We start from the raw sequence: 57,671 nt of genomic DNA, 5'->3' as shown, positions 1-57,671 counted from the left end.
AAATAGACCACACAAGGCACCGCAGCTGCATCTCATTTATGGTTAATTTAATGGCTGGATTAATTGCCTATACCTTTCAGGCTAAAAAGCCGAGTATAAAAGTGACTCGGCTTTAATTCTTATGCAGATCTGAGGTTAACTTAGGAAGTTTTCTACTGTTTTAGGTGTTTGTTGATCAAACAAGTTAATTTCTATCGTTCCTTGGCTCGTTTGCATTTCGACTATGGTTGCTGCGCTTGAAAAGCTCGCTGCAGTTAAAATTGACGCTAAGATAAGCTTCTTCATTATTATTCCTATTTTTTATTGTCATTAGGCGTCATAGAGTAGTGTTATTCATTTTATAAATCGATACATAAGCACTTAACACTACAATTCATATCAAAGTAATTACACTGCAGTTACAACTGTTTACATTTTAATTTTAAACACGTTATGGTGAGTTAATTGTCTGAGAGCCTTGCAATACATCAAGGTGACTCTTTTTTAATTAACTTTAAGCCTAGCAAGGTACTTAAAAAGCCCCTTATCAATCACTCTTTTTTTGTTATTATCAGCCTACACAGTGATAGGAGTAAATATAATGGCAAACAACACGACTATTTGTGACTTTGGGCTACACCAAGGTGAACCATACACCCAACTTCCCGTCAGCTTTTTGAAATGGATGATTGATGTAAATCATCAAAAATCTCAATACGCACATGATGAGCTCGCACGCAGAAAACGGGTTGTAGAGCAGCAACGTGAAGCCTCATTGGCTGAAAAAACATGAAGAAGTGCGTTTTTTTAAACTCGAACTAGTTTAAACTAGCCGCCTACTATACTGAGTTTTGTTAATCGATAGGTATTTTATGCGTACTCTTGTTTTTCTCATTTTATTTCTTGGTTTATATGGCTGTGCCAGTGACTCTGTCAATAAACCTGCAGTACACTACTTAACTGTTCTTCATACCAATGATAATCATGGTCGTTTTTGGCATAATGAAAAAGGCGAATATGGTATGGCTGCGCGTAAAACCCTAATCGACCAGCTAAGAGCCGATGCAAAAGCACAAGGGCATCAGGTGTTATTATTATCAGGTGGTGATATTAATACTGGTATCCCTGAATCAGACCTGCAATTTGCTGAGCCTGATTTTAGAGGCATGTCGAAAATTGGCTATGACGCAATGGCACTAGGTAATCATGAGTTTGATAATCCATTGAGTGTATTAAGACAGCAACAGCAATGGGCTAACTTCCCTCTTTTATCGGCTAATATCTTTGATAAACAAACTAACGAAACTATTTTTGAACGTTATAAAATATTCAACAAAGGCGGCTTAACCATTGCCGTAATTGGGTTAACAACGACAGACACCGCTAAAATTGGTAACCCGCAATACATTGGTCACTTAGATTTTAAAGATCCTGTTGAAATTACCGCCTCACTTACCCAAACCCTAAAAACAAAATACAATCCCGACATTACCATTGCCGTAACCCACATGGGACACTACGTAGATGCTAATTATGGGATCAATGCCCCAGGTGATGTTACGCTTGCTCGCTCTTTAGATAAAAATGCCCTTGATATGATCATTGGTGGCCATTCCCAAGAGCCAGTGTGTATGGCTGCAGAAAATGTCACAGATGAGAATTTTAAGCCAGGTTTAGCCTGTAAACCTGATCAGCAAAATGGAACCTGGATAATGCAAGCCCATGAATGGGGTAAGTATGTGGGTAAAGCGGAGTTTAAATTAGAAAACGGTCAATTATCACTGCTAAGTTATCAATTATTGCCCGTTAATTTGTACGTAGATAAAAAGCAAAAAGACGGTAGCGTAAAATCCGTACTTGCTGCAAATTACATTAAACCAGATCCAGCGCTACAAACCTTTTTAGCGGCGTACCAAAAAAAAGGTGCAAAGCAAATTGAAGGTAAAATTGGCTTTGTGAATGACAGACTCGAGGGTGATCGTAACAAAGTACGCTTTGAACAAACTAACCTTGCTCGGGTAATTATTCAAGCGCAAATGAATACCGTAGGTGCCGATTTTGGCATTATCAGTGGTGGCGGTGTTCGCGATAGCATCAATGCGGGTGACGTGAGTTATAAAGACATACTCAAAGTACAGCCTTTTAAAAACCGTGTCGCCTATATCGATTTCAAAGGCAATGATATTTTAACCTATTTAAATGTCGTGACGCGTTTCCCACCAGACTCTGGAGCCTACATGCAATACCACAACCTAGCCTTTGAACTTAAAGAGGATCAAGTAACTAACGTGTTCATCGCCGGCAAGCCGCTTGATATAAACAAAACATACCGCATGAGTATTAATGAATATAATGCTTCTGGTGGCGATAGTTACCCTAAAATTACTAACATGAAAGGATTCGTAAGCACCGATGAAACGGACGCTCAGGCATTAAAACGATTTTTTGCAGAGCACAGCCCTGTTGATGCACATGAGTTTGCACCTAAATAGTAATCTGTATTGAACAACGATGAGTGTCATTGATATAGTAATGACACTCATCGTTGAGATTTATGTGCTAACCAGGCCAATTTAAGCTCTCTTAATCAGAGTTATGATTAAGTAGCAAACCACGATTACTTTCCTATTATTTTTATATTTCCTTGACCCACATTTGCTAACCCATAACTGTGCATTCGTGAGCGTGAGCCCTCTCCAAATGCTTTCGGTGGGTAGTATAATCCCTTTTGTTCAGGGCAATCATTTAACACGTCATCCAGTGCGGCACGAATTTCACTTAATGTTTTCTCTAGACTGTTATTAAAGTTTGGACGCTTTCTTACTGTATGACCAAGCTCAACTAAACGATAGAAATACTTATTGGCAAGCTCTATCAATTCCTCGGGTACATTCTTGTTATGATTAAGCTTGATCTCTGAATTGTTAGTGCAATATTCAACAAGCGCTAAATAAAAACATAGAGGTTTGTTTGCCAAAGCCACTTGGTGCTCCAAAGAAACACTACTCGATAAGGTTTTACTTTTTAAATCAATGATCAGGGTTAATGGTTTTGACTCTGTAGTATTTGATTCTGCGTGAATAACCTGCTTATCATCATTTTTGTTGATATAGGCTAATTTTATTAAGTATGTTAGTAATATGCTAAGAATAAAAAGCATCCCATAAATAGCCACCACATCACGCGTAAAATACGGCTGCCTCAAAGACAAAACAATAAACACCACACCATTATTACTATTTAACTCTCGAATAAACTCTGTGGAAGTTTTTAAAGAAGCATCAAATTCATGTTGTGGCGTTATAGCTACAACCTCAATACCGGTTCTATCAATAAAGGTGTTTAAGATTTGAATATAATTAAGTAAAGCTGCTTTATTACCTGAGTGTTTAAGCAGCTCATTTGATAAATCTAACAAAGGTAAGTCTAAAGCGATTCGTTTTTCTATTTGTATTATTTGTAATTTATTTACTTGCTGTTGTTTTTGCATTGTCGAAACATAAAAAACAGACGAGAAAACCAAGAATAAAAAAATTGTGCATATTATCCATATTAACCTATTCATTACGACTTCCCTATAAAGGTAACGGGGTAACTATTGCACTGCCAATATGGCTCAACATCTTGATAATATTGAAACGATTGTTCTTTAGACATACTCAATAAGTGAGACTGTACAGCACAGAGTAAATCAGTATTGTTATGCTGCATTTTTAAGTACCAACGGGTGCCTGCCACATTACTACTAATAGGCGTAATATAATTTTTTGAAAAACGCTGACTGTCACTTTCTCTCCAAAAAGAGGCAATAAGGTCTACTTCCCCGTTCGCCAATAATTCTCTCAATTCATTATGTGAACTCGCATAGGTTATTTTTAGATGAGCAATGTTTAGGCCTAGCTCTTTAAAGGCTTGTTTGGGTAAAATGTGCCCTGAGCGACTCGTTGGATAATCTAACAGACCGATTTTTTTATCTAAAAAATATTGTTTGCTGATCTTTGGTTTTTCTTTTGAAGAGATAAAAAACGCAGTGTAATCAGAAAAGCCAACCACAGGCTGATAGTTGTAAGTAGATTCAGCCTTAAACGCATCCATAATATTATTTTTCGCTAAAATTAAATCTGCAATACCTTTACCTACAAACTCTAAGCTATCAACGGTTCTATACCCCCAATAGCCAATGACAGAGCCATACTGTTTTGCCACTACTTTGTCACCACAGAGATTTTGAGTAAGTAATTGAGCAACGTATTTTGAGGGGGTAAATACTATAAGTTGACTCTTATTAGCTGTTGCCGTTGTTTGACATGTCGTTGATGTCTCAATTATTACTGGAAACGTTATATCTTCCTCGCCCACAATAACTTGACCTGAAAACCAACTTAGCAACACGCCCAGAAACATAAATGTAACAATCGCTGTTTTATGCAACATTAACTTCTTAATATTCAAAAAACACCCGTTTAAATTAGAGTAATAACTCATTTGAACAATTTTAATTACTTATTTCAACAGGTAATTTTACTCATTAAACACAACCCATTGAATATAAATAATTTTAAATAAGAAAGTATGAATTTTATTGAGTCCTTTCTATCAACTAAAAAAATGAGGACAATTGACCTTACTAGCGTTTACCAAATAAATGTCACACTAACTAGGATGCTTCAATGTACAAAAATGTAAAATATTCGCTTTCTTTAACACTTTTAATTAGTGCAATATTTGCAAGCACAGATTGTAATGCTTGGGGCCAAAACGGGCATCGTGTAGTGGGTAAAATTGCAGAGTCGCACATAAGCGAAACTACTAAGACTGCACTTATTCCCTATCTCAATGGCGAATCTTTAGCTCAGATTTCAACATGGCCTGACGAAATGCGATCTGCACCAGGTGACTTTTGGCAAAAAAAATCATCTCGTTGGCATTACATTAATGCTGATGACAACGCGACCTTTAGTTTTGACCACGACCACACTAAACACAAAGAATCAGTAACAAACATATTAGAAGGCATTCACTACTCTATCCGCGTGTTGAAAGATGATAAATCAAGCCTCGCGGCCAAACAGTTTAGCTTGCGTTTTTTGGTGCATTTAGTGGGTGACAGCCATCAACCATTTCATGCAGGAAGAGCAGAAGATAGAGGCGGCAATCGCGTTAAGGTTTCTTTTTTTAATCAACAGACCAACCTACATAGCTTATGGGACACCAAACTAGTTGAAAACGAAAACTTATCTTTTACTGAGTACGCTCAGTTTATAAATACCAACAACAGCGAGCTAATTAGTGAATATTTACAAAGCACACCAACAAGCTGGCTTGAAGAGTCGCACAACTTAGCCCTAAAAATATATGAATCAACAGAAGAACAGATTAGTTACGACTATATCTACAACAACACCTCTATTGTGAAAACACGCTTGCAACAAGCGGGAATTCGCTTGGCTGGATTGTTAAATACATTATTTGATCCTGCTAACACGCAATCAAAAATGGCCTTAACACAGCAAAAACAAAATTAAATTTAGTTTCTAACTTAAATCATCTACATGGGAAATCAACATTATGACTAAGCTTCGCCTTTCGAAATTAACTGGGGCTGTAATTCTAGCTCTAGGAGTTTCAACAAGCGCTATGGCTGCTGACACTTCATCTGCAATGCGTGGTAAAATAACCACACCTTCAGGTGCGAGCGCTGCAAACGTTAAAATTAAGGTTGTTCATCAACCAACCGGCACAATTAGTGAACTAACGACCAATGAAAGTGGTACTTTCATTGCGAATGGTTTACGTGTTGGTGGACCTTACACTGTGATCATCGACTCTGATACGTTTAACGATACCACCGTTGAAAACATCTTTTTAAACCTTGGCGAAACTTACAGATTAACATCGCAATTAGCGCCGCTAAACATTGAAAAGATTGAAGTCTCTGGTTATAAAATTGTACAACAGTCAGGTGGCTCTAGTAGTACGTTTGGCGAAGATACTATCAATAATATGCCTAGCTTTAACCGTGACATTAAAGATATCGCACGTTTAAATCCGCTTGCGAGTATTAATGGTAATGGTGAGCTAACTTTTGCTGGCAGCAACCCACGTACGAATGGTTTAACCGTAGATGGTATTGGCCAAAATGATGACTTTGGTTTAAGTTACGGCGGCTACCCGACTTCACAGCCTCCGGTAGCCCTTGATGCAATTGAGCAAATATCTGTTGATGTTTCTCCATTCTCTGCTTCTAAAGGTAACTTTGGTGGTGGTACTATTAACGCGGTAACTAAGTCAGGTACTAACGAATTTAAGTTTTCTGGTTTTTACGAAACATCAACACCTGATATTGCAGGCGATGTAGACAGTATATCTCAAGTGTTTGCTGATAACCGCCCTGTTTTAGATGACGATGGTCACCGCACATACATTGTTGAACAAGTAGAACCTAACCAAACTGAAAAACGCTACGGTTTTAATGTTGGCGGCCCACTTATAGACGATACCTTATTTTACTTTGTTAACTACAACAAATGGTCGAGTGAACTAGATTTAGATTATGGTTTTGAAGGTTCAGGCGCAACCAACGAATACGATGTGAGTGAAGAAAGCTATAACCGTTTCCTTAATATTCTAAATAACGAATACGGCTTAACAGACTCTCTTGGAGGCGATCCTAAAGACACCAACGAAACATTACTTGTAAAATTAAGCTGGAACATTGCTGATGATCATCGCTTAGATTTTACCTATCAGTGGCAAGATGACAAAGATGAAACAAACTTTGGTACTGGTGGCACATCAGTTCAGTTTGCATCAAGTCGTTATACCTACGCAACCAAGTTTAATAACTTTGCTACCAAGCTATATTCAGATTGGAATGAAGACTTTTCAACTGAAATCGGTATTGCATACAAAGATGTATCATCGAGAAGTTTAACAAATTCTGATATTGGTAGCGTTAAAGTTGAAGAATACTTCCGCGGGCCTTCTTATAACTTTGGTACCGATGAGTTTCGCCATGCAAATAGCTCAGCAACAGAAAATTTAACACTTTCTCTTGATGCCACTTATTTAATGGACGAGCATGAAATTAACTTTGGTATGCAATATGAGTCGTTAAACTTATACAACCTTTTTGCAGCTAACTCTCTCGGTTCATGGGAATTTGATAACTTTAATGGTTTCGAAAATCGTGAAGTAGGTAACTACAAAGGAGAATACGATTTTAGCTACAGCAATGCCTTTACAAATAACCCTAATGACACTGCTTACGACGCAACCCGTAATCAATTAGCACTTTACATTGAAGATACTTTTTATGTTGGTGATGATTTAGAAGTAACGGCAGGTGTTCGTTATGAGCGTTTATCTTCTGATGATAAACCAACACTCAACGAAAACTTTTTAAACACCTATGGCTTTAGCAATCAAGAAAACCTCGATGGGTTAGATATTATTCTACCGCGTATTGGCTTTAAGTATTACGCTACAGAAGCATTAACAGTTAACGGTGGTGTAGGTCGTTTCCAAGGTGGTATCCCTAACGTTTGGTACAATAACTCATTCCAAAACGATGGCATTACTTTTGTAGATGCACCTCAAAGTGCTATTAACGATTATTATGCTAATAATCAAGCTGATATCACTCAAGTACCAGATGCCATAAAAGGCTCTTTAGTTCAAGGTGCAGGTAGCACTAACTATGTTGATCCTAACTTTGAACTACCGTCAAGTATTCGTGCACAACTTGGATTTGAGTACGACTTTGATTCTGAATTACTAGGTGAAGGCTTTAAATGGCAAGCAGAAATTGCTTATCACAAAAAAGAAAACGAAGCTGTGTGGCATAACACCGCCATTAAACCTGTAGGTGTAGCGGCCGACGGCGAGCGTATCATCTATGAAAGTATTTACAGCGGTGATTTAGCTGATAACTTTGATATAGCAATGACTAACTCAACTGATGATGGTCGTTCTGTTATTATTACAACAGCACTAGCTAAAGAGTGGGAAAATGGCCTTTATATTTCAGCAAGCTATGCGCATCAAGATGTAACAGAAGCGTCTTCAGGTTCTTCTTCACGTGCACAAAGCAACTATCAGTACAATATCACTAAGAGCCGAAATGAAGACTTTGCTGCCCGTGGTGCGTATGAAGTAGAGCATAGCTTTAAAGTTAATTTAGCGTATAACACTGAGTTCTTCAGTGGTTATGCCACAAGATTTAATGTGTATTTCGAACGTCGCTCTGGTCGTCCATTTAGCTATACTATGGGTATGTATGAAGATCGTGACTTAGGTGATACGCGTGACTTTTATTCAAGCTCAGCTTATTTAGCGTATATTCCAACTGGTGCAGATGATACCAATGTAAATTGGGATGAATCAGGGCTATCATGGAGTGAACTTGAAACACTACTTAATAGAGCGGGTATTTCTGAGCGAGGTCAAATCTTAGATCGTAACTCAGGCACGCAACCATGGGTTACCACTATGGATATTAGCGTTAAACAAGAGATCCCTGGTTTTGCAAAAGGTCATAGCGGTGAGGTTTACTTTATGATTGATAACTTTGCTAACTTATTAAACAGTGATTGGGGCGTAGAAAAGCGCTTAGGTTTCTCTGACCAAGCAGTTTACGACTTTGGCGGCTTAGACGATCAAGGTCGTTATATAATTGATAGCAGATTTAATGGCGCTGATGTTCGTAACTATAGCCAATATCAAACTAGCTCGTCTGCTTGGCAAGCTAAAATTGGTGTTAGCTATAAGTTTTAATACATAGCCTGTACATCAAAAACTCGTAAAATTAAAAAAGCCATTACATGCATGTAATGGCTTTTTTTATGGAAAAAATCACTTTTCATCTGTTTGTCATAAAAACTACTTACTATTTGCACGGTAAAATATTGAAACATAGATAAAATGCTAAATTTCATAAATAAAGTGTTTTATAATAAAAAAATTACAGTTGTATTTTATTTGTAACAAACAAATGAGGTACACTATGTAAGTATTTTGGGTTAAGTGTATTTTGCGGTCGCTTAAGCCAAAATTAAAATAAAAAAGCTATTAAAAGTTTATTTAACTACACGGGAAAATAAAATGAAAATTCAACTTCGCAAAACAGCTCTATCACTTGCTATAGCAGCATGTGTTGGTGTCAGTGGTGCTGCAATTGCAAACGAAACAACCTCAGCAATTAAAGGTCAAATAACTGGACCTAACGGTAACCCTGCTGCAGGAACTAAAATTACTATTTTACACGTTCCTTCAGGCTCTGTTAAAACAACTGAAGTAAATGACGCTGGTTACTTTACTGCTAAAGGACTTCGTGTTGGCGGCCCTTACAAAGTAATCGTAGACTCAGACATCTACGCTGACCAAGAGTTCAATAATATTATCTTGAACATTGGTAGCGACTACCCTGTTAATACTTCACTTGAAAATATCTCAGATGTTGAACAAATTGTAGTAACTGGTCGCCCTATTAGCACTATGTCTGGTGGTACGGGTCCTGCTTCAACATTCACATTAAGCGATCTTGAAAATCAACCAGCTATTAACCGTGATTTAAAAGATATTATTCGTATTGACCCTCGCGTTGCTATCGATGATAGCCGTGGTTCAATCAACTGTGGTGGTGGTAATCCACGTTTTAACAGCTTAACCCTTGATGGCGTTCGCATGAACGATAACTTTGGTTTAAGCTCAAACGGTTACCCTACTATTCGCGCTCCGTTCTCTTTTGATTCAATCGAGCAAGTAGCGGTAGAATTAGCCCCTTTTGATGTTCAATATGGTGGTTTCACATCATGTAACATCAACGCTGTGACCAAATCTGGCGGCAACGACATTCACGGTGGTGTATTCTACGATTACACTAACGATTCAATGAAAGGCGATAAGATTGAAGGTAATGACGTTGACAACGGCGATTACAGTGAAAAACGTTATGGTTTCAACGTTGGCTTACCACTAATCAATGATACGCTTTTCTTGTTTACCTCTTACGAGAAACTTGAAGGTGTTAAACAGTTTAACTATTCATCTTTAGTATCGTCAGCTGATATTGAACGTATCAAACAAATCACTAAAGATAAATACCTTTATGATGCAGGCACAACACCAGCGAGTTCGCCAGTAGAAGATGAAAAAATCTTAGTTAAATTAGATTGGAACATCAATGATGACCATCGTGCTAACCTAATTTATAACTACAATGATGGCTTTACTTTATCGCAATCAGATGCAGATGGTGATGAGCTCGCATTTGACAGCCACTTTTATGAGCAAGGTGCTGAGTTTACCTCAATCGTTGCATCACTTTACTCTGATTGGAATGACAACTTTTCAACTGAAGTTCGTTTAGGTAAATCAGAGCTTGACGCTCGCGTTCAATCTTTAGACGCAGCAAGCGGTTTTGGTGAGTTCCAAATCAGCACTGACGACGCTACTGTGTACATTGGTCCTGATGACTCTCGTCAATCAAATGATTTAAACTACGATACCACAACAGCTAAATTCTCAGGTACTTACTACCTTGATCAGCACACGATTACCGCTGGTTTTGAGTATGAAAAGTTAGAAGTATTTAACCAATTCGTACAACATACTGAAGGTGAATGGCGCTTTGCATCTATCGATGCTTATGAGCAAGGTATTGCTAGTGCAGTATTTTACAATAATGCAGCAGGCACAAATGATCCTACAGATGCAGCTGCTAGCTTCGCTTATTCACAAAATACATTCTATGTACAAGATGAATACAGCTTTTCAGATATCGATGCATCATTAACATTTGGTCTTCGTTACGATAGTTATTCAAGCGATGATAAACCTACTTTCAACCAAAACTTTACTGATCGTTACGGTTTTAGCAATCAGTCAACGTTTGATGGTATTGATCTAATTCAACCACGTGTTGGTTTTGAGTGGTATGCAACCGATGCATTAGAAGTACGTGCAGGTGTTGGCTTGTTCTCAGGCGGAAATCCAAATGTATGGTTATCTAACTCATACTCAAATGACGGTATTACAAATATTAGTGCTAACCAGTTTGGTAGCGTAGACTTATTTGCTCCTGAAAACGTTACAGTTACAGGTGCGGGCCCAGGTTTTGATATTCCAAAATCTCAGTTTGATAAGGTAGCTAATACGCCAATCGGTTCAGGTGATGGTACTGTTAACGCTGTTGATCCTAACTTTGAAATTCCATCAGAATGGAAATATTCAGTAGGTGCAACCTACACTACTGAAAACGATTATGTTATTGCTTTAGATTACCTTTACACTGATAAACGAGATGCAGCGACATTACAAGATATCGCACTTCGCCCTACAGGTGAAGTTAGCTTTGACGGTCGTCCTTTGTATGAATCAATTGAAGGTCGTGATGGCGAGCTTTTATTGACTAATGTTAACGGCGATAGCGGTTCATCATCAATCATTTCAGCAGCAGTGAGCAAAGCGTTTGATAATGGCGTTAGCGTTCAGTTCTCATACGCTTACACTGATGCAGATGATGTAAACCCAATGACTAGCTCTGTAGCCAGCTCAAACTACGGTAACCTAGCAACATCAAACCCAGGTAACCCTGGCGTGGCATCATCTGATTACGAAATCCCACATCGCTTTACATTAAACCTAGGTTATAAGCACGAGTTCTTTGATGGTTATAACACCCGCTTTAACCTATTTGGTGAAGCATATAAAGGTTTACCATATAGCTTTACTTACAAGAGTAATCGTGACACGGGTGCGGGCGATATTCAATTTGGTGACGACAATTCAAATGGCGCGCGTCAATTATTGTATGTACCACTTGAAAATGATCCAAACGTTGTCTACAACATGAGTGCGGATGAAATCAATGAGTTTAACGACTTTATTGCATCTGAAGGCCTTAAACGTGGTGAAATCACAGGTCGTAACCAACAAAACTCTGATTGGTTCGTTAAATTTAACTTTAAAATTACTCAAGAAGTACCTGGCTTTATGGATGGCCATAAAGGTGAAGCATTCTTCGTAATCGATAACTTAACGAATATGTTAAACGATGATTGGGGTGTGTTAAGAAAAGGCTCTTTCGTGGGTAATAAGATGGTTGAAGTAAATATTAATGACCAAGGTCAATACGTTTACTCAAACTTCAGTGCACGTAGTGCTGAACAGTCTGTACAACGCGATGCCTCTTTATGGGAAATGCGTGTAGGTGTTCGTTACACGTTCTAATTTGATTGATTAAATTAGTGTATTAAAAAGCCCACTTTGTGGGCTTTTTTATGCCTGTAATTTATTTTTTAATTTATCAAAAATTGCGATTAGCTGATGCTGTTCAGCATCCGACAGGCAGTTTAATAATGCACGCTCCCACTGCAATGCTTGTGGGGTTATTTTTTCATATAAAGCCATGCCCTTATCACTTAGCATCAAAAATGCAGCGCGCTTATCATGCTTATTTAACTCACTATAAATAAGCCCTTTATCTATTAGCGTTTTTACTGCCCTTGATACTGTCGACTTATCCATATCTGCTTGAGTACATAACTGCTTTGCTGTGCTTTGGCCTGATTGCGCTAAATTAGCCATTATTCGCCACTGAGGAATAGTTAAATCAAACCCTTTTTTATAAATACTCGAAAAATCATTACTTACCTGTGTTGCTAAGTGTGTTAATTGATAAGGTAAAAATGTCGTTAAATCTATTTTCATATTGAATCACTTATTTATTTACATACGACTTTTATTTGTTCACTTTTATTTACAAGGGTCATAATCAGTGTGTTTGATATTAGTCTCACTTGAGAGTATCTTAGCGTAAATAACAAAAATATAACACTCCCCCACTTTCACAGGAGTCAGTAATGGCGACACAATTAAACTATATGACCGGCTTTGGTAATGAATTTGAAACCGAAGCGCTGCCTGGTGCATTACCGATTGGGCAATTTAGCCCGCAAAAAGTAAAATACGATTTATATGCAGAGCAATTTAGTACCACCGCATTTACCGCGCCGCGTGCTGATAACCGCCGCACTTGGATGTACCGTATTCGCCCATCGGTTGTCCAAGGTGATTACAGCGCAATTGATAACGGTTTAATTCGCACCGCCCCAATTACCGAAGTCCCGACTCCACCTACAATGCTTCGTTGGGATCCAATTGATATTCCAACCACACCAACCGATTTCATTGATGGTTTGATCACTATGGCTGCAAACGGCAGCGCCAATGGGCAAGCCGGTATTGGCATTCATGTTTATGTCGCCAACAAATCAATGGACAAGCGCTTTTTTTATAACGCCGATGGCGAAATGTTATTTGTACCACAACACGGCGAGCTATTACTTAAAACAGAACTCGGGCATTTAAGTATTAAAGCCGGTGAAATTGCGGTTATTCCGCGTGGCATTAAGTTTCAGGTGCAGCTATTAACTGATACAGCGCGTGGGTATATTTGTGAAAACTACGGCCATGCTTATGTTCTTGCTGAGCGCGGCCCTGTTGGCGCAAATGGTTATGCTAATGACCGTGACTTTCACTATCCAGTAGCGGCTTTTGAAGACATTGAAGGCGAATTTGAACTTATTGCTAAATTTAATGGCAATATGTTTCGTTGTGATATTGGTCATTCTCCTCTTGATGTTGTTGCTTGGACAGGTAACAGCGCGCCTTACAAATACGATTTGGCTCGCTTTAATGTCATGAATACCGTTAGCTTTGATCACCCCGATCCATCAATTTTCACGGTACTAACCTCGCCATCAGGCACTGAAGGCGTTGCAAATATTGATTTTGCTATTTTTCCACCGCGTTGGATGGTCGCTGAAAACACCTTCCGCCCGCCTTACTATCACCGTAATATTATGAGTGAATTTATGGGCTTAATAGAAGGGGTATATGATGCAAAAGAGCATGGCTTTGTGCCAGGTGGTATGAGCTTACATAACTGTATGTCGCCGCATGGTCCTGAAGCAGACGTATTTGAAAAAGCGTCAAATGCGGACTTAGAACCACAACGCTACGATAATACGTTGGCGTTTATGTTTGAGTCACGTTATGTAATATCGCCGACTAAATACGCATTAGAAGGTAAAGAGCGTCAAGCTAATTACACTGACTGCTGGCGCACAATCAAAAAACACTTTAATGGCAATCAAGGATAATTAGATTATGAAGCTTTATACTTATTTTCGCTCATCGGCAGCATATCGTGTACGCATTGCATTAAATCTCAAAAAAATTGATCACCAGTTGGTGCCAGTAAACTTACTAAAATCAGAGCAACAAAGCACAGATTACTTACAGAAAAACCCTCAAGGACTTTTACCTTCTTTAGAAACAGAAGACGGCGTATTAGGTCAATCTCTAGCAATTTTAGAGTACCTTGAAGAGCAATACCCTGAAACACCATTGCTGCCTGGTAATGCATGGCAAAAAGCACACATTCGCAATTTAAGTTATGCTATTGCCTGTGATATCCATCCGATTGATAATTTACGGGTACTGAAATATTTAAGTAGTGAGCTCAATGTTGATGATGAAGCAAAAAATAAATGGTACCGCCACTGGGTTGAAGTGGGTTTCGAAAAAATAGAACGCATGCTAGATAGCAAAAACACATTTTGTGCAGGCGACTCACCAAGCTTAGCTGATGTGTGTTTAGTACCGCAGGTATTTAATGCCATTCGTTTTAAAGTAGATATGGCTGCCTACCCTAAAATAGCAGCCATATATCAGCGTTGTAATGAGTTGGCAGCTTTTGTTGATGCAGCCCCTGAAAATCAACCTGATGCAAACTAATAAAGTAGATTAACTTTTTAGTACACTGTGTATTACCGTTACATGCTCAATTAAATCTAAGCCCAGTTCGGTTAAATAGCCACCATCTGGGCTGTCTATCACTCCCTTATCAAACAAACGCTGTGCGGCACTTAACAAAGCCGGCTCAGCATCAGAATGGAGTTTAATTCCTTGCATTTTGCTCTCGCGTGGAAATTTTGCTAATAGCGTAAATTCGTCAATCATGGTTTGATTAAATAGCATATGTGTTCACCTTTTTATTGTTCTGTGTTTTACTGAAGTTGTCTTACTTACCCTAGCATGTTTTTTTGCTAAGTGTAGTTATTTTAAACACCTTGAGGTTTTTGATGCGTTCTTATTTTACTTCGTTTATTACTGTTTTATGCTTGTGTTTTTCAGCTTTAAGCTTCGCTAGCACAATAAAAACGCTTCCTGTTGTTGATGCTACCCAGCTTATAAACACAAACACTCAGTGCTGGTATGATAATAAACGTTACAGCGAAGGAGCTATACTGCAGGTTCACTCAGTTTCGCTTATTTGTGCTGCAAAGTACCCCCAACATAACAACAGTCAATTGATTTGGCTAAAGCTTGATAAGCAAGGTAACCTTATTTACCCCAAGAAACCTGCAACTATTACTGTAAATTAATCAAGGTTAACAATCTGGAATCTGCCAGCCATCTCCAAACTATTAAGATGCGGCGGGATACGTTACAATACATGCAGTTTAAAAAAGCAGTGTAACTATGAATAATCAACCAAAAAACCCGCTACATGGGATAACTTTAGAGCAAATTCTTGTAGAACTAGAGCAACGTTTAGGCTTTAAAACAATGGGTGAACAAGTAAACATAAAATGCTTTACTGATTCTCCGAGTATCAAATCAAGCTTAAAATTTTTACGTAAAACCCCATGGGCAAGAGATAAAGTAGAAGCGCTTTATATCCATACCATTAATAACAAGCCGTTACGTAAGCCTAGAAATAAATCGACTAAGCAGTCAGAATCCTCACAACCTGATACATCAGTTTTTGTATGGCCTTCTATTAAAAAATAAAATGCTCAAAAAATAGCAATGGCGTAATACATACGCCTTTCTAATCAGTTGTTTGCTCTTGGCATATTACATTTAACGACGCTGGCTGAATGCTCACCACCACTTTATCTGCAGATTTGACCTCGCCATCAATCACATAATTAAGTCTCTCATCTGCGCTTATCTCAACACGCTTTGCATTGGTATAATGTGAGTTAATGGCAAAATGCGTTTGCGTAATACTGCTAAACATTAGCTCAGCAATACTCAATACCGTCGTTTCATTATCTTTGTTTGGCGTTAACCAGTTTACGTCTAATAATCCATCACGGTGGTCGGGTTGTCCCCCTCCTTGGGCTAAAAGGGTTGTAAATGGGGCAGCATTAGCGACAATAAAGCTATTTGTATTAATAGCTTCAGGCTCATTATCATCGAGTTTGACCATAAGCTTTTGCGCTTTATTCTCGCCAAAGGAATGTAAAAACCCATTTAAATAAGCAAGCTGGCCAGATTTATTTTTCGACTCTCGATCTGCTTTTTCAATCATTGCATGCTCAAAGCCAATGCCAATTAGCAATAACATCAAATCGTTATTACAATACGCGGTATCGATCAGGTTTGTCTGACCATCAATTATTAAATCGCACGCTTGCTCAACAGGAATAAATTTAGATTTTATTCCCATCAGCACATGGGCCAACGCATTAGCTGTCCCCAACGGTATAATTCCTAATCGACACGATGTACCCACCAACACACTGGCAACCTCAGTGACTGTGCCATCTCCACCGCAGGCAATTATAATATCAGGCTCGTGCTCTATAGCTTGTTTAGCCAATGTAATGCCATTTTGTTCCGGTGTAGTTTTTAAAATAGTTAAATCGTAATACGCAGATAAACGCGCAACAATTAAATGCTCTTTTTCAGACCATAACTTAGTGCCTGAAACCGGATTAGCAATTAAGTACGCTTTATTTTTTATCAGTAGCTCCCCCTTACGGTGGCGCTTAACTAAATGGCGTAATTGGCGTTTATTAAGGTTAGCAGTTTCACGTGTTTCTTTGATTTGTGCCAGAATATCATGTACATCCGCATCTTTATTTTGACTCAATAAATACGCTGCCATAACAAACACCGAACGTCCGCGACCTAATGCACAATGCACCACAACACGACGGTCTTTCTTTATATGGTGATGGATCCAGTTAATGGCTTGGTTTAACTGTGAATGTGTAGGCACACTGTGATCAAGAACAGGAATATTTAAATAATCAATATTTTCTTGGGTAGATGTCCACTCAAGCCCATCAAATTCACAGGTAACGTCCAAAACAGCGGTAATACCATTTTCTTTTAATGTATCTATATCTGAGGGGAACAAACGACATGCTAAAAATAGATTATCGTTTATTTGTTGAATAGGCGGTACTTTGTCGCGCTTGCGTGACCACGCATTATAAAATTGTGCACCTAATAAAAAAGGTACAAAAGCCCAGCGAATGTAAAAAGGGATAACGCCATTTTCTCGCTTTCTGAATATTTTCCCCGCATTAAAAAAATAAGCACCGCTGACTAATAGTAGTGAAAGTGCGGTCCAAAAAAACGCAACTGCAAAGTAAATGGAGTTAACCGTTAATCCTAAGACTATAAATACCAATGCTGTTACAAGATAACTTACTGCAGCCCACATGTGCTCTCCTTAAAGTTGGTAACGCAAAATTAACGCTTTTAATATAGCTCAAAGACTGCAAGTAATACGCCAAAAAGCAACTATTCTTGTTTACTGTATTCAGGTATAAAACGCAAGCTTACAACAAACCGCCAAAAAAAACCTAGTGCATTGATAATACTAAGTTATATTTTTATTTTCGGTTTCTATTTCAGCTATTCAAAGCTAGTCTTTATTTATAATATTAACCTTAAAGCTGTTTATAGCTAAGACTAGCCCTTTCTTTTTTACAATTGTAACGGTCAAATATTCATGGTTACTTAATAACTTAGCGTATTAATTATCAAACGGCATAAGTAATGTTTTCATCGCTGGACGCAGTGCAATAAGCACGGTTTCTTCTGTTAACTCAGGAAACAGCATTTTTCGTAATAACAATCCTGCCATCACTGAAAAAATCACATTAATGCGGCTTTCAAGTTCTTGCTCTGAATGTGATTTTATTAAACTACTTTCACTAACTAATAAATCACGCATTCTGTTACGTGCTTGCGTGTCAGCCTCACGCAGTAATAAAGCGACTTTTTTGTTTCTACTGGCCTCTGCCATCATGTCTAAGTCAACAACGCAGGCCCCCGTGTCCATATGACGCTGCACACCATGGTGTAAGCCATCAAGTAACACCGTTAAAATATCGCCAGGTTGATCTTTAAACTCTTGAAATATGGAAAACATTTCTTCCATATCTTGTTCAATAATACTTTCAATTATGGCTTCTTTACTTTCAAAGTAATTATAAATATGGCCGGCACTCATCCCTGCCGTTTTAGCTATTTCTGCCATACCTGCGCCATGGTAGCCTTTGCGACGAAAACAATCAGCAGCGGCGGTTAATACCTGCTCGCGACGCGCTTGTGCTTGCACCGGATCTAGGTGTTTTTTATTTTTAGGTTTCATTTGAAACTCCAGTATCGAGTCTCTTAACTCGAAATATTTAGCGTTTACTGCATTGATCACAAAAAATAAACGCTAAATGGCATTACTTTAATCACGCATAAAACCTTTTATTGTTAACAGGCTTTATGCGTACTAATTTACTTAACGGTTGAAGTAGTGGTCTGCCAGCCGCCGCCAACCGCTTTGTATAAATTGATTTGGCTTGCAAGCACAGCTTGTTGGCCCGTGATCAATTGCTGCCTTGCGCTATACCAAGTTCGCTGAGCGTCAAGCACTTGCAAAAAGCTATCAACCCCTTTGTCGTAGCGCGCCTGCGATAATTCAAAGGTTGTCTTTCGGCTTTGTAATAACTCCTCAAGAGCCATTAACTGTGCGTTATAGCCTTCTCTATCCGCAAGTACATCAGCAACTTCACGAAATGCTTGCTGTATTTTTTGCTGGTACGTTGCTACAGCAACTTGTTGCTCTGCGTTAGCGACATCTAAATTTGCTTGATTTCGACCCATATTAAAAATAGGTAAATTTACCGATGGCATGAAGCTCCATGTGCCTGAGCCTGCATCAAATAAATTACTTAAATCACGTGATGCAGTTCCTGCATTGGCAGTTAAACTAATGCTCGGGTAAAACGCTGCACGGGCAATACCAATGTTAGCGTTAGCGGCTAACAGCTGATGCTCTGCTGCTTTTATATCTGGTCGCTGCGTTAATAAATCAGAAGGTAAACCCACAGGCACACTAGGCAAGTCTAATAAATAATTTAATGACTTACTTGGCAGTAAATCCTCACCTACCGTTTTACCTACTAATAAATCAAGCGCGTTTTTATCGCGTTTCACTAAACGTTGGTATTTAGCAATATCAACTTTCGCTGTGGCTACCGTACTTTTAAGTTGTTCCAGCGTAATTTTAGAAGCTGCCCCTAAATCAACACTTTTTTGGGTTAATGATAAGGATGCTTGCTGCGATGATAACGTCTCTTGTGCCAACGCTAACAACTGTTGATCGGTCGCGTAATTTAACCAAGCATTAGCAAGCTCTGCAATTAACGACACTTGCATGGTGTATTGGCTCAGCTGAGTGGAATAAAGCGTTTGTAATGCTTGCTCTGACTGATTGCGTACTTTACCCCATAAATCTAACTCGTAAGCCGTCATGCCTACCGTTGCACTGTATTGAGAACTTATTTGTGGTTGACCACTTGCTGATAAATCGCCGGGTAAACGCTGACGACTTCCTGATGCATTAAAATCCAGTGATGGATATAACGCTGAATCTTCAATCTGATACAAACCACGCACGCGCTGAACATTTAAAGCAGCTATTTGTAGGTCTTTATTATGTTCAAGACTTTGTGATATCAGTGTTTTAAGTTTTTCATCATTAAAAAACTGCTGCCATTTTAACGAGGACACCTGCTCATCCCCTGTCTCTGATGCATACGCATCAGGGACAGGTAAATTTAGCGCTTCTTGTTGAGGAGCTAACTGACATCCAGATAAAATTGCTAAAGTAAAAGCACTAAAACTGATTGCTCTTAAACTCATTATACTTCCTCCTGCGAGGTGGTTTTAGCTTTTCCTGAAAACAGTCTACGTACTAAAACAAAAAACAACGGTACAAAAATAACAACCAATGACGAGGCGGCAAGTGTTCCACCAATAATTGAAATACCTAATGCATTTTGTGCACCTGAACCAGCACTTGAGGCAATAGCTAATGGAAGCACACCACACACAAAGGCCATTGAGGTCATTAAAATAGGACGTAAGCGAAGGCGTACAGCGGCAATCGCCGAGTCAACTAAGCTTAAGCCTTCTTCCATTTTATGAATCGCAAACTCAACGATTAAAATGGCATTTTTAGAGGCTAAACCTATGGTGGTTAATAAACCCACTTGTAAGTAAATATCGTTTGATAAGTTACCCATAAAGGCGGCTACAATCGCACCAAAAATACCCAGTGGCACAATTATCATTACTGCAAATGGTACTGACCAACTTTCATAAAGCGCTGCTAAACATAAAAATACAAACAACAGTGATAAGCCATATAGCAATGGCGCTTGGCCGCTACTTGAGCGCTCTTGAAACGAAATACCAGTCCACTCAGAGGCAATACCGTTAGGGAGTTGCTTGACTAAACGTTCCATTTCATCCATTGCTTGCCCTGTACTGTAACCTGGCGCAGCTGTTCCTTGAATTTCCATAGCAGAAAAACCATTATAACGCTCAAGACGTGGCGAACCATAGGTCCAATGCGAACTGGCAAATGCTGAAAATGGCACCATATCACCGCTAGCATTACGTACATACCATTTGTTTAAATCCTCAGGCACCATTCGCGATTCAGCATCGCCTTGTAGGTATACTTTTTTTACACGGCCGCGATCAATAAAGTCATTTACATAACTACTACCCCAGGCTGTTGCAAGCGTGCTGTTAATATTAGCTTGCGAAACGCCCAGTGCCTGAGCTTTTGCAAGGTCTACATCAAGCTGGAGCTCTGGCATATCTTCTTGGCCATTAGGTCGTACGCCCGCGAGAATTGGGCTTTGGCTTGCTAAGCCTAATAACTGGTTACGCGCGGCCAGTAGAGCCTCGTGGCCAAGTCCAACACGGTCTTGTAAAAACATATTAAAGCCATTGGCTGTACCTAGTTCCACAATCGCTGGCGGCGGAAATGCAAATACAAACGCTTCTTTAATGGTAGAAAAATAGCCCATTGCTTTACCTGCAACTGCTTGCACAGATAAACCTTCGCCTTGACGCTCATCCCAGTGCTTAAAGTTAACAAAGGCAATTGCTGAGTTTTGGCCAGAACCTGCAAAACTAAATCCAGTCACCGTGAAAATACCATTTACAGCATCCGATTGATCGTTCAAAAAGTGTTTTTCTACTTTTTTAACTACTTCAAGCGTTTCTTCAGTCGTTGAGCCTGCTGGTAATGACACCTGATTAAACAAAATACCTTGGTCTTCATCTGGTAAAAATGCCGTTGGTAAGCTTGAAAAAATATACACCATACCCGCTACAATAAGGCCATAACATAAAAGATAGCGCTTAGATAAACGGATCATACGACTGACAAGACTTTGTGCGCCTGAATTAGTTTTATCAAATCCGCGGTTAAAACCACTGAAAAAACGACCGAATAACGAGCTGTTATCGTGAACATGGCTTGGTTTTAAAAGCGTAGCACACAACGCAGGTGTTAAAATAAGCGCCACCAATACCGATAGTCCCATTGCTGATACCAACGTAATAGAGAACTGACGATAAATAACACCGGTAGAGCCACTAAAGAACGCCATCGGAATAAATACCGCCGACAGCACCATAGCAATACCCACTAGCGCGCCTTTAATTTCATCCATTGATTTACGTGTTGCCTCAAGCGCAGAGAGTTTTTCTTCGCTCATTACACGCTCAACGTTTTCTACTACAACAATGGCATCATCAACCAGTAGGCCTATGGCAAGTACCATGGCAAACATGGTTAATGTATTTATTGAATAGCCAAACGTGTACAAAATACCAAAAGTACCGAGTAACACCACCGGCACAGCAATCGTTGGAATAAGCGTAGCGCGGAAGTTTTGTAAAAAAAGATACATAACAACAAAAACGAGTACCACTGCTTCTATTAAGGTATGAACCACTTTTTCAATCGATAGTGATACAAAAGGGGTGGTATCGTAGGGTACAACAACGTCTAATCCCTCAGGGAAAAACGCTTTAAGCTCTGCAATCGCAGCTTTTACACCTTCAGCTGTATCAAGGGCATTTGCCCCACTGGCAAGCTTAATACCTAGGCCTGATGCAGGTTTTCCATCGTAACGAGCTACAACACGGTAGCTCTCGCCACCTAGCTCCACACGCGCTACATCTTTAAGGCGAACAAACGAGCCATCAGCGTTTGCTTTTACTATAATTTGTTCAAACTCTGCTGCGGTTTGCAAACGGCTTTGTGCTGTTACCGTTGCATTGAGCTGCTGGCCTTCAACCGCTGGCATGCCCCCTAATTGACCAGCAGATACCTGTGCATTTTGCGCACTAATTGAGGTGCTAATATCAGCAGGGGTTAATTTGTAGTTTTGCAACTTAGCTGGGTCTAACCAAATACGCATAGCATATTGAGAGCCAAATAGCTGAACTTCACCCACCCCTTCAACACGCGAGATAATATCTTGCACATTAGACGAAACATAATCACCAATGTCGATATTGGTCATGCTGCCATCTTTTGATACAAAACCTAATACCATTAAAAAGTTACGTGCAGACTTAGCCACCGATACACCTTGCCTTTGCACTTCTTCTGGTAAAAGCGGTGTAGCTGTGGCTAACTTGTTTTGCACTTGTACCTGTGCAATGTCTGGGTCTGTATCAGCGCTAAATGAAAGCGTAAGCGTAGCCGAACCACTCGACTCAGACGTAGATGACATATACAACAAGCCATCTAGTCCTTTCATTTTTTGCTCTATAACCTGGGTAACCGTATCCTCTAGGGTACGAGCTGATGCCCCTGGGTAAGTAGCGGTAATGCTAATTGCTGGCGGTGCAATTGACGGGTATTGTGCTATTGGTAAACTTTGAATAGCCAACACACCTGCAAGCATAACCACGATAGCAAGCACCCACGCAAAGATGGGTCTGTCGATAAAAAATCGTGACATTAAAACTCTCCGTTATTGCGCTTTGTCGGCTGTTGCAGACGGTGAAACTTCTGAAGGGCTAACTGGCGCACCTGGGCGAATTTTTTGTAAGCCTTCAACAATTACTTTATCGCCATCAGCTAATCCAGCGGTAACTAACCAGTTAGAGCCAATCGTTCTATCTACTTTTAACACGCGGCTTTCTACGGTGTTTTCTTTACTTACAACCATCGCTGTTGGCTCACCTTTGGTGTTTCGGCTTACTCCACGCTGCGGCACTAAAATAGCGTCTTGTTTTACACCCTCAACCACTGAGGCACGTGCATACATACCCGGTAGTAATAACTTATCTGGATTTGGGAATTTAGCGCGTAAAGTTACCGACCCAGTGCTTGGGTCTACAGTTACTTCAGAAAATTGTAACGTGCCTTTAATTGGGTAAATAGAGCCATCTTCCATTTGCAGCTCAACGTCGGCTTGTGCTTTTGAGTCAACACTTAGTGAACCAGAAGAAATGGCTTTTTTAAGTTGAATTAGCTCGTTGCTTGATTGCGTTAAGTCAACATAGATAGGATCAAGCTGAGTAACGGTTGCCAGTGCCGTTGTTTGATTAGCACTTACAAGCGCACCAACAGTAACGTTCGATTTACTAATTTGACCACTAATCGGAGAAGATACATGGCTGTAATCTAAGTTTATTTGTGCAGATTTAAGCTGTGCTTTTGCTGTTAATAGCTCGGCTTGTGCTTGCTTGTATGCTGCATCGGCTTCATCAAAGTCTTGCTGGCTTACCGCTTTAATTTCTAGTAATTCTTTATAACGCGACGCTTTAGATTTACTGCTTGCAATACTAGCCTCTGCGCGCGCAACGGCCGCTTTGCTGGCTGCGAGTTCTGCTTCATAAATGTCAGGATTAATTTGATAAAGCGCTTGGCCTTGCTCAACCTGTGTGCCTTCTTCAAATAAGCGAGATTGAACAATACCACTTACTTGAGGACGAATTTCAGCAATTTGAAACGCACTAACACGCCCTGGTAATTCTTTTTTAAGTGTAATAGCTTGGCTTGTTAAGGTGACCACACCAACAGGTGTCGCTGCAGGAGCAGAAGCCTTAGGCTGTTCAGCAACCTGATCACAACCACTTAAAGCAACAGAACCAACGAGGGCCGAAAATACAAAAAAAGCGATGCGGGAACGCTGCATGTAAAATACCTTTTAGTTTAGAATGAACGATCATTCTAAACTAAAGTAAAGCAATTAAAAATAGCTACTGAGCAACATTTACACATTTTTACAATTGAATAGATAAGTAACACAAATAACAGCTGAGTTATTTAAGCAACACCCATAAAAAAAGCAGCCAATGAACTTTCATTGGCTGCTCTTAAGCTATGTTGGCTGTCATTATTCGTTGTCAGTATTAACTCTAGAGACTAGTAATTGCTCAATACGAATTCCTTCCACGTCCACAACTTCAAATTTAAAACCTGCAAATAAAACAAACTCTGCGCGTTTAGGAATATGTTTCATGGTATAGATTAAATATCCGGCCACGGTTTCATAATGATTTTGATCAGGAAATTCATCAATTTCAAGTACCTTCGCCAGCTCAACAATCGGGGTTAAGCCATCTACTAACCAAGAACTCGCGTCGCGCTCAATAATTAACTCTTCACTTTGATGAGTAATTAAATCGCCCATAAAACCTTTCATTAAATCTTTAACCGTAACAATCCCAACCACCAAAGCATACTCATTAACTACCACCGCAAAAGGATGTACAGCGGTTTTAAACGCATTTAACGCTTCAGATAAACTCAATGTTTCGGGCAAGAAAAAAATATCTTTATCAAGCATGTCATCGTTAATATTTGCCGCCTCACCTTTGAGTACTTGGCGTAAAATATCTTTAGACTCAACAGAGCCAATTAACTTATCAAGATTGCCTTTGCACACTAAAAAGTGATTATGCGGGTGATCTATAATTTTATTTGCTATATCGTCGCTAGATTCATCAATGTCAAAATAAACAATTTGCTCACGCGGTGACATAACGCTTGATAAAAAACGCGCTTCTAAATCAAATACATTTCCTATTAAATCATACTCTTGTTGCTGTAAACTGCCATATTCAGCACCAGCATCCATCATCGCAACAATATCTTCAGTGGTCACAATATCTTCACGTTCACTGGGCACTTTAAACACCCGTAAAACAATATTGGTTAAGCCATTAAAAAATAGTACCAGTGGCGTGAGCGCAAAAGTAACCCAGCGCATAATTGTCACCACTCTCACCGCAACGGCCTCAGGTAAAATCATCGCTAAACGCTTTGGTAGTAAATCGGCAAATAAAATAAATAACGAGGTAATAATTAAAAAGGATAATACAAAGCTAATTTGCCCAAGTAATGGACCTTGATAAAACAGCTGTAGTATTTCTTGCATATAAGGAGACAATGCTTGCTCGCCAACAATCCCGCCTAATATCGCAATCGCATTGAGCGTAATTTGGATCATGGCGAAAAAAGCCCCAGGCTGCTCTTGCAGCTTTAAAACCGCCAAAGCGTGAACATTGCCCTCGTCCGCCATTACTCTTAACTTAATTTTGCGTGAAGCGGCAATCGAAATTTCTGACATCGCAAATAACGCACTCATCAAGATTAATAACGCAATCCCGATTAAATCACCCATTTATAACTCCAAAATAATCGCTTTTACAAGCAAATGCAGCTGGATTATAGACGCTTTTATAGACAGGGCAATTGATATTTAAATAATATTAATAACTAATAAAAATCAAAAGCTTAATATTTATAGTTTAGACTCATATGAAGAAAAAGCTACGCCAAGTTGTTGCTTTACGTTATCGGGGAGGTTTTTATTACAGGCAAAATATAAAGGGGCTTGATGGGCATTGATTGGCATTAGTAATTCGAGTTGTAATTTATTTAATAAATGAGATTGTTCATGGTTTATTCGCTGCGCTGGTATAACCACTAAATCAATACTCGAACTTCGTGTTTGGATTATCTTAAAAATATTATCAAAACTACTAAACAGCATTAAATTTTCGTTTTCTTTAAAGCCTTTTGAAAGTAGATAATGATGACTGTAGTTATCTTTTAAAACCGCAATACGGTATTGCTTAGCCTGCTCTAAATTAGTTAAGGAAATACCTTTGCTTTTAAGGGAGTAAAAATTAGTGTCAAATTGGGCGAGCTTAGCAAACCAAATAAAATTATGTTCCCGCTCAGGCGAACGAGAAATAGAAAATATACAGGTTTGGGGATCTCTCAGTGCAATATTGTAAGCCATACTCCAATCGCTTACAGAGATTGAATAATCAATGCCTGCGCTATCAAGCGCCAATCGGACTTTATCGGCAGCATCACCTACTAAATTGTTATTCGCGTCCAGATACTGCGCAGGCGCAAAGTTCTCTGTTACAACAGTAAGTTTAGCCGCACAATGATGGCTTACAATGAGCAATAATACGAAATACCACTTAGTCACAATAACCCACTATATAAAATTTAAGATGTTACTTTTTTGGTAAAAGCAAATTTAATATAGCGGATTAATTACAAATAGCCAATTTTGGGCCTGTGGGATTAACGATTCATTGCTGCAATTAAGAATGCTGAAATTTTAGCGCCTTCTCTAAGCGTCGTCTCTGAGCTTGATTGACCCACTAATGAGCTGTCGGTAAACGGCGCGATTTCCATCATATCTGCTCCGGTTATTGGAAACTCATCGGCAATGGCTGACAAAATATCAAGCGCATGCTGTGGTGTTAACCCATTTTCTTCAGGTGTACCTGTTGCTGAAGCAAATTGAGCATCTAGTGCGTCAATATCAAAGCTTACATACACTTCATCAACCTTGTCAGCCTTTAGTTGCGCGATTGTATCGGCAGCAACAGCGGCTGCGCCACGCTCAATAATTTCAGCAGCCCAGTGCTGTTTAACGCCAAAGGTACTTTCCCAATGTGATTTAGGCTTACCACTTGAGCGAATACCAAATTGAATTAAATGATGTGGCGCGGGTAAAAATTCTAAAATATGGGTACACCAAGAGCCAAAACATAAATCGATGCCCAAACGCTCTACGAGTAAGTCGGTGTGGGCGTCAAAATGAATAATAGCCGTACGTTTACCTTGCTCGCGTTTGGCTTTTAAGTACGCTTTTGTCAGCGGGTAACTAATAGAATGATCGCCACCAATGCCAAAAATTCCTTTATCGTGAAATGTTGCATAAAAGCTATCACATACATCTTCGGTGATAGACAGTGGACTTACGAAATGATCGTTATTGTCATTGCCATAAAGCGCTTTTTGGCAATTGGTAATTGTTGCCTCGTTTAAGTATTTATCGTGTAATAAATGCGGTATTACGCGCACATCACCTAAATCAAATGAACGACACTGTGTTTGCTGGTCAATTAAAGCTGAACGTAAAAATAAAGGCCCCCAGTTAGCACCGCGTAAAATACCACCACCACAATCAGAGCTAATCCCCAGCATAACCGCTTTGTGGGGTGAGTTAGGTAATTCATTTAGCGAGTCACGCCATAAAGCATCGACATTTTCAGTTTGACCATATAATTTATTTCTGAGTGCTGCTTTGCGTTCTTTTGCCGTATTAACCGTGAATACACCATCGCCAGGTGCACATAAACAGTGTTCAACTTTATTTTTAAATGCTTGAAATTGTGTGCTCATTGTAAACCCTTTTTCAATCTGAATATCTTGTCTATTATTGAGTAGTTATGCAAAACGACGAACGCTGAATAAATTAAAAATTAATTGTATGTGGTTATAAAAATCACTGAACGTTGTGTTCTGCGAGGTTAGGTCAGCGGCAAAACAATACAAAACCTACTAACTAACCTTATGAATATAAACAACTTAAAATTTAGCTAACAACTCTTTTAGCTAGCTACTGGTTTGCTCTGAGGTATGAATATAGTGTCTGAGCAAACAAGTCAACTGGCTCATTTTGTTAGTAATTTTAGCCATTGATTGAATATTCAGAGTTGATGAATAAATCAATACGGACATCCGTCCTGTACTTTATTTAGGTTTCTCGTAATCATGCTAAATTGACAACAACTCTTATTAAAAAGGCTTAGTTATGGAAAAAGTATTTCACTTAGGACTGTGTATTGATGATTTAAAAGGTGCAAAACTGGCTATTGTTCCAGGGGATCCAGATCGTGCAGCACGCATTTCACAGTTCTTAGATAATCCAACCTGCCTTGCTCAAACCCGTGAGTTTCACATTTATTTAGGCCAATTAAACGGCCACTCAGTGGTTGTATGTTCAACCGGTATCGGCGGCCCTTCAACGTCAATTGCGGTTGAAGAACTGGCTCAACTTGGCGTACGTAGCTTTCTTCGCATTGGCACAACAGGCGCGATTCAGCCGCACATTAACGAAGGCGATATTTTAATTAGCCAAGCCTCAGTTCGTTTGGATGGCGCGAGTCAGCATTTTGCACCACTGTGCTACCCTGCTGTTTCTGATTTTTTTGCCACTCAAGCAATGGTAAAAGCCTGTGAAAACCTAAACATCGATTTTCATATCGGTATCACCGCTTCAAGCGATACCTTCTACCCAGGACAAGAGCGTTACGATACGCATTCTGGTTATGTTCCTAAGTCATTACAGGGTAGCTGTGAAGAATGGCAAAAACTAGGCGTGATGAACTACGAAATGGAATCGGCTACTTTATTTACTATGTGTGCCGCTCTTGGCCTACAAGCAGCCTGTGTTGCCGGTGTATTAGTAAATAGAACACGTCAAGAAATTCCTAACGTAGACCACGGCGAGATTGAGAAAAAATCGGTTGCCGTGGTACTTGAAGCCGCTAAAGTGTTACTTGGCTAATGTTGCGCTAATAACCTCAAGTGTTGGCAAGCCAGTAAAGCTTGCTAACACGGCTTTTGCCACCCCAGATTGGTTTTCATGACCAGCCGTTTCTAATAACGTAACTGATTTTACTGTTTGCTTATCAAAGCTCAGTCCTGCTAAAAACAACTGACTCACAGCACTTTGTAATGGCGATAAACTCGGGCTGTACGCTGCATTTTCTGCATAGCTGCCATAAAAATCACCGTTTTCAAACGTACTTATTTTTACTGCACTGTAATTTTGGCTGTACGGCACATAAGCCGCTAAAGCATAACTCATCAGCTTTTCATCAAGTTGTTCGTTTTCAAAACAATTAGTTTGCTCTGCTGGGTTAAATAAGCTGTGCTCATTGCCTAAATCGGTTGGTCCAAATGAGTGAGGTAATAACTCTGCCAATTTAAAGTTTTGTGCTGGCAGTAAAATATCAAGCTCTTTCGCATCAGCGAGTTCATTCATAAATTGACGACAGTACCCACATGGGACATCACTAATCGCTATTTTAAGAATTTTTTTACCACCATTTAACCAGGCATTATTAATGGCAGATTGCTCACCGTGCACCACTAAACTAAGTGCTTGATGGTCAAACTCAGCGTTAGCGCCAAAATAAAAAGTGGTGTTTCCTTGTGAATCGAGCCCTTTTACAATTGCGCCGACATGAAATTTGGAAATAGGTGCAACCGAAAACTCTGAAGCCATAGGCACTAAGCCTTGTAATAAAATATCTTCGCTAACATTAAGCTCGGTGCAAAGCGCTGAAATATCGTTTGGGTATAAAATACCGCGTTGAGTTTTTAATTGACTGCGTAGAGCTTGCGTTTGCGCTACGTTTAATGAAATGTGTGAATTGCTAAGTGCTGTATTATGTTGCACTTTAAAAGTTGCTGAAGCCATAATAGTTTTTATTTGATCAATGGCTAAGTAGTGTAAAAGGTTGGCAAACTAAATACCAGCCTATTCAACGTAAAAAAAAGGAACACGTCGTGTGTTCCCTCTAAAACTAATCTAGTTTTGGATTAACCTGTATTACGCATACCCGCTGCAATGCCGGTCATAGTGATCATCAAAGCATTATCTATATCGTTTTCATTGCCTTTATCATCGCCACGAGAACGACGTAATAACTCAACTTGTAATACATTCAGCGGATCGGTGTATGGATTTCTAAGCCCGATAGACTCTTTGATCCAAGGCTGATCAGCCAATAAGCTTTTTTGTGGGCTTAATGATTGCACTAACGTTATAGCTTCACCAAGTTCATCACGTAAAGCTACACCCAGCGGCTTATACATCTCTTCCACCAGCGCATTATCGTAATGCTCACTCAACCAGCTATCCGCTTTACTAAATACCATTTCTAGCATTTCTAAACGCGCCCTAAAAAATGGCCATTGCAAGCTCATTTCACTTAAGGTTTCTATACCGTATTTTTCAAGCGCGGCTTTAAGCCCGCTCAATGCACCTAACCATGCAGGTAACATTAACCGGTTTTGACTCCACGCAAAAATCCATGGAATAGCACGTAAGCTCTCAACCCCTCCATTTGGATTTCGTTTTGCAGGCCTTGAGCCTAAAGGTAATTTTGACAGTTCCAATTCAGGTGTCGCCATTCTAAAGTAAGGCACAAAGTTTTCATCGTGGCGCACCACATTACGGTAATGCTCACACGACACATCGCTAATTAATGCCATTACTTCGCGCCACTGTGATTTAGGCTCTGGTGGTGGCAATAAATTACTTTGTAGTACCGCACCCGCATAAATATTTAAGCTTTGTAATGCCACATTAGGCAGGCCAAATTTAAAGCGGATCATTTCACCTTGCTCTGTTACCCTAAGCCCGCCTTTTAACGACCCCGGCGGCTGAGAATGCAATGCTTGTGCAGCAGGCGCACCACCACGGCCAACTGTACCCCCACGGCCATGGAATAAAATAAGCTCAATACCGCGTTCATCCGCTAGTTGTACGAGCTTATCCATTGCCTCATATTGTGCCCAACCAGCAGCCATCATGCCTGCATCTTTGGCTGAGTCTGAATAGCCAATCATTACATTTTGGGTGTTTTTAATGTGTCCACGGTACCACTCGTTATTTAAAAGTGTAGTGATGACGTTGTGGCCATCGTTTAAATCATCCAAGGTTTCGAATAAAGGCGCCACAGGCAGTTCAAAACCACAGCCAGACTCTTTAAGTAATAGCTGCACTGCTAATATATCAGAGGCAGTTCGTGCCATAGAGATAATGTATAAACCAAAGGTTTTTTCATCTTGTTGCGCAATAACATCAAAGGTGTCGAGCACCTCTTGCACTTCTGGACTTGGTTGCCAATGCCTAGGAATTAGCGGACGACGTGAATTGAGCTCTGTCAGTAAAAAAGCTTGTTTGTCTTGCTCTTCCCATTGATTGTAATCGCCAATACCTAAATGACGAGTTAATTCAGAAAACACATCGCTGTGTCTTGACGAATCCTGTCGTACATCCAGTTTTGCCAAGCGCAAACCAAAGCTATTTACACGATGGATCACATCTAATAGCAAGCCATCAGCAACCACTTGCATATTACATTTTAACAATGAGCGATAACACACCTCAATTGGGTGCTTAATTTGGTTAATATCAGTTATTAAATCTTGTGATTCTGTACGCTTGTTTTTAATTTTAGCGCTTAAATACATCACTGTTTCAGCTACTTGGTTTTTAAGCTCTTTGAGCACGGCTCGATAAGGTTCAAACTCTTGCCCTGCCAGTTTAATGAGCTCATCACTGGCATCAGACATTGAAAGTTCAGCACACAAAGTTTCTAAATCACGCTGGTATAAATCCAGCGCCATCCAACGGCCATGATCGAGTACTTGCTTAGTCACCTCAGCGGTTACAAACGGGTTACCATCCCGATCTCCCCCCATCCACGACGTAAATTCTATCGGGCTGTAGTTGGCTGGTAGCTCAAGGCTCAAATGCTGTTTAACATGCTGGCTAAACTCACGTAAAAAACGTGGCACGGCATCCCATAAGCTATTTTCAATTACCGCATAGCCCCATTTAGCTTCATCAACAGGGCTTGGACGAGAACGACGAATATCGTCAGTATGCCAAGCTTGGCTAATAAGCTGCGCAATTCGATTTAATATCGCTTCGCGCTCTTGCGCAAGGTTGTCGGTTCGCTCAAGCGACGCTAAACAATCGCTTAGTTCAACATGTTTGTTAATAATAGTACGGCGAGTCACTTCGGTTGGGTGAGCGGTTAGTACTAAGTTTATGTGGAGTTTTGAGAGTGTGTCGGCTAAATGATTATGATTAAGCTGACCTTGTTCGGCCTTTGCTGCTAACGTTTTTAATGTTTGAGTGAGAGGATTTAGTTGGCAAAAACCAACATCATTAAAACGTGATACGGTATGAAACTGCTCTGCAACATTAGCTAAGTTTAAAAAATGATTAAATGAACGGGCAACCGGTAAAAGCTCCTCATCACTAAGCGCATGGAGTACATCAATTAACGCTTGGCGATCGGCTTCATTGCCACTGCGAGATGATTTTGATAAAGCCCGAATTTCTTCTACTTTATCTAAAATCTCTTGGCCTTGGGCATCTTTAATAGTTTGTCCTAATAATTGACCAAGTAGATTTACATTACCTCGCAAGGCGGCATATTGTTCACTCATTTCTAGCTCTCCTTCGTTTCTTGGAGACCTATTAATATCACTAAGAGGGAATATTTAATAGATCCATTTGCATTGTCTTGTCGTAAAAAAGCATATGTAAAATAAACACAAAGCGATAACATGATCATTTTTTACGATGGCAATTGCCCACTGTGCAATGCAGAAATGCAACATTTAAAACGTGCCGATGTTGATCATAAAATTACACTAGAAGATTTAAATGCGGATGATTTTAATGAACGTTTTCCTGCAATCGATAAACAAAATGCCATGGATTTATTGCACGCCCAAACTGATAAGGGGCAGATGATTTACGGCTTAGACGTCACTTATCAAGCTTGGCGCACCGTTGGCAAATACCGTTGGCTTAAAATAATTCGTTTGCCCGTAATTCGCTTTTTTGCTGATCATGCTTACACTTTTATTTGCAAAATACCGCCATCATATAAGCCGTTTTTTAATGCCCAATGCGCAGTGTAGTAATGGTCAATGCAATATCAAATCTAAAGGTGAAAAATGAAAACAGTGATTTTATTTGGCGCCAGTAGCGCCATTGCACAATCCTACGTAAGTCATTTAAATCAGCAAGCAGCACAATTTAATATAATTTGTGTCAGCTCATCGAATATTGAGCATAATGATGACAGGGTAACCTATTTCCACAGCGACTACTCGGCGCAAAGCCTAAATGAGCTAACCCAGTCGTTAAAGTCACAACAAATTGAGCTTGCTCAGGTAATAATATTTAATGGTCAATTACACAACGACCAGCACATGCCAGAAAAAAAGCTCGAAGAAATTAACAGTGATTATTTTATGCAGCTTTTGCACTCTAATACACTTGTCCCCCTGCTGTGCTTACAAAGTATAGTGCCACTGCTTAATCACAAAACTCATTGCACAATTACTGCTTTAAGCGCTCGTGTAGGCAGTATTAACGACAATAAATTGGGTGGCTGGTATACCTATCGCGCATCCAAGTCTGCGCTGAACATGCTATTTAAAACAGCCGCCATTGAACTTGCTCGTCGCGCTAAAAATACCAAACTTGTTTTATTTCACCCAGGTACTACAGATACACAGCTCTCTAAGCCATTTCAAAAAAATGTGCCCGCAGGTAAACTGTTTACCCCTGACTTTGTTGCTCAGCAATTATTTAAATTTACTTACGAAAACCCACAGCTAGAACTCAACGGCGAACCTGCCTACTTAGATTGGCAAGGAAACACCATAAAATGGTAAGGAACAAACACATGCATTTTTCGAAAGACCGCATAGCCGCACTTGAAAAACATACCCGTACACACTTTATCAATTCACTTTCAGGGTTTAAAAGTGCAAACTTAATTGGTACACAAGACTTACAAGGTAATACCAATCTAGCCATTGTCAGTTCAGTTATTCATTTAGGCGCTCACCCACCTCTAGTAGGCATGATAATGCGCCCGCACAGCGTACCAAGGCATACATTCGAAAATATTATAGAAACAGGCGTTTATACTATTAACCAAGTAAATAGTGATATTTACCAGCAGGCACACCAAACATCGGCACGTTACGCTAAAGATGAGTCTGAGTTTAATGCAACCGGTCTCAAAACAGAGTACTTAAACGACTTTAAAGCGCCTTTTGTTGCACAAAGCCGACTAAAATACGCAGTAAAATTTGTAGAGAATCAGCACTTAGCTGTTAATGGCACTGAGCTGGTTATTGGCGAAATAATGGATGTTTATGTAGATAAATCAGCACTCCAAAGTGATGGCTTTTTAGACTTACAAGCCATCGATACCGTTGCAGTAACCGGATTAGATAGCTACCACACGGCGAATAAGCTCAATCGTTTACCCTACGCGAAAAAATAGCCCAAGGTTATCAAGTCCTTGGGAATAAGGGACTTGATAACTTCCTCTATTTGTTCAATCCCTTGTTCACTAATCGCAATTAGTTTGAATTGAACGCATTTAGCCTACACACTATGCAAAATTTTGTAGGAGAAATATATGACCACAGTTGGTATTGGTACACACACACCCGAACAAGCACTTGCTAGTTTAAGCAATATGACCCACTCAGTAACGCCAATTCAGGCCGATGAGTATTTAGTGCGTATGGCCAAAGCGCAAGCTTATATGCAAGCTAATAATATTGATGCGATATATTTAAATGCAGGTACTAACTTAACGTATTTTACCGGTATGAAATGGTACGCCAGTGAACGACTAGTCGGCGCTATTTTACCCGCCATGGGTGAGGTGCAATACATTGCCCCCCATTTTGAAATTGGCTCTTTAAATGGCTTTAAAGTCATTGATGGCCCAATACACGGCTGGCAAGAACACGAGAACCCGTTTGAGCTATTCGTTAAAGTGCTTAAACAATTGAATATTAGTGACACCGCTACCGTGGGCATTGATGAAAGCGCACAGTTTTTTATTTTTGATGGCATCAATAAAGCCAGTTCAGGGTTAAAACTAGTTAACGCACAACCTGTAACCGCACATTGTAGAATGCATAAATCAGCCAATGAATTAGCATTAATGCAATGCGCCATGGATATGACTTTAGCGGTTCATCAGGCTACGGCGAGCATGCTTTATGAAGGAATTAGTACAGTAGAAGTCGAAGAATTTATAAAAAAAGCGCATCAAAAAGTAGGTGCTCCGGGAAATTACTTCTGTATTGTATTGTTTGGCCTTGCTACCTCATTCCCTCATGGTGTAAAAGATCCACAAATTTTGAAAAAAGGCGACATGGTCCTTATTGATACCGGATGCAAAGTACACGATTACTTGTCTGATATCACGCGTACCTACGTATTTGGTGAAGCAACCAGTCGCCAGCGCCTATTTTGGGATTTTGAAAAAGCAGCCCAGTTAGCAGCTTTCAATCAAGCCGCCATTGGCAAAACCTGTGAATCGGTTGACGAAGCAGCCCGCAGTTACTTAGCAGCTCAAGGCTTAGGCCCTGAATACCAAACACCAGGTTGCCCACACCGCACAGGCCATGGTATCGGCTTAGACATTCATGAATGGCCATACTTAGTGGGCGGCGATAAAACCCCGCTTGCCACAGGCATGTGTTTTAGTAACGAGCCAATGCTGGTTATTCCAGATGAGTTTGGTGTGAGATTAGAAGATCACTTCTATATGACAGATGACGGACCGCGTTGGTTTACCCAGCCAAGCCACAGCATTGACGACCCATTTGGTTTAAACAGCTAACCTGAAAACATTCAATAAAAGAGCAGCACTTTCGCTGCTCTTTTTATGTTCAATGATTGATAAACTAAACTTCATCCCAATATCCATTGTTATTAAAAAAGCAATCCTTCAAGGATCCTTATGAAAAACTTAAAAATAGATATCGTCTCAGATGTAATGTGCCCGTGGTGTATTATTGGGTATAAAAACTTAGAAGCCGCATTGGCAGAATTAAAAGACGAAATGAGTGCGGATATTACATGGCACCCTTTTGAGCTTAATCCGGATATGCCACTTGAAGGGCAAGACTTAAACGAGCACTTGCAGCAAAAATACAGCTTAACCGAAGAAGAAAGCGCGCGAAATCGTCAAAACATGGCGGATGCGGGTGAACGAGCTGGCTTTACCTTTAATTTTGACGGTAAACGCATTATGATCAACAGCTTTGATCTACACCGCTTGCTAATGTGGGCGCGTGAAGAAGGCAAACAAACTGAGCTGAAATTGGCGTTTTTTGAAGCACACTTCACCGATTTAAAATATTTAAATCAAGAAGATGCGTTACTGGATGTGGTAGAAAAAGTCGGCCTTAACAAAGACACAGCCAGAGAAATTTTACACTCAGATAAATACGTACAAGCGGTACGCCAAGAGCAAAATAACTTTAAACAAATGGGAATAACCTCAGTACCTACTTTCATTATAAATGATAAGTACGCGCTTACCGGTGGGCAACCGAGTGAATCGTTTATTCAAGCACTTAAGCAAATAAGTGAAGAAGAAGCCAAGCAGGAGCAATAATTTTTCGGGTTAGGCTACATTGTGTGGCCTAACATTATTAATTTTTAAGTTAAACACCCGTCTGTTGTTTAAATTAAGCCCGTTTTCAACATCATGATAATAGCGCTCATAAAGCGCGTTTAACTCGCCGCTATCTGCTAACTTTGTTAAGCCTTGCTCTAATAACTCAATGATTGCTTTGTTATTTTCGTTTGCGTAAAAATAATAGTAATTATCGTATTGCAGCATAATATGTGGCTCAATAACAAAGTTATACTGAGGATGTTTACGTATCTCGGCTTTTATTGCTGTAACTGAACGCGGAAAATAATCGCCAAGCTCCTCGTCTAACGCTTTTAACATGCTTTCATAACTCAAATCACCATTAACTGTTAGGCCATTGTTTTTTAAAACATAAAAGTCTGACCAACTTTGTTTTTGCAACGCAATAAATGGTTTTAGCTGTGCCAAGGTTTTGATATCAGAAAATTCTTTTAACCGACTTTGTTTAACCATGAGCAAGCGCTTTGAATGCAGCCCATTGTAAATAGGATAACTTGTGTGTATTAAATTTCTTTGCTCTGCAAGGGCGCTTGGCATAGTTAACCAAGCTAAATCAACATCACCGTTACGTTTGAGCTCTTGCAAAATCCTTTTAGTATTCATTGGCTCAATGCTGTAGGCAATATTGAGCTTTACATTAACCTCTGCAAAGCTCTTTTCTAATAACGTTAAAATATAGTGGTTTTTTGGTATGTCTTGCGTGCTTGGTTTACCGAGCTTAAGGGTGAGCGTTTGCTCAGTGCTACTGGCAAAAAATGCCACTGCCATTAAAATCAAACTGCAGCATAAAATAATAAGCTTCATAGTTATTCCAAGTTGCTTTAGCATGTAACAAACTGAACAAATAATAAGTATAGCGGCAACTTAAAATTGCGTTAGTTTATGTGCGATAAAGTACCTTAATAACATGCCAACCAAATTTCGTTTTTACTAAATGCGGTTCTAAAATTGCACCACTAAAAGCCACCTTATCAAACTGCGGAACCATTTGGCCTCGTCTAAACTCACCTAAATCACCACCTTTTTTACCCGATGGACATGACGAATACTTTTTAGCTAAAGTTTGAAACTTTGCGCCTTTGCCTAATTGCTTGATGATGTCTTCTGCTATTTCTTTATGTTTTACTAAAATATGCAGTGCGTGCGCCGTATTTGCCATGTAAGTGCCTTTTTAATGCTAAAATTTAAACGCCGCGATTTTAGCACAGCCAATACATTCAGGCATCTATTAAAGCACTTATAAATAGTGGGCTTGGTCTTGTTTTGAAGGGATCCTGCAATAGTGATATTTACCAAATAAGGTATATCGATTTGATGCAATTTTATCATAAAGCCAATTGTTAAAACGATTTGGCAACACACTAAATATACCACTAAGTTTCCACGGATAGCCTAGCTGTTTAATCACCTCGAAAAATGCATGGCTTTGTATAAATGCTTGAGCGTTTTCAATATAAACCATAGAGGCAAAATCAGTTGTCGAATAGCCAAAGTGCATTAATATTTGCTGCCCTTTTGGTGATTGTACACTGCATAGTTTAAACATGGCCTGAGGATCGTGAGCAATAATAAAATTACACCACGCACTACAAAGCTTGCACTGGGCATCGAACAGTATAATTTTTTGGCTTTTTATTAGCGCGGCGGTATGGGTCATTAATTGCTTGCTCAAGTGAGGGCTTATTGCTGCACAGGTTTTTTTTGTAGCTTGCGCTGCAAAGTGCGTCTATGCATATTAAGCTGCCTTGCAGTCATTGATACATTACCGTTGTTACTGTGTAATACATGTTGAATATGCTCCCACTCTAAACGCTCGGGTGACATAATCTCTTCAGGAATTTCGGTTACTGTCGATACCGGCTCTACTTTTAGCGCTTTTAATAAGCTTGCCATATCGACAGGCTTAGTTAAATAGTCATTAGCGCCTAAGCGCATCGCCTCTACGGCTGTAGCTATACTTGCAAAGCCAGTAAGTAGTACAATATGTGCCTCGGGTAACAATTGGCGCAGCGGTGCAATAAGAGCCAGCCCATTCTCATCTGCTAACTTCATATCTAATAAAATACAATCAGGTTGCTGCTGGCGAGCCCTAAGTAAGGCCTCTGTTTGGTTATGTGCAACCTCACAGTTAAAGCTGTGTTTTGTTAAGCGCCTTACCAAAGTGGTAGCAAGGTTAATGTCATCTTCAATAATTAGCAACTTCATAGCGCCGACTCGGTTATTAATAGTGGCATTTGTATCTTGGCCACCGCTCCACCATCGGGGTGATTATAAACAGTTAACGAACCATTTAAACGCTCAAACGTGACATTTGATAGCATAACCGCTATTCCCATGCCTTGCTCGCTGGGCATGAGCTGCCCGCCTAACTCCGCTAACTCGGAGGATAAAAAACCAGCGCCAAAATCCCGAATAATTAACGCAATACTTTGCGCATCTGGCTGTTGCCAACTCAACTCTAATTGCATTTGGCCTTTTTTTTCGTTAGCAAGCGCTGCATTTTGTAATAAGTTTAAAATAGCAGGTAGCAGCATGGCATCACTTTTTAATGTGGCTTTAGGCGCCTCATTAAGCCAGTTTATTTGTTGATTAGGGTATTGTAATAGCAACGTATCATGAATTTGATTTTGCAGCTGCTCTGCTTTTATAGGTATTTGCGTGTTTTTATCTCGTAGCTGCATAGAGAGCTTTCTAAAATCATTAAGCTGAGTGCGGCATTGCAGCAAGGGTGATTGCATTTGCTGAATAATTTCATTGTTGGGATGCTCTTCTACAAGCTCTTCAAACAATAATTGTAAATTAGCAATAGGCGTTGCTAATTGATGAGTAATTTGCGCCGCTGCGCCATCGAGAGTAACCAGTTGTTCACTACGCAACTGTTTCTCTCTAACTTGAGCAATAGTGCGCTCACGTTGTTGTAAAGCACGGTTCATTGCACCAATAACCAACGCAATCACGCAGGCACTGATAACAAAATTAACCCACATGCCAATAAAGTGGCCACTCATGTTCATTTGGTGCATGCTATGCTCTGGCATTTTAATCAGTAGCATGCTGTAGGCAGCGATAGCCAGCACAGCAATATAGGCAAGCCCACGAGCGCTCAATGTAATTGCCGCTATCATAATAGGTAACAATAATAACGACACAAATGCGTTAGTTGCACCGCCACTTAAAGACAACAAAATAGTTAAAAAAAGTACGTCAGCGGTCAGTTGCATCAGCATGCCAACAGGCTTTGCTTGGCTAACATTTCTATAAGCAAAGATACTTGCTAACTGAAAAACCGCCTCAAGCGTAATAACGGCTAGCAACGGCATGAGCGCAATTTGATGCTCTAATAAAAAATAAACGCTTAACACTGCAATAAGCTGCACAGCAATGGCGCCACTGCGCAGCATTAATAACCGGCTAATAGCAGGATCGGTTTTAATTAACACAATAAGATTCACCTGATTGAATATACATTGCTTTGTTATCCATTATAAATAATGCTTTTTAAGTAATGATTTCATAATAAGCGCCTCATATTAGCTGCTCACTCAGCCGCACTCAAGCATATATGGTCAACAAAGTATTTGTATTCTATTAAGCTTAGAAAGCCTATGAGCTATTGTGTAAAACAGGCACAATCATTAAAAGCTTTTAATTAACACAATAAAAACAAGTCAATTACCTTTAAACAAAAATGCAGCAAATAGTCCGTAAAATAGCAGTAATTACTAAGCAAACCATGCTATAAACTAGTGTTAACAGCTAATTTTTGATATAACGTCCTCATTAGACGAACACGTCATACCACTTTTAAGAGAACACACTATGCCTTACGCACATATCACTGGTTGGGGTAAATGCATTCCACCAGCAAGCATCAGCAACGACGAAATAAGTGAAATTGTAGATACAACCGATGAGTGGATCACCACACGCACAGGTATCAAGGCACGAAGAGTTAGCCATGTAAGTACTGCTGAACTTGCTAGTGTGGCTGCAAAACATGCCATTGCATGTGCTGGCGTAGATGCAAAAGATATCGATTTAGTTATTTTAGCAACGTGCACCCCCTCAACAGTAGTTGCAAACACCGCCTCATTAGTACAAAAAAATATTGGTGCCACAGGCGCTGCAGCCATGGACACCAACGCGGCATGTTCTGGTTTCTTATATGCTTTACAAGCTGCGACAGCGCAAATTCAAGCAGGCATGATCAAAAAAGCCGTCGTTATCGCGGCTGAGCGCATGACGTGGTATGTAAACTGGGCACGACGCGACAGCGCAGTATTATTTGGTGATGGTGCCGGTGCCGTTGTGCTTGAAGCAGCAGAAACACCTGCAGGCTTATTAGGGACTAAAACCGGTTGTGACAGCGAAGATCGTGATATTTTACACATTACTAATTTTGGCAGTGATTTAAATAAATATGAGCCAATTGGTCCATCAGACCTTTTATTTGAAGGCCGTGAAATATTTAAACGTGCCGTTAAAGGCATGAGTGAAGCCTGTGACGACGTGCTTGAACAAGCCAATCTTAAGTTAGACGATATCGATGTACTAGTTCCGCATCAAGCCAATCTACGCATTATTCAAGCTATTCAAAATCGCTTAAAAGTGGATGACGAAAAAGTAATGGTCAATATTGGTGAATATGGCAACACCTCTGCTGCCACCATTGCAATTGCATTGTGTGAAGCCGTTGAGCAAGGCTTAATTAAACCGCATGCAAATATTATGTCGGCGGCATTTGGAGCTGGGCTTACTTGGGCGGCAAGCTATATAAAATGGGGCGAGCGAGTAACGCCTATTGCACTTAGTGATGCTAAGCTTCCACCGTGTAATAAAACGGGTTTAGAGCTTGTTGCACCGGCTGTAAAAGCGTGTAAAGACGCAGAGCCTAGCTAAAAGCTAATATACAACCATGCACATGTATTGATAAACAGCGCACTGCTTTTAGTGCGCTTTTTGCTTTTTAAGGAAAATATATGCAACTACTAGGCATTCATCATGTAGCCATCATTTGTAGCAACTATCCACGCTCTAAACATTTTTATAGTGAAATATTAAAACTCACGATTATTAATGAGCATTATCGTGCACAGCGTCAGTCTTACAAACTCGATTTAGCTTTACCTGATGGAAGTCAGTTAGAATTATTTTCGTTTAATGATGCGCCAAGTAGACCAAGCTACCCCGAAGCTCAAGGACTTAGACATTTAGCATTTAAAGTTGGGTGTATTAATACTGCTAAACATTATTTAGAGTCACACAATGTCATCGTCGAAAATATTAGAGAAGATGAAATAACCGGCAAAAAATTCACCTTTTTTGCCGATCCAGATGGCTTACCCCTTGAGTTATATGCACTTTAACATCTAATAACTCAAGGTATATTTAATTTAGTTAAATCGATTTTGTAGGTAAGTAAATACTGCACGAATACCCAGTGCCTCACCACCAGCTGGACGCCCAGGTAATGCACGTAAATTCCATGCCATTACGTCAAAGTGAACCCATGGTGTATTTGGCTCTATAAACTCTTTCAAATAAAGCGCAGCGGTTATTGCGCCACCAAATGGCGTACTTGCACAGTTAGCCATATCAGCCACGTCGCTTTTCAAAAATGGTTTGTATTGCTCGAATAACGGCAATTGCCAAACAGGGTCGTTAACTTGCATGCCCGAGTCCATAATGGCATTTGCTACAGCGCGATCCGTTGAGAAAAAACCTGGTAGCTCTGTACCTAAAGCAACGCGGCACGCACCGGTTAATGTAGCAAAATCTATGATTAATTCAGGATCATCGTTTTGTGCTTCGCTTAAAGCATCACACAGTACTAATCGCCCTTCTGCATCGGTATTGTCTATTTCGACCATAATACCTTTACGGGTTTTTACTACATCGCCAGGGCGAAATGCATTACGCGAAACAGCATTTTCAACCGCAGGCACTAAAACACGAAGGCGGATTGGTAAGTTAGCGGCCATAATTAGCTGAGCCAGGGCAATAACATGCGCGGCCCCACCCATGTCTTTTTTCATGTTGCGCATGCCTGAACTGGGCTTTAAATCAAGTCCACCGGAATCAAAACACACGCCTTTACCGACTAACGTAATTTGTGGCGCATCGACTGCCCCCCATTTCAAGTCAAGTAATCGTGGTTTATTTTCACTCGCGCGCCCTACCATATGAATAGTTGGGTAATTTTGCTCTAATAACTCATCACCTATCCACTGCGAAAATTCACCGTCGAATGTATCTGCTAGGTCACTCATGACTTGTGATAAGTGCTGCGGCATCATATCGGCAGCTGGGGTATTAACTAAATCGCGTGCTAAATTAATGGCATCCGCTTGTTGTTTTACTTGTTCATATAATGTTTTATCAGCAATACCAAGCTGAGCTTTAGCGGTGGCTTTTTGTTTGTATTCACTAAACTCATAACCACCTAACACAAAGCCTAAAGCAAGTTGAGCAACTAAAGACTCATCACCTTGAATTTGATAACAACCCGCAGGTAATTTACTGGCAAGCTCGCCAGCAGCCCAAAAATCATCAGCGCTTTGCATTACACAAAATACCTGACTTAGCTCACCCGTTTCTGGATTTGGTACTAGTGCGAGTCCTGATTTTTCAAAATCTGTGTTTGCTAGCCAGCGCTGTACAAAACTCGGTTGCTGCGTAAGCCAATCGGTTAGTTCGTTTTTAACGATAAATGATAGAGGAATTCCTGAAGAGGTATGACGAAGTAAAGCACTCATTAAATGACTCACATAATAGAAAATGATGCCTTAGCATAACAATAAGCACTATTAAAAGGTATAGCTAATTATGTTCTGCTAGCTTACTTCTTCTTTGAGGGCGTTGAGTCTTGCTCTTGGTTTTGTTGAGCAATTTCTTGATCAATTTCTTTAATCGGCTTATTCATACTAAAAGAACTCGGCAATACATCAACCCCTACTAACTGCCCTAGTTTAACAACCAGTGGAATAGTTAATGGTGCAAACGGTAATAACGCAAAAACGCCTAGCCCTAGTCCTTTTAATATATCAACAAACTGCTCGTTGGCGCGTTTTAGTTCTACTTTATTTGTTTGCCCTTGGGTATAACGCCTATAAATTATTAGCATTTCTTTGGTTTCTTGCCTTTCTTGGGCAAGCGCAATTTTAAGCGCGACCATAGCACGACGAAAGCGTAGTTGTTGTCGCTTTTTACTTATTTTAGCAACCCGCCAGGGTGCACGATGGATAACTTTATATAATCGCATAGCCTGTATTCTCACACAGCGCTTTCAGTTCACAAAGAATAATTTACACGCTTTATTCAATCATTTATTCTTAATGTTCATTTTCCTCAGTTTAAATAAAAACATGCAAAAAAACATACCCAACACTAAACCCGAAAGGCCAAAATCTGATGAGTGCTGCGGCGGCGGTAGTTGCTGTCCATGTGTATGGGATGAGTACAAAGAAAAACTTGCACAGTGGAAAAAACATCATGGTGAAAATATCAATAGCAAGTCAGTTTAATTCAATAATAGAAAATAGCTAAAATAGCTAAAATAGCTAAAATAGCTAAAATAGCTTATTTAGTTAATAACTATATATCAATGACTGCTTTTTCCCCCTTTCCCTGCCCTACTTATGATTAACTATGCATTATTTTTAGATAAATCACTTGTTTCAACTTGTTAAATAGTGATTAACCACCCATTACCCTCTTTAGTTTTTTTATCTATAGTCTATTTCGAGGACTCACAGGAGGTGCGCTTAGTTTATTAAGCTTTTGAAACATCTCCATACGGAATTAATGGTGGCTTTTACTACGCTAAAGCAACCTATACTTTCTAACATCTGTTAATGATACTCAAAGGCGAAATGTGTGGTGCATTTCGCCTTTTTATTGGCCTCAAATAATAATCTTACTCTCGCTTATTTTGCGGTTTTAGGGTTATAGTTAATAAAAAGAATATTGTTTGGATTATGTTACTAAAAAAAGCGGATCATTTATTAGCACAAAACAAGCTTAGAGAAGCTGAGTTTCATTACAAAACACTTTTACAAGCAGAGCCTTATAATGGTGATGCTCTGTTTGGCCTAGGTAAGGTGGCGCTGCGTTTAGAACAATTTGATGCCGCTGTCTATATACTACAACGAGCGTGTCAGCACCTCCCTTATTTACTAGAACCTTTGTATGCACTAAGTGATGCATTTAATGCGGTTAACTCCCCTGAAAATGCGCAAAAAGTACTCGAGTACGCAACCAGTATTGCCGCAGACAACCCAGATACCCATTATTATTTAGCTCAGCACTATTTAACCTTTGGCGAGCTCGATAAAGCACAGTCAACGCTTGAGGAAGCATTAAAGCTTGGAATAGCACCGGTTACGGCTTATGTTTTATTTGAATTGGTACAATTAGGACGTTTTAATAAAGCAAATAATTACATCGTTCAATTACACCATTTTTTAACTCAAACAAATAACCTACGCTTAAAAATGGTCTGCTACTATGCTTTAGCTAAAAGTTACGACAAGTTAGACGATACTGATCAAGCGTTTAACTATTTTGTGATTGCCAATCAGCAACAACACAAACTCAGTGAATTTAAAACTGAAGATTTAATTGGGTTTTATGATCAACTTATTGAATATAATAATGAAAGTGTGCTCAATTTTGCAAACCTAAATAAGCAGTATCCAGTTACGCCCGTGTTTATTATTGGTATGCCACGAAGCGGCTCAACCTTACTGGAGCAGATGTTAGCAGGACACAGTCAATGGGCAACGCTTGGAGAAGACACCAGTATTAGTAATAAGATAGTCGCTTTTTTAGAACAAAAAAAAGGGTTACGCTACCCTCAATGCTTAACTAAGCTAACAACGCCTTTAATTAACCAAGCCAGAGCCATGTATTTAGATACCTTAAGTTCTTCTGGGAGCAATTGCGCATTTGTGATCAATAAACTGCCTAGCAATTACCAAAACTTAGGGTTAATTTATATTTTATTCCCAGATGCTAAGTTTATTAACCTGAGTCGAAACTTTCATGCAACCGCATTTTCAGTGTTTACTAATTACTTTGCTGAAAACGAACCCTATTTTTGTGATTTAAATGAATTTACTTTGTACCATCAGCTTTATGAAAAATTGATGAGCCATTGGCAGCAATTTAACCGCTTAGCTATTTATAATTTAAGTTATGAGCAGTTAATTGAAAACCCTAAAGATCAATTAACCGCACTATTGAGTTTTACTGGCTGTGAATTTGAACAGACTTGTCTAGACTTTTACAAAAATAAAAGCGCCGTTACAACGCTCAGTAAACATGCGATTAGGCAGCCTGTAAATAACAAAAGCCTTGATAAATGGCAGCGTTATGAAGCCCCTTTACTTAGTCTGCTCTCGTTGCCTCAAACCAATTAAGCACATCCATAAACTGTTCTTGGCGTGCCTGTGGATGGGTAAGCATATTAATATGGTCGTAATCTACTTTGTGCCCAAAGCGTCGGCCATATATTTGCATTTTTTGCACCCCAGTACCTGACTCATCAATAAACTTTTGAATATCGATAGGCTGTGCCAATGCTTTATCTTTTACTGCCGCAATATGTAACGTTGGAGGAAGCGTGAGATTTGCTAATGTTTTAGCGTAATCAAAGCCATCATCACTGTCTATCCACGGATTTTTCTTAGCCCACTGCATACTTTGATAATGCGACTTTTGAGTTTCATCATCACTGCCCCACTTTAAGCGTTTTGCTGGTAAATAACCGTGTTTTTTCGCTAATATTGGTGCCATAAAATACCAAATTAAATTAGCCTGAAATAACTTTTTAGGGTGGTTATTAAATAGCGAACGCTTTGAACCAAAATAGGCACACGCTTTTACATCGTTTATCAGCTCAGGAAAGCGAGCAAACACGCTATTAAGCAACACCCCACCCCAAGAATGAGCAACTAAAAAGTCAGGTTTTTTACTCTCTAACTGTTCAATTTTTTTAATAAATGCCGGAATATCTTCAACAATCGCCTCAGTTTGTCCATACCGTGCTTGCTTACAAATAGCTGGTTTACTTTCACCACGCCCGCGTAAATCAGCTACGTAGCAACAATACCCGTGTTCAGCTAAAAAAGGCGCTAACCCTTTATTGCTATGAGTGTAAAATATTTTGCCATTTTCTACCGCGCCATGAATTAATAGCACCACAGGCCCACTTGGCTTCTGGTTGGCGATACGGCGCAAATGCAGTGTTTGATGGTCACCTAATTTAATAAAAACAGACTCTTGAGTAACTGCCAAAGCGAATTCCTTATAATTGTTAACAACTCATCCTACCAGCAATACCTGGTAAGCCAAAGGGAAAATATGCACTTTTTCTGTCAGTATTTGTTACTATTGGCTTTTATTCCTGTTGTTAAAAAGCCTCATGAAAGCAAAATCAACTCGTTCTAAATTACATCCACGCAATCAACACAAAAATGGTTACGATTTTAATTTGCTTACCTCGCAAACCCCTTCGTTAACTGCTTTTTTAATTACGACGCCAGCAGGCAATCAAAGTATTGATTTTAGTAATAACTTAGCTGTAAAAACCTTAAATCAGGCGCTATTAAAAAGCCATTACAACATTAACTTTTGGGACATTCCTGAGCACAACTTATGCCCACCTATTCCAGGTAGAGTAGATTATATTCATTACTTAGCTGACTTACTCAGCGAAGATAATCAGCAGGTTATTCCCACTGGCCGACAAATTAAAGTGCTTGATATAGGCACTGGCGCTAACTTAGTTTACCCGCTAACGGGCAATAGCGAATACCAATGGCACTTTACTGGCAGCGACATCGATTTAGCAGCAATAAAAATAGCCAAGCAGCTCGCTCAGTTTAATGATTTAAAAATAACGCTTAAACAACAAAAAAATCCCGAGCATATTTTTAAAGGGGTGGTTAATGCGAAAGATTTGTATCATTTAACGATGTGTAACCCGCCATTTCACGCCAGTGCAGAAGAAGCCAATAAAGGCAGTGAACGTAAATGGAAAAACTTAGGTAAAGCCCCCAGTAACGCCCTCAACTTTGGCGGACAAAGTAATGAGCTGTGGTGTGAAGGCGGCGAACTGGCCTTTATTTCTAACATGATCAAAGAAAGCGCTCAGTACAGTGAGCAAGTGATCTGGTTTACCTCGTTGGTTTCTAAAAAAGAGACCCTTGCTGCTTTACAAACACAACTAAAACAGCTCCCTATTTGCGACTATAAAATAGTTGAAATGGCACAAGGGCAAAAAGTCAGTCGCTTTATTGCGTGGAGTTATTTTGATAAAACAACCCGTGAACAAATTTGTGAAGAATTCATATAACAACCATAAGGACCACTCATGATAGATTTTCGCTCAGACACAGTGACCAAGCCTTGCAATAAAATGCGAGATATTATGTATCATGCCCCAGTTGGCGATGATGTATACGGCGATGATGAAAGCGTTAACCAATTAGAAGCCTATGCTATGTCCAAGATGCACTTTTTTGTAGCTCAGGCACACAAGCAAACCTACTTGCATTAATGGCGCATTGTGAGCGTGGTGATGAGTATATTTGTGGGCAAAGTGCACATAGCTCAAAGTTTGAAGGCGGTGACGCTGGCGTTATAGGCTCTATTCAATCACAGCCTATTGAAAATGAAGTCGATGATAGCCACTTTGCGAAAACGCGATTACTGAGCCTTGAAAACACCATAGGTGGCAAAGTACTGGGTATTGATTATTTAATTAAAGCACGTGAATTTGTTGATCAACATAACTTAGCACTGCATTTAGATGGCGCGCGAGCATTTAATGTCGCAGCCGAGCTTAACCTTGACATTAAAGAAATCACCCAACATTTTGATTCAGTCTCTATTTATTTATCGAAAGGCTTAGGTGCGCCAGTTGACCCATTATTAGGTTCTTAGCAGTTAATCGCTAAAGCAAGACGCTGGCGTAAAGTGCTTGGCGGCGGTATGCGCCAAGCGGGTATGTTAGCTGCTGCCGGGCAATATGCCTTAGAAAACAACACGCAACGTTTAGTCGATGACCACGCTAACGCGCGTTATTTAGCACAGCAGTTAAATGAAATTTCAGGCTTTGAAGTAAATATGAGTAATACCACAAATATGGTTTACGCTACGTTTGATAACAGCATAAACATTACAAAGCTAGCAGCCGATTTAAAAGCACAAGGCATTTTTATTAGCCCAAGTAAGCAACTTAGGCTAGTAACCCATTTAGGTATTACTAAAGCGGATATAGATACCTTTATTAAAGCCTTAACGGCCCATATTTAACGCCGCTTTGTAATGCTTGCGGCACACCGATTCATAACGATCGTTGCCGCCAATTTCAACTTGATTACCATCGGCAATAGCCTCGCCATTTTCATCGGTACGTAATACGTGATTTGCTTTGCGCCCACAATGACACACCGTTTTAAGCTCAATTAGCTTATCAGCCCAAGCAAGTAAATACTGTGACCCTATAAACAGCTCCCCTCTAAAGTCGTTACGCAATCCGTAACACAATACGGGTATACCTAACTCATCAACCACATCGGTTAACTGCATAACTTGGTCTTTTGATAAAAACTGACATTCATCCACCAGCACACAATGACGTTTTTTATCTGCATTAAGAGTTTGAATTAGCTCAAATACATCTTTATCTGCATCATAAATATGTGCATCTGCTTGCAAGCCAATACGTGAGGATACTTTACCTACTCCTGCTCTATCGTCAATGGCAGCGGTGAGGATCACCGGCTCCATACCGCGCTCTTTATAATTAAACGCTGATTGTAATAAAGTGGTTGATTTACCTGCATTCATTGCAGAGTAGTAAAAGTATAATTGCGCCATAGCCATGCCTTCAAATAAAAAGTGCGCTTATGCTACCCTAAAGTGCAGAGAATACAAATTTGGAAACATTATTTTATTTATTTTGCTTCATGCTCTAGTAACCATTGCTTGCGCTCTAAACCACCGGCATAACCAGTTAGTTTTTTATTTGCGCCAATAATACGATGACACGGCACAATAATACTGATTGGGTTTTTTCCATTTGCAGCCCCTACCGCTCTCACAGCTTTAGGATTATTTAATTGTATGGCTATATCTTTATAAGTCGCCACTTTTCCATAGGGTACGCTACACAATGCCTGCCATACGCTTTGCTGAAATGGCGTGCCGCCAGTATCAAGCTCTAAATCAAACTCAGTACGCGTATGAGCAAAGTACTCATTAAGCTGCGCCACACAAGATAAAACATGCGAATTAGTTACCTTATTTAAAGGCGTACTGATATAACTGGTCGGTGGATAAAACCCCACATAACTAATACCGTTTTCAGTTGCCTGAATAATAATATCGTCAATCGGGCTGGGTAAACTGGTTTGCACTATCATAATTGCTGCCAAAGTTGAAAAGTTAAGTAAGATCGAAATGGTGCGCAGTTCTTAGGTTCAAAAGAACGTACTGCCGCTTGTGCCTTTTTAACGCCTAAATCGCCATTGAGTAAAATATCGGGCTGGCTTTGGCCGCGTAACTTTGCATAATTAACCGTCCATGGGCCAATCCCTTTTAAACTAAGCCATTGATCTAAGTCATCACAATTTGGATTAACGGCACAAAATTCAGCGAGGTTATGCAGGGCATTTTTACGCGCCTGTGGCATTTTAAAGAATGCAAAATCACTGTGTGCTAACACTTCAGGCTCAGGAAAATAGACCTGTTGGTGTTGCTTTTCACCAAGCTGTGTTACTAAATTAGTCACTAGGTTGTGCGCCGCTGCTACACTGACTTGTTGCCCAAGTACAGCCCTAACTCCCGCCTCAAAACTTGACCAAATACCCGGTAACCTTAAGCCTTTAGTAAGTGGAAATGCATTATTAATGTGTTCGCTTAAATGCGCCTCAATTAAATAAGTATCTGCATCTAAATCAAGTACACGGCGAATGTTGTTAATAACTGGCTGTAAATATTGCGTATTATCTATATCAATTTGCACCCGAAAATGATGTTTATCTGCAACAAACTCAGCATCAAAACGCCCTCTACACGATTTATAAGTAAAAGTACGCCCATAACTGGTTGGCGTTAATCACTCTATTGGCTGAATTAATCGTTTTGCTAAAAATCCATGCAATGCCTGCCAGTTATACGGCGGACGAAAAGGCAAAATTAAGGTGAGCCCAATATCAGCTGGGTGCTTGGCGGTTCTGAGCGCTGAGGGCGCAATATTAAGTTGTTTTAAAAAAGCATCATTAAAACGCCTAACACTTTTAAAGCCTGAGGCAAACGCTATCTCGGTAAGCGGTAAGCTAGTTTCTTGAATCAATTTTTTTGCAAAATGACATTGGTTAAACAATCGATATTGCGTGATAGAAATACCAAAATATTGAGAAAATAATCGCCTTAAATAACGGCTGCTTATTCCTAAACGCGTAGCGAGCTTTTCGCAGTCGTGCTGATTATCATGATCAATTAATTGCTTGGCTCGTAGAGCCGTTGTTTTTGTTCCCTGCCAAGCCGCACTTCCTGGTGCACTATCGGGCCGACAACGAATACAAGGCCTGAAACCAGCTTGCGCGGCAGAGTGCGCAAACTGATAGTAAACCACATTTTTTTCGTGAGCTGTGGGCGCAGGGCAAATTGGCCTGCAATAAATACCGGTACTTTTAACGGCTACATAAAAAAGCCCATCGAAACGCGCATCACGACTTTGACGTGCTTTTTGCCAATGCTGATCACCCATAAAATGCTCTTGTAAATTCGGTAGCGCTTAGCTTAGCAAAAACTAAGCGTATTACTGGCCATATTCGGTACTAATCTTTGTTTGCAAAATCAATTAATGCCTGACCCGTTAAACGATATATAATCCATTCATTTTGTGGCTCAGCGCCCATGCTATTATAAAAATCAATCGCGGGTTTATTCCAATCAAGTACCACCCATTCAAAGCGACCACAGTCTTTATTGATTGCTCTGTTTGCCAGTTCTTTCATAATGGCTTTACCAGCCCCATTTCCGCGGCTATCTGGGCTCACGTATAAATCTTCTAGGTAGAGGCCATTTTTACCTAACCAAGTCGAGTAGTTGTAGAAATATACGGCAAAACCAATTGGCTCATCATCTTGTAAACATATTAAACTGTGCGCTGTTGCGCCGTCGCAAAACAGTGTATCTAAAATTGCTTGCTCATCGGTTTTAACTGCATCAGGTTCTTTTTCGTAAATAGCAAGCTCATTGATAAAGTGTAGAATTGTTTTTGCGTCACTTGGCTTTGCATCGCGAATTTCTATTGCTGTGTTCATTGTTATTGACCTTTAAAAAACTACTTTTATGCCTGGCAAGCATCTAATTTAATATAAAAAGTGCTTAACTAATTATAATAATTTAAGCTATTAATACATTTATTTATACCCTAGCATATCGTTTTACATTCAATGAGTAACGTTCATGAGCTTATTTCAATTTAGCCATTAGGGCATTAAAAAAACAAATTAAAACAATGCTTTTATATATGGCAAAAAGTTGTCATTATGAGTACACAGTAAAGCAATGAGGAAGTTTAACTAAGATGGGTCATGGTCACTCACACAGTCACGTTGATGATAACCAAAGTGATAAACAGCTCACTCTTGCCGTATTTATAAATGTTTTACTGACTGCAGTGCAAGTTGTTGGCGGCGTATTTTCTGGCAGCCTTTCATTAATTGCCGATGCATTACATAACCTAAGTGATGCGGCCTCTATTTTTATTGCCCTCGTTGCCCGAAAAATTGGCAATAAACAGGCTGATACAACCCATCATTTTGGCTACAAACGCGCAGAGATACTAGCAACCCTTTTTAATAGCACTACGTTAATAGTCATCGGGGGTTATTTAATTTTTGAAGCCATAAATGGTTATTTAAACCCCCAACCTATCAATGGCTGGATCGTTGTATGGGTTGCTGCAGTAGCGCTACTCATTGATTTAGTCACTGCGTTATTAACCTTTAAAGCCGGCGCTAAAAACAACATGAATATAAAGGCGGCGTTTATTCATAATGTGTCTGATGCAATGGCATCAATAGTCGTTATTATTGCCGGTACTTTAATCATTTTATACCAGTGGTATGTAGTTGATTTAATAGCGACTATATTGATATCAATGTATGTTATTTATCACGGCGTATTATTACTTAAAGCCAGCTGCAGCATTTTAATGCAGGCAGCCCCCATTGGTTTTGACCAGCAACTTATCAGCAAAAAATTACTACAACAGTTTGCTATTACGCAAATAAAATCAATAAAAGCGTGGCAACTGGACGATACTACCACTCACTGTGAAATTGTGATGCAAACAGATACCCCTATTGAGCTTAATGCCATAAAACACTATTTACATGATGAATTTGCAATTGAACACTGCGTAATTGAGTGTTGTTCATCTTAGTTTGATTATACAAAGTGCTTTGTAATTAAAGCTGATCGCATCCTTATTTTTATGCCTTGTGTAACATAATGCAGAAGACCTGCTAACAATAATCCACTATCGGTACGAGTAAAACCTCTATTTTTAACACAACGCTATATTTAAATCTCTATTACCCCTCCTTATCAAATACAAATAATAATAATTATCATTAACCTTGCCTTTACTTTAAATTACTCTTAATATTGCGCCCATCATTAATACAACTAAAACCATTCAAACGAAGGACCCGCATGTTTAAAACATCTCTGAGCTTAATAGCATTAATAGTCAGTGGCGCCAGTATTGCAGACGAATCAACGATCCAAAGAAATTTAAATCAAACAGAAATGGAGCACGTTATTGTTTCGGGTAGTCGTGTTTTTGAAAGTATTGATGAGGTTCCTGCTTCCATAACTATTATTAATCAAAAACAAATAGAAGCGCATTTAAAAGTTAATCCAGAATTACAAAGCCTTTTAGCACAAATGGTTCCCGGCCTTGCTCCAGATACTGGAAGCTCAAGTAATTCAGGACAAACTTTACGCGGGCGGGCCCCACTGATCATGATTGATGGCGTGCCACAGTCAACACCATTGCGTAACGGATCATTAGGGGTGAAAACCTTAGATCCAAGCGCAATAGGTCGAATAGAGGTCATTAAAGGGGCAACGTCGATTTATGGTAACGGCGCATCAGGCGGAATTATTAACTATATTACCAAACAAGCACAAAGCGATGGGCAAACCCAAGGTAAAATAAGCTTATCAAGTCGTTTTAGTGCGGTAAAACTTGAAGAAAGCGCAGGCGCAAGGGTATCTGCAGCATTTAATGGTCGTGCAGATAAATTTAGCTACTTAGTAACTGCAAGTTACGAAGAAAACGGTGTACAACGCGATTCGCAGGGCGATATTCTCGGTTTACAATATGGTTTATCTGATGCCGTTACACAAAATTACTTCACTAAACTTGGCTATGACTTTGATGATGAAAAGCAACTCCAATTTAGTTATAACTACTTCAGCTCACAACAAAAAACCGACTTAGGCGATGTTGTTGGTGATATGAGCCTAGGAGAAAAAACCTACGCGATTCATGTGCCGTCAGAATTACAAAAGCAAGGTAAACCACAAGGGCCAGAAGGCAACAAAAATATAACCTTAAAATACACTGACTACGCACTGCTTGAAAACACACAAATGACGTTAGACCTCTATACGCAAGATATAGAAAATGTGTTTTTCTTTTCTCCAAACCTTGCCAATCCTGATGAGAATTATCAAGGTGGTCAATCCGTTATAAGTTCAGAAAAAAAAGGCGCCAGAGCAACTTTTAATACCCAGGTTGACTTTGACTCAGTTGAAGCGTCATTTATTTACGGAATTGATGCGTTAAATGATGTGACTGCACAACCGCTAGTTGATGGCCGGGTTTGGGTGCCAGAAATGGGCATGAAAAGTGTCGCGGGCTTTTTACAAACTAAGTGGGTCATCGCTAATGACTTAATAATAAAGGCCGGTGTACGCAAAGAAAATATTGACCTTAGCGTAGACGATTATCGCACGCTCAAATTATGTAAAACGGCCACGCAATGCTCTGTGCCAATTAGCGTAAAAGGCGACACGGTTGATTACAATGCTACAACCTATAACGTGGGCATTAAATACAATCTAGATGAAAAATTCAGCCCCTTTTTAAACTACTCACAGGGATCTGATATATCAGATATTGGCCGCCTACTTCGCTCTGCCACAGTAAATGATATAGGCCTTATTCAAACACAAGCTTCAATTATCGATAATTATGAAATTGGTTTTAATTCTCAATTCGATGCAGTTCGTTTAGAAGTCGCAGCATATCGAAGCACCTCTGAGCTTGGCACTACAAACAAATTTAATGAAGTAACCGGTGTTTATGAACCGGTTAGAGCACCTCAAGAAATTTGGGGTTATGAAGCCTTAGTAGACTACACCATAAGCCCATCTCTTAAATTACTAGCAACTTATAGTTATGTAGAAGGTAAAAATACTGAAGCCGATATATATTTAGGCTCTAAGCAAATCAGCCCACCAAAAGCCACAGCAAACCTTAACTGGCAGCCTACGGATACCCTGTCACTAATATTAAGTTACTTGTATGTGGGTGATAGAAAACGCTTTGAGCCTAATGATAATGGTAAATATGTTGGCGATCAGGGGCCTGTTGATAACTACACTGTGTTTAATTTAAGTGGTCAGTATCAGTTTGCAGATAGTTGGCAAGGTTTTATCGGGGTAGAAAACTTATTTAACCAAGACTACTTCCCAGCCCGTGCGCAATCTTACACCTATGGCGGATACAACATTAAAGGTTTAGGTACCACGGCCACAGTAGGTGTTACTTATCAATTTTAATCACTTACGCGTTCATACTTTTACGGTATGAACGCGCTTATACCCTCAACTAACTTGCTGATCTAAAATACAAATAACAACCTGTCCATTTATCAACCAGCAATGCAAACTTAAACGAGAATCAAACTCAATATTAACCATATGATTTATAAGTAAATTACTTGCAATTCTGTGCCTATATACTAGACTAGCCACAATTAGAATTTTTAGGATAAGCGCTATGAAAGGTAATCAAAAAGTAATCGACGCCTTCAATACATTGTTAGCTAACGAATTAGCTGCTATTGACCAGTATTTTATTCATTCTCGTATGTACGACGATTGGGGCTTAAACAAACTTTATGAGCGTCTTAACCATGAAATGGAAGAAGAAAAAGATCACGCTGATTGGTTAATTAAACGTATTCTTTTTTTAGAAGGCGTACCAAACATGACCAAACGTCGTGATCTGTTAATTGGTGACGATGTAAAAAGCATGATGCAAAACGACTTAACCTTAGAACTTGAAGTGGTTGAGTGTGTTAAAGAAGTTATTGCTATCTGTGAACAACAGCAAGATTATCAATCTCGTGAAATATTAGAAAAGCTATTATTTGATACCGAAGAAGATCACGTTTACTGGTTAGAGCAACAACTGGGGCTGATTGACAAAATTGGCACTCAAAACTATCACCAAGCTCAAATGGGCGAATAAGGACTATATTATGAAAGGCGATAAAGACGTTATTGCAGCGCTAAATAAAGTACTTGCTAATGAGCTTGTGGGTATTAACCAATACTTTTTACATGCACGTATGTTTAAAGATTTTGGTTTTAGTAAACTGGACAAAGCTGATTACAAAGTATCGATACAAAAAATGAAAAATGCTGATCGTTTAATTGAGCGTATTTTATTTTTAGAAGGCTTACCGAACCTTCAAGATTTAGGACGCTTACGCATTGGCGAAAACAGCGAAGAAATGATTGCCGCTAACATGAGCTTTGAACTTGATACAGTAGATGAGCTACGTGCTGCCATTAAACTAGCTGAAAGTAAAAAAGATTACATTAGCCGCGAAGCGCTCGATAACATTTTAAATGAGCAAGAAGAGCAAATTGATTGGCTAGAAACACAGCAACTGCTGATCAAAAACACTGGGCTTGAAAACTACTTACAATCGCAACTGTAAATTAAAGTTATAAATACAAAAAAAGCAGCTAAGGCTGCTTTTTTTATGTTTAATTTTTAAATGTTAAACCAATTCGTTTAGATAGGGCCTACTTTTATAAGTTACTATTAAGCCACTTGATCGGTTATATCTGCAATTTGAATCAGTTTACGATTGAGGATCTTTTTAGTACAGCAACAACACTTACCGCATTGGCTGCCCACTTTAAGCTCTTTAGTTAACTCGCGCATGGTAGTAGCACCATCGTCGATGGTTTGCTCAATTTTTTTATCGGTCACACCGTGACAAAGACAAACATACATGAATACAAACAACTCTCAATTTCATTTAGTGGATTTATATTAATCTAAACGAAAATAGTTATCAATTGGTTTTTTATAAAAATTGATTTTTTTGCATTTTTTTTGATCAGTGCCACTTAAATTGAGATTTATTAACTAAAATCTCACCTTGAACTTAGGTAGGATTAAGTAAATAGTTGGATGATTAAAATGAATTACATTAAGCCTGTTGGGTGGCGCCTTAGGCTTAACCAACCTATAGGTCGGATAAGTGGCGGAGACACTCTATACCGACTATCACTGAGTGCCCAGACTGTGTGAAAACTCTGATCACCTTTTGGTCTAAGTATGTTCTGCTTATGATCTATTAATCTATACATTTAGTTCACTTAATATACTGATATTTATATAATTAGACTATTGATTCAGTTGAGGGTTGAGGCAGTATGTCAAAGTTTATAAGCGGTGAAAGTCGTGACCAATCAACGTTATTTCCAGAATCGTTGGAAGATTACGTCAGTGAAGATAATACGGTCAGAGTGATTGATGTTTTCATTGAGGAACTAAATCTAGCTGAATTGGGGTTTAAAGGATTAACTTTAAAGTCCACAGGTCGCCCTAA

General features: G+C 39.5%; 51 protein-coding genes and 4 pseudogenes (2 of these 55 only partly in view). 27 read left to right on the top strand and 28 right to left on the bottom strand.

All coding sequences use genetic code 11. The annotated features are described in order from the left end of the window. Window positions 1–116: the final stretch of an IS982 family transposase gene (locus BG00_RS16005; protein ID WP_036981369.1), read on the top strand. 745 nt of this gene lie to the left of the window's left edge; the window shows 116 of its 861 coding nt (coding positions 746–861); its start codon lies off the left edge, out of view; its stop codon occupies window positions 114–116. A 22-nt stretch (window positions 117–138) separates the two neighbouring features. Here the strand turns inward: BG00_RS16005 and BG00_RS17560 are convergent. Then, a pseudogene (locus BG00_RS17560) lies at window positions 139–285 on the bottom strand (peptidylprolyl isomerase); the annotation flags it as partial. Between the two features lie 295 nt (window positions 286–580). Here BG00_RS17560 and BG00_RS16000 point away from each other — a divergent pair. Then, on the top strand, window positions 581–772 hold the full coding sequence (locus tag BG00_RS16000) for a hypothetical protein (RefSeq protein WP_036983896.1): 192 nt from the start codon (window positions 581–583) through the stop codon (window positions 770–772). 79 nt (window positions 773–851) lie between these two features. Then, complete coding sequence (gene ushA, locus BG00_RS15995) at window positions 852–2,471, top strand: bifunctional UDP-sugar hydrolase/5'-nucleotidase UshA (RefSeq protein WP_036983895.1); 1,620 nt, start codon at window positions 852–854, stop codon at window positions 2,469–2,471. Window positions 2,472–2,596: 125 nt separating this feature from the next. On the opposite strand, the gene BG00_RS15990 is transcribed toward ushA, so the two are convergent. Next, entirely contained in the window at window positions 2,597–3,544 is a 948-nt protein-coding gene (locus BG00_RS15990; protein WP_036983894.1) for a hypothetical protein, read from the bottom strand. Beyond that, entirely contained in the window at window positions 3,544–4,413 is an 870-nt protein-coding gene (locus BG00_RS15985) for a type 2 periplasmic-binding domain-containing protein (protein WP_036983893.1), read from the bottom strand. The genes BG00_RS15990 and BG00_RS15985 overlap by 1 nt, the downstream gene beginning before the upstream one ends. Window positions 4,414–4,649: 236 nt before the next feature. Here BG00_RS15985 and BG00_RS15980 point away from each other — a divergent pair, with 236 nt between their 5' ends. The 3 genes from BG00_RS15980 (at window position 4,650) to BG00_RS15970 (ending at window position 12,210) form a co-directional block, all read left to right on the top strand. Continuing rightward, the gene (locus tag BG00_RS15980; protein WP_036983892.1) at window positions 4,650–5,504 is read left to right on the top strand and encodes a S1/P1 nuclease; all 855 of its coding nucleotides are present in this window, start codon (window positions 4,650–4,652) and stop codon (window positions 5,502–5,504) included. Between the two features lie 43 nt (window positions 5,505–5,547). Next, window positions 5,548–8,754, top strand: a complete 3,207-nt coding sequence (locus tag BG00_RS15975; RefSeq protein ID WP_036983891.1) for a TonB-dependent receptor — start codon at window positions 5,548–5,550, stop codon at window positions 8,752–8,754. Window positions 8,755–9,081: 327 nt separating this feature from the next. Further along, a complete protein-coding gene (locus BG00_RS15970) occupies window positions 9,082–12,210 on the top strand; it encodes a TonB-dependent receptor (RefSeq protein ID WP_036983889.1) in 3,129 nt (1,042 codons plus the stop codon). A 48-nt stretch (window positions 12,211–12,258) separates the two neighbouring features. Here BG00_RS15970 and BG00_RS15965 read toward each other — a convergent pair whose 3' ends face one another. After that, the gene (locus BG00_RS15965) at window positions 12,259–12,690 is read right to left on the bottom strand and encodes a MarR family winged helix-turn-helix transcriptional regulator (RefSeq protein WP_036983888.1); all 432 of its coding nucleotides are present in this window, start codon (window positions 12,688–12,690) and stop codon (window positions 12,259–12,261) included. Window positions 12,691–12,842: 152 nt separating this feature from the next. On the opposite strand from BG00_RS15965, the gene hmgA reads away from it, so the two are divergent. Continuing rightward, window positions 12,843–14,144, top strand: coding sequence for a homogentisate 1,2-dioxygenase (hmgA, locus tag BG00_RS15960; protein ID WP_036983887.1), 1,302 nt, complete (start codon window positions 12,843–12,845; stop codon window positions 14,142–14,144). Between the two features lie 7 nt (window positions 14,145–14,151). After that, window positions 14,152–14,781, top strand: coding sequence for a maleylacetoacetate isomerase (maiA, locus tag BG00_RS15955; RefSeq protein WP_036983886.1), 630 nt, complete (start codon window positions 14,152–14,154; stop codon window positions 14,779–14,781). Window positions 14,782–14,790: 9 nt separating this feature from the next. Here maiA and BG00_RS15950 read toward each other — a convergent pair whose 3' ends face one another. After that, window positions 14,791–15,024, bottom strand: coding sequence for a TIGR02647 family protein (locus tag BG00_RS15950; protein ID WP_036983885.1), 234 nt, complete (start codon window positions 15,022–15,024; stop codon window positions 14,791–14,793). A gap of 104 nt (window positions 15,025–15,128) precedes the next feature. On the opposite strand from BG00_RS15950, the gene BG00_RS15945 reads away from it, so the two are divergent. Both BG00_RS15945 and BG00_RS15940 read left to right on the top strand, forming a co-directional pair. After that, the gene (locus BG00_RS15945) at window positions 15,129–15,431 is read left to right on the top strand and encodes a DUF1496 domain-containing protein (protein WP_036983884.1); all 303 of its coding nucleotides are present in this window, start codon (window positions 15,129–15,131) and stop codon (window positions 15,429–15,431) included. A 97-nt stretch (window positions 15,432–15,528) separates the two neighbouring features. After that, window positions 15,529–15,840 carry a VF530 family protein gene (locus BG00_RS15940; protein ID WP_036983883.1) on the top strand — a complete coding sequence of 104 codons (312 nt, stop codon included), beginning with the start codon at window positions 15,529–15,531 and terminating at the stop codon, window positions 15,838–15,840. Window positions 15,841–15,880: 40 nt separating this feature from the next. Here BG00_RS15940 and BG00_RS15935 read toward each other — a convergent pair whose 3' ends face one another. From BG00_RS15935 to BG00_RS15900, 8 genes are all read right to left on the bottom strand, one after another. Beyond that, on the bottom strand, window positions 15,881–17,509 hold the full coding sequence (locus BG00_RS15935) for a diacylglycerol kinase family protein (protein ID WP_036983882.1): 1,629 nt from the start codon (window positions 17,507–17,509) through the stop codon (window positions 15,881–15,883). Window positions 17,510–17,824: 315 nt separating this feature from the next. After that, on the bottom strand, window positions 17,825–18,445 hold the full coding sequence (locus BG00_RS15930; RefSeq protein WP_036983881.1) for a TetR/AcrR family transcriptional regulator: 621 nt from the start codon (window positions 18,443–18,445) through the stop codon (window positions 17,825–17,827). Window positions 18,446–18,582: 137 nt separating this feature from the next. After that, window positions 18,583–19,992, bottom strand: a complete 1,410-nt coding sequence (locus BG00_RS15925) for an efflux transporter outer membrane subunit (RefSeq protein ID WP_036983880.1) — start codon at window positions 19,990–19,992, stop codon at window positions 18,583–18,585. Continuing rightward, a complete protein-coding gene (locus tag BG00_RS15920) occupies window positions 19,992–23,123 on the bottom strand; it encodes an efflux RND transporter permease subunit (protein ID WP_036983879.1) in 3,132 nt (1,043 codons plus the stop codon). The genes BG00_RS15925 and BG00_RS15920 overlap by 1 nt, the downstream gene beginning before the upstream one ends. Before the next feature lie 12 nt (window positions 23,124–23,135). Continuing rightward, entirely contained in the window at window positions 23,136–24,305 is a 1,170-nt protein-coding gene (locus BG00_RS15915; protein WP_036983878.1) for an efflux RND transporter periplasmic adaptor subunit, read from the bottom strand. Window positions 24,306–24,506: 201 nt separating this feature from the next. After that, a complete protein-coding gene (locus tag BG00_RS15910; RefSeq protein WP_036983877.1) occupies window positions 24,507–25,796 on the bottom strand; it encodes a polyamine export protein PaeA in 1,290 nt (429 codons plus the stop codon). A 120-nt stretch (window positions 25,797–25,916) separates the two neighbouring features. Next, window positions 25,917–26,618 (bottom strand): substrate-binding periplasmic protein, encoded by a 702-nt coding sequence (locus BG00_RS15905; RefSeq protein ID WP_036983876.1) that lies wholly within the window; start codon window positions 26,616–26,618, stop codon window positions 25,917–25,919. A gap of 98 nt (window positions 26,619–26,716) precedes the next feature. After that, window positions 26,717–27,826, bottom strand: a complete 1,110-nt coding sequence (locus BG00_RS15900) for an arginase family protein (protein WP_036983875.1) — start codon at window positions 27,824–27,826, stop codon at window positions 26,717–26,719. A gap of 412 nt (window positions 27,827–28,238) precedes the next feature. Here BG00_RS15900 and udp point away from each other — a divergent pair, with 412 nt between their 5' ends. Next, window positions 28,239–28,994 (top strand): uridine phosphorylase, encoded by a 756-nt coding sequence (gene udp, locus BG00_RS15895; protein ID WP_008112319.1) that lies wholly within the window; start codon window positions 28,239–28,241, stop codon window positions 28,992–28,994. Here the strand turns inward: udp and cdd are convergent. Together cdd and ppc are read right to left on the bottom strand one after the other, a co-directional pair. Further along, complete coding sequence (cdd, locus tag BG00_RS15890) at window positions 28,983–29,912, bottom strand: cytidine deaminase (RefSeq protein WP_036983874.1); 930 nt, start codon at window positions 29,910–29,912, stop codon at window positions 28,983–28,985. The two genes, udp and cdd, sit on opposite strands and share 12 nt — an antisense overlap. A gap of 122 nt (window positions 29,913–30,034) precedes the next feature. Continuing rightward, window positions 30,035–32,680, bottom strand: coding sequence for a phosphoenolpyruvate carboxylase (ppc, locus tag BG00_RS15885; protein ID WP_036983873.1), 2,646 nt, complete (start codon window positions 32,678–32,680; stop codon window positions 30,035–30,037). A gap of 120 nt (window positions 32,681–32,800) precedes the next feature. On the opposite strand from ppc, the pseudogene BG00_RS15880 reads away from it, so the two are divergent. From BG00_RS15880 to BG00_RS15860, 5 genes and pseudogenes are all read left to right on the top strand, one after another. After that, a pseudogene (locus tag BG00_RS15880) lies at window positions 32,801–33,200 on the top strand (thiol-disulfide oxidoreductase DCC family protein). Then, on the top strand, window positions 33,197–33,922 hold the full coding sequence (locus tag BG00_RS15875) for an SDR family NAD(P)-dependent oxidoreductase (RefSeq protein WP_036983872.1): 726 nt from the start codon (window positions 33,197–33,199) through the stop codon (window positions 33,920–33,922). Before BG00_RS15880 ends, BG00_RS15875 begins: the two are co-directional and overlap by 4 nt. A gap of 11 nt (window positions 33,923–33,933) precedes the next feature. Then, window positions 33,934–34,542 carry a flavin reductase family protein gene (locus BG00_RS15870; RefSeq protein ID WP_036983871.1) on the top strand — a complete coding sequence of 203 codons (609 nt, stop codon included), beginning with the start codon at window positions 33,934–33,936 and terminating at the stop codon, window positions 34,540–34,542. Window positions 34,543–34,680: 138 nt separating this feature from the next. Beyond that, entirely contained in the window at window positions 34,681–35,901 is a 1,221-nt protein-coding gene (locus tag BG00_RS15865) for a M24 family metallopeptidase (RefSeq protein WP_036983870.1), read from the top strand. 120 nt (window positions 35,902–36,021) lie between these two features. Continuing rightward, complete coding sequence (locus BG00_RS15860) at window positions 36,022–36,681, top strand: DsbA family oxidoreductase (protein ID WP_036983869.1); 660 nt, start codon at window positions 36,022–36,024, stop codon at window positions 36,679–36,681. 9 nt (window positions 36,682–36,690) lie between these two features. Here the strand turns inward: BG00_RS15860 and BG00_RS15855 are convergent, their stop codons facing one another. From BG00_RS15855 to BG00_RS15835, 5 genes are all read right to left on the bottom strand, one after another. Continuing rightward, on the bottom strand, window positions 36,691–37,527 hold the full coding sequence (locus BG00_RS15855) for a substrate-binding periplasmic protein (RefSeq protein WP_036983867.1): 837 nt from the start codon (window positions 37,525–37,527) through the stop codon (window positions 36,691–36,693). Between the two features lie 76 nt (window positions 37,528–37,603). Further along, window positions 37,604–37,882 carry a peptidylprolyl isomerase PpiC gene (ppiC, locus tag BG00_RS15850; RefSeq protein WP_008464312.1) on the bottom strand — a complete coding sequence of 93 codons (279 nt, stop codon included), beginning with the start codon at window positions 37,880–37,882 and terminating at the stop codon, window positions 37,604–37,606. Between the two features lie 78 nt (window positions 37,883–37,960). Further along, the gene (locus BG00_RS15845; RefSeq protein ID WP_013463126.1) at window positions 37,961–38,380 is read right to left on the bottom strand and encodes a thiol-disulfide oxidoreductase DCC family protein; all 420 of its coding nucleotides are present in this window, start codon (window positions 38,378–38,380) and stop codon (window positions 37,961–37,963) included. Window positions 38,381–38,403: 23 nt separating this feature from the next. Then, a complete protein-coding gene (locus BG00_RS15840) occupies window positions 38,404–38,928 on the bottom strand; it encodes a response regulator transcription factor (protein ID WP_036983866.1) in 525 nt (174 codons plus the stop codon). Beyond that, window positions 38,925–40,163 carry a sensor histidine kinase gene (locus BG00_RS15835; protein ID WP_036983865.1) on the bottom strand — a complete coding sequence of 413 codons (1,239 nt, stop codon included), beginning with the start codon at window positions 40,161–40,163 and terminating at the stop codon, window positions 38,925–38,927. The genes BG00_RS15840 and BG00_RS15835 overlap by 4 nt, the downstream gene beginning before the upstream one ends. A gap of 379 nt (window positions 40,164–40,542) precedes the next feature. Here BG00_RS15835 and BG00_RS15830 point away from each other — a divergent pair, with 379 nt between their 5' ends. Then, window positions 40,543–41,622 carry a ketoacyl-ACP synthase III gene (locus BG00_RS15830; protein WP_036983864.1) on the top strand — a complete coding sequence of 360 codons (1,080 nt, stop codon included), beginning with the start codon at window positions 40,543–40,545 and terminating at the stop codon, window positions 41,620–41,622. A gap of 80 nt (window positions 41,623–41,702) precedes the next feature. Then, window positions 41,703–42,089 (top strand): SMU1112c/YaeR family gloxylase I-like metalloprotein, encoded by a 387-nt coding sequence (gene gloA2, locus BG00_RS15825; protein ID WP_008464296.1) that lies wholly within the window; start codon window positions 41,703–41,705, stop codon window positions 42,087–42,089. Window positions 42,090–42,116: 27 nt separating this feature from the next. Here the strand turns inward: gloA2 and BG00_RS15820 are convergent, their stop codons facing one another. Both BG00_RS15820 and BG00_RS15815 read right to left on the bottom strand, forming a co-directional pair. After that, window positions 42,117–43,478, bottom strand: a complete 1,362-nt coding sequence (locus BG00_RS15820; RefSeq protein WP_036983863.1) for a leucyl aminopeptidase family protein — start codon at window positions 43,476–43,478, stop codon at window positions 42,117–42,119. Window positions 43,479–43,561: 83 nt separating this feature from the next. Continuing rightward, entirely contained in the window at window positions 43,562–43,984 is a 423-nt protein-coding gene (locus BG00_RS15815; RefSeq protein ID WP_036983861.1) for a hypothetical protein, read from the bottom strand. A gap of 103 nt (window positions 43,985–44,087) precedes the next feature. On the opposite strand from BG00_RS15815, the gene BG00_RS17555 reads away from it, so the two are divergent. Together BG00_RS17555 and BG00_RS15810 are read left to right on the top strand one after the other, a co-directional pair. Beyond that, window positions 44,088–44,246 (top strand): oxidoreductase-like domain-containing protein, encoded by a 159-nt coding sequence (locus tag BG00_RS17555; RefSeq protein ID WP_076921669.1) that lies wholly within the window; start codon window positions 44,088–44,090, stop codon window positions 44,244–44,246. Window positions 44,247–44,699: 453 nt separating this feature from the next. Then, complete coding sequence (locus BG00_RS15810; RefSeq protein ID WP_036983860.1) at window positions 44,700–46,142, top strand: tetratricopeptide repeat-containing sulfotransferase family protein; 1,443 nt, start codon at window positions 44,700–44,702, stop codon at window positions 46,140–46,142. On the opposite strand, the gene BG00_RS15805 is transcribed toward BG00_RS15810, so the two are convergent. Further along, window positions 46,111–47,019, bottom strand: coding sequence for an alpha/beta fold hydrolase (locus BG00_RS15805; protein ID WP_036983859.1), 909 nt, complete (start codon window positions 47,017–47,019; stop codon window positions 46,111–46,113). The genes BG00_RS15810 and BG00_RS15805 overlap by 32 nt on opposite strands. 127 nt (window positions 47,020–47,146) lie before the next feature. Here BG00_RS15805 and rlmF point away from each other — a divergent pair, with 127 nt between their 5' ends. Together rlmF and ltaE are read left to right on the top strand one after the other, a co-directional pair. After that, window positions 47,147–48,079 (top strand): 23S rRNA (adenine(1618)-N(6))-methyltransferase RlmF, encoded by a 933-nt coding sequence (gene rlmF / locus BG00_RS15800; protein ID WP_036983858.1) that lies wholly within the window; start codon window positions 47,147–47,149, stop codon window positions 48,077–48,079. An 18-nt stretch (window positions 48,080–48,097) separates the two neighbouring features. After that, a pseudogene (gene ltaE / locus BG00_RS15795) lies at window positions 48,098–49,041 on the top strand (low-specificity L-threonine aldolase). Here the strand turns inward: ltaE and BG00_RS15790 are convergent. The 4 genes and pseudogenes from BG00_RS15790 to BG00_RS15775 form a co-directional block, all read right to left on the bottom strand. Then, window positions 49,024–49,608, bottom strand: coding sequence for a thymidine kinase (locus BG00_RS15790; protein ID WP_036983857.1), 585 nt, complete (start codon window positions 49,606–49,608; stop codon window positions 49,024–49,026). The pseudogene ltaE and the gene BG00_RS15790 sit on opposite strands and share 18 nt — an antisense overlap. 77 nt (window positions 49,609–49,685) lie before the next feature. Then, window positions 49,686–50,153 carry a methylated-DNA--[protein]-cysteine S-methyltransferase gene (locus BG00_RS15785; RefSeq protein ID WP_036983854.1) on the bottom strand — a complete coding sequence of 156 codons (468 nt, stop codon included), beginning with the start codon at window positions 50,151–50,153 and terminating at the stop codon, window positions 49,686–49,688. Next, window positions 50,150–51,502, bottom strand: a pseudogene (locus BG00_RS15780) (DNA-3-methyladenine glycosylase 2 family protein). Before BG00_RS15780 ends, BG00_RS15785 begins: the two are co-directional and overlap by 4 nt. A gap of 70 nt (window positions 51,503–51,572) precedes the next feature. After that, entirely contained in the window at window positions 51,573–52,061 is a 489-nt protein-coding gene (locus tag BG00_RS15775; protein ID WP_036983853.1) for a GNAT family N-acetyltransferase, read from the bottom strand. 266 nt (window positions 52,062–52,327) lie between these two features. On the opposite strand from BG00_RS15775, the gene BG00_RS15770 reads away from it, so the two are divergent. The 4 genes from BG00_RS15770 (at window position 52,328) to bfr (BG00_RS15755) (ending at window position 56,768) form a co-directional block, all read left to right on the top strand. Next, complete coding sequence (locus BG00_RS15770) at window positions 52,328–53,188, top strand: cation diffusion facilitator family transporter (RefSeq protein WP_036983852.1); 861 nt, start codon at window positions 52,328–52,330, stop codon at window positions 53,186–53,188. Window positions 53,189–53,460: 272 nt separating this feature from the next. Beyond that, window positions 53,461–55,599 (top strand): TonB-dependent receptor, encoded by a 2,139-nt coding sequence (locus BG00_RS15765; protein ID WP_036983850.1) that lies wholly within the window; start codon window positions 53,461–53,463, stop codon window positions 55,597–55,599. 220 nt (window positions 55,600–55,819) lie between these two features. Continuing rightward, complete coding sequence (gene bfr, locus BG00_RS15760; protein WP_013463107.1) at window positions 55,820–56,293, top strand: bacterioferritin; 474 nt, start codon at window positions 55,820–55,822, stop codon at window positions 56,291–56,293. Between the two features lie 10 nt (window positions 56,294–56,303). After that, window positions 56,304–56,768, top strand: coding sequence for a bacterioferritin (gene bfr / locus BG00_RS15755; protein WP_008112262.1), 465 nt, complete (start codon window positions 56,304–56,306; stop codon window positions 56,766–56,768). Between the two features lie 107 nt (window positions 56,769–56,875). Here the strand turns inward: bfr (BG00_RS15755) and BG00_RS15750 are convergent, their stop codons facing one another. Then, window positions 56,876–57,070 carry a (2Fe-2S)-binding protein gene (locus BG00_RS15750; RefSeq protein WP_010389142.1) on the bottom strand — a complete coding sequence of 65 codons (195 nt, stop codon included), beginning with the start codon at window positions 57,068–57,070 and terminating at the stop codon, window positions 56,876–56,878. Between the two features lie 425 nt (window positions 57,071–57,495). Between BG00_RS15750 and BG00_RS15745 the strand changes: the two genes are divergently transcribed. Next, window positions 57,496–57,671: the 5' portion of an IS1182 family transposase gene (locus BG00_RS15745; protein ID WP_036981679.1), read on the top strand. It continues 1,267 nt past the right edge of the window; the window shows 176 of its 1,443 coding nt (coding positions 1–176); it begins with the start codon at window positions 57,496–57,498; its stop codon lies beyond the right edge, outside the window.

The sequence above is a fragment of the Pseudoalteromonas sp. SCSIO_11900 genome (assembly GCF_000576475.1).
GTDB classification, from domain to species: Bacteria; Pseudomonadota; Gammaproteobacteria; order Enterobacterales; family Alteromonadaceae; genus Pseudoalteromonas; species Pseudoalteromonas tetraodonis.
Note: the sequence above shows the minus strand (reverse complement) of the source record. Positions and strands in the feature narration are given on the sequence as shown.

Coding starts and splice junctions, on each gene's coding strand:
- BG00_RS15965 (WP_036983888.1), bottom strand. CDS start 12,690: ATGAAAATAGATTTAACGACATTTTTACCTTATCAATTAACACACTTA.
- BG00_RS15985 (WP_036983893.1), bottom strand. CDS start 4,413: ATGTTGCATAAAACAGCGATTGTTACATTTATGTTTCTGGGCGTGTTG.
- BG00_RS15920 (WP_036983879.1), bottom strand. CDS start 23,123: ATGTCACGATTTTTTATCGACAGACCCATCTTTGCGTGGGTGCTTGCT.
- BG00_RS15990 (WP_036983894.1), bottom strand. CDS start 3,544: ATGAATAGGTTAATATGGATAATATGCACAATTTTTTTATTCTTGGTT.
- BG00_RS15915 (WP_036983878.1), bottom strand. CDS start 24,305: ATGCAGCGTTCCCGCATCGCTTTTTTTGTATTTTCGGCCCTCGTTGGT.
- rlmF (WP_036983858.1), top strand. CDS start 47,147: ATGAAAGCAAAATCAACTCGTTCTAAATTACATCCACGCAATCAACAC.
- bfr (WP_013463107.1), top strand. CDS start 55,820: ATGAAAGGTAATCAAAAAGTAATCGACGCCTTCAATACATTGTTAGCT.
- BG00_RS15815 (WP_036983861.1), bottom strand. CDS start 43,984: ATGCGATTATATAAAGTTATCCATCGTGCACCCTGGCGGGTTGCTAAA.
- BG00_RS15820 (WP_036983863.1), bottom strand. CDS start 43,478: ATGAGTGCTTTACTTCGTCATACCTCTTCAGGAATTCCTCTATCATTT.
- BG00_RS15970 (WP_036983889.1), top strand. CDS start 9,082: ATGAAAATTCAACTTCGCAAAACAGCTCTATCACTTGCTATAGCAGCA.
- BG00_RS15870 (WP_036983871.1), top strand. CDS start 33,934: ATGCATTTTTCGAAAGACCGCATAGCCGCACTTGAAAAACATACCCGT.
- BG00_RS15770 (WP_036983852.1), top strand. CDS start 52,328: ATGGGTCATGGTCACTCACACAGTCACGTTGATGATAACCAAAGTGAT.
- BG00_RS15930 (WP_036983881.1), bottom strand. CDS start 18,445: ATGAAACCTAAAAATAAAAAACACCTAGATCCGGTGCAAGCACAAGCG.
- BG00_RS15860 (WP_036983869.1), top strand. CDS start 36,022: ATGAAAAACTTAAAAATAGATATCGTCTCAGATGTAATGTGCCCGTGG.
- BG00_RS15830 (WP_036983864.1), top strand. CDS start 40,543: ATGCCTTACGCACATATCACTGGTTGGGGTAAATGCATTCCACCAGCA.
- bfr (WP_008112262.1), top strand. CDS start 56,304: ATGAAAGGCGATAAAGACGTTATTGCAGCGCTAAATAAAGTACTTGCT.
- udp (WP_008112319.1), top strand. CDS start 28,239: ATGGAAAAAGTATTTCACTTAGGACTGTGTATTGATGATTTAAAAGGT.
- BG00_RS15790 (WP_036983857.1), bottom strand. CDS start 49,608: ATGGCGCAATTATACTTTTACTACTCTGCAATGAATGCAGGTAAATCA.
- BG00_RS15950 (WP_036983885.1), bottom strand. CDS start 15,024: ATGCTATTTAATCAAACCATGATTGACGAATTTACGCTATTAGCAAAA.
- BG00_RS15935 (WP_036983882.1), bottom strand. CDS start 17,509: ATGTGGGCTGCAGTAAGTTATCTTGTAACAGCATTGGTATTTATAGTC.
- BG00_RS15900 (WP_036983875.1), bottom strand. CDS start 27,826: ATGAGCACACAATTTCAAGCATTTAAAAATAAAGTTGAACACTGTTTA.
- gloA2 (WP_008464296.1), top strand. CDS start 41,703: ATGCAACTACTAGGCATTCATCATGTAGCCATCATTTGTAGCAACTAT.
- BG00_RS15785 (WP_036983854.1), bottom strand. CDS start 50,153: ATGATAGTGCAAACCAGTTTACCCAGCCCGATTGACGATATTATTATT.
- BG00_RS15910 (WP_036983877.1), bottom strand. CDS start 25,796: ATGGGTGATTTAATCGGGATTGCGTTATTAATCTTGATGAGTGCGTTA.
- BG00_RS16000 (WP_036983896.1), top strand. CDS start 581: ATGGCAAACAACACGACTATTTGTGACTTTGGGCTACACCAAGGTGAA.
- ppc (WP_036983873.1), bottom strand. CDS start 32,680: ATGAGTGAACAATATGCCGCCTTGCGAGGTAATGTAAATCTACTTGGT.
- BG00_RS15980 (WP_036983892.1), top strand. CDS start 4,650: ATGTACAAAAATGTAAAATATTCGCTTTCTTTAACACTTTTAATTAGT.
- BG00_RS15975 (WP_036983891.1), top strand. CDS start 5,548: ATGACTAAGCTTCGCCTTTCGAAATTAACTGGGGCTGTAATTCTAGCT.
- cdd (WP_036983874.1), bottom strand. CDS start 29,912: ATGGCTTCAGCAACTTTTAAAGTGCAACATAATACAGCACTTAGCAAT.
- BG00_RS15775 (WP_036983853.1), bottom strand. CDS start 52,061: ATGAACACAGCAATAGAAATTCGCGATGCAAAGCCAAGTGACGCAAAA.
- hmgA (WP_036983887.1), top strand. CDS start 12,843: ATGGCGACACAATTAAACTATATGACCGGCTTTGGTAATGAATTTGAA.
- BG00_RS15765 (WP_036983850.1), top strand. CDS start 53,461: ATGTTTAAAACATCTCTGAGCTTAATAGCATTAATAGTCAGTGGCGCC.
- BG00_RS15865 (WP_036983870.1), top strand. CDS start 34,681: ATGACCACAGTTGGTATTGGTACACACACACCCGAACAAGCACTTGCT.
- maiA (WP_036983886.1), top strand. CDS start 14,152: ATGAAGCTTTATACTTATTTTCGCTCATCGGCAGCATATCGTGTACGC.
- BG00_RS15925 (WP_036983880.1), bottom strand. CDS start 19,992: ATGAGTTTAAGAGCAATCAGTTTTAGTGCTTTTACTTTAGCAATTTTA.
- BG00_RS15840 (WP_036983866.1), bottom strand. CDS start 38,928: ATGAAGTTGCTAATTATTGAAGATGACATTAACCTTGCTACCACTTTG.
- BG00_RS15810 (WP_036983860.1), top strand. CDS start 44,700: ATGTTACTAAAAAAAGCGGATCATTTATTAGCACAAAACAAGCTTAGA.
- BG00_RS15940 (WP_036983883.1), top strand. CDS start 15,529: ATGAATAATCAACCAAAAAACCCGCTACATGGGATAACTTTAGAGCAA.
- ppiC (WP_008464312.1), bottom strand. CDS start 37,882: ATGGCAAATACGGCGCACGCACTGCATATTTTAGTAAAACATAAAGAA.
- BG00_RS15750 (WP_010389142.1), bottom strand. CDS start 57,070: ATGTATGTTTGTCTTTGTCACGGTGTGACCGATAAAAAAATTGAGCAA.
- BG00_RS15855 (WP_036983867.1), bottom strand. CDS start 37,527: ATGAAGCTTATTATTTTATGCTGCAGTTTGATTTTAATGGCAGTGGCA.
- BG00_RS15845 (WP_013463126.1), bottom strand. CDS start 38,380: ATGACCCATACCGCCGCGCTAATAAAAAGCCAAAAAATTATACTGTTC.
- BG00_RS15875 (WP_036983872.1), top strand. CDS start 33,197: ATGAAAACAGTGATTTTATTTGGCGCCAGTAGCGCCATTGCACAATCC.
- BG00_RS15945 (WP_036983884.1), top strand. CDS start 15,129: ATGCGTTCTTATTTTACTTCGTTTATTACTGTTTTATGCTTGTGTTTT.
- BG00_RS17555 (WP_076921669.1), top strand. CDS start 44,088: ATGCAAAAAAACATACCCAACACTAAACCCGAAAGGCCAAAATCTGAT.
- ushA (WP_036983895.1), top strand. CDS start 852: ATGCGTACTCTTGTTTTTCTCATTTTATTTCTTGGTTTATATGGCTGT.